This is a genomic window from Pseudomonas fluorescens (genome assembly GCF_902497785.1).
In the GTDB taxonomy this organism is placed as follows: Bacteria; Pseudomonadota; Gammaproteobacteria; order Pseudomonadales; family Pseudomonadaceae; genus Aquipseudomonas; species Aquipseudomonas fluorescens_BO.
Window position 1 is genome coordinate 1 of sequence record NZ_CABVHK010000006.1, and the last position, 56,499, is coordinate 56,499.

Sequence of the window (56,499 nt, forward strand, 5' to 3'; positions counted from 1 at the left end):
ATCTGTCAAGCGGTTATTTTAAGAAGTTTTCAAAGTTTCCTTTGCAACTTCAACCACTTGCGCTTCCGATCTCTCGTTAGCGGGAGGCGAATTCTACAGCGTTACTCGCTGCTGTCAACACCTCTTTTTCTCCGCTTTCGACCGAGAAGATCGAATCGTTAATAAGGCGAACACACACTGCCTGATCAACTCCTTCTGGGCTTCGATGATCTGAAGCAACTCGCTGTCGAAAACCGCGTAACTCTTTGTTTACCAAGGAGTTTTCCGTTTCGACTGCGCCGGAAGTGGGGCGAATTATAGACTTCCAGAATCTGCCGTCAACCCCTAATTACGCTTTTCTTGCAGGAGATGACTTTTTAGCTGTTAAACGTGGAATTCGGCGGGTGACAGGCGGCAAGCGCAGCACTAACAGCAACAGCCCTATAGAGGCATAGACCGCCCACTCTTTCAGATCAGCACGCACGATCCACAACATATGCAGCAACCCAAGTCCGAGTACGACATAGGCCAGCCGGTGCAACTTCTTCCAGCGAGACCCAAGACGTCGCTGACTGTAGCGATTCGAGGTGACCGCCAGCGCCAATAAACAGAGGAATCCCAGAGCACCCACAATAATGTAAGGCCGCTTGCGCAACTCGACACCCAGCTGCGACCAGTCAAATCCAAGAATGAACGCCAAGTAACTACTCAGATGCAAAACCACATACGCAAAACACCACAGCCCCAGTTGCCGCCGGACTGCAATCCAGCCCGCCCAACCGGTGAGTTTCTGCAACGGTGTCATGCTCAGCGTAATTAGCAGTAGCACGAGCGTCCCCAGACCCAACCGATCTACCAGCACCTTGCCTGGATCCGGCCCAAGCACATCCGCCCAGGCCTGATACAGCCACAGCAGCGGCCACACAGCAGCAGCGATGAAGACACCAATACGCCAGACCGGATACCGCATCAGTAGTTCTTCCGCAAATCGAGCCCTGTATAGAGAGAAGCAACTTCATCCGAGTAACCGTTGAACATTTGTGTGTCGCGCACATTCGGCTTGAACAGGCCACTCGGTAAACGCCGCTCGCGAGCCTGCGTCCAGCGCGGGTGATCGACCGTCGGGTTCACGTTTGCGTAAAAACCGTACTCTTCCGCGGCAATGCTCTGCCAGGTGGTTTTCGGCTGTTCGCTGACCAAGCTGATCCGCACGATGGATTTGATGCTCTTGAACCCGTACTTCCAAGGCACCACCAGACGCAGGGGTGCGCCGTTCTGGTTAGGCAACTCACGCCCATACATACCCACCGCAAGAATGGCCAACGGGTTCATCGCCTCATCCAGACGCAGCCCTTCTATATAAGGCCAATCGATCAAGGCAAAACCGGAGCGCTGCCCCGGCATGGTCTTGGGATCCTGCAGGGTCTCGAAGCGAATGAATTTGGCGTTGGAGGTCGGCTCAACTTCTTTGAGCAAGGCCGAGATGGGAAATCCGATCCATGGAATGACCATCGACCAGGCCTCCACGCAGCGCAGACGATAAATGCGCTCTTCCAGCTGATAAGGCTTCATGAAGTCTTCCAGCGCATATCGCCCCGGTTTGCCCACCTCCCCGTCAACTACCACGCTCCAAGGTTCGGTTTTCAGCGCGCCCGAGTTAGCAGCCGGGTCACCTTTATCGGCGCCGAACTCATAGAAGTTGTTGTAGTGGGTCGCGTCCTTGAACGGTGTGATCGCCTCATCCTTGACGTTGATCGCGCCCCATTTAGTAGAAGGCAGCTTTTCGGCAAACCAGGTGGGGACTTTGCCCGCCTCGACATCTGCATAGCGGGCGGCATCTTCAGCAATGGCCCAACGCGGCAAGCTGCCCACGGCCAAACCGGCAACAGTGGCACCCAGCACACTACGACGAGATAAGTAGAGGGATTCAGGCGTGACGTCCGACTCATGGCAGTCAGACGCTCTGGGGACTTTGATCAGCATGACGACTCCGCAGCATTGGAGGACAGATGCACCAATAGACTGCGGAGTATGAGGGAAATTACATCACTCGGCGTTTTTGTGCCGACGAAGACGTAACAGATATTGAACCGGCCCAGACGCGGCATAAGCGAGGAAAACCAGCAGCAGGATGCGCGGTGGATCACTGAACACAACGGCGAACACCAGTACGACAGCAAGGATCGCCACAAAAGGTACGCGCCCTTTCAAGTCCAGTTCCTTGAAGCTGTTGTACTTGATGTTGCTGACCATCAGCATGCCGGCAGCTGCGACCATCAGCGCCACCAGGAAAGACATCCTGGACCCCTGAATCCCGTAATCGCTGAAGGCCCAGACAATGCCGGCAACTACGCCCGCAGCCGCCGGACTGGCCAGACCGATGAAGTAGCGTTTGTCAGCAGTGCCAACCTGAGTGTTGAAACGCGCCAGACGCAGCGCCGCACCCGCGACATAGATGAAGGCGACCATCCAGCCCACCTTGCCCATATCTCCCAGGGCCCAGCCGAAAGCCAGCAAGGCCGGTGCAACACCAAAGGCGACCATATCGGACAGCGAGTCATATTCGGCACCAAAGGCGCTCTGGGTATTGGTCATGCGGGCAACGCGACCATCAAGGCCATCGAGCACCATCGCGACGAAGATCGCGATCGCGGCGAACGCGAAGTACTTGCTCGCATTCACCGAATCTCCAGCGCTCAGGGCTGCCTGCGCACTCATCGAGTTGATAATCGAGTAAAACCCTGCGAACAGGTTCGCAGTGGTGAAAAGATTCGGCAGAAGATAGATACCACGATGCCGGACTTTGCGACCTTCAGCGTCATGCCCTTCTTCGACGTGTTCATCGATGGGCAGCAGGCTTTCGGCGTCAGAAGCCTGGTTTGGCTCTTCGGGACGTTCGCTCATGGACATTACCTTGCAACGGGGTGGAAAGTTTTCGACAGGTGTCTGGGACGAGGGTTCGGCCGCAAACGATGGAGCTTTATACCAGAACCGGCACCCCAAACGAAAAAACGCGGCCTAGGCCGCGTTTTCCGTACAAGTGCGCGACTTAGTTTTTGGCTTTGTCGACGATCTTGTTGGCACCGATCCACGGCATCATGGAGCGCAGTTGCTCGCCGATGATTTCGATACCGTGAGCGGCGTTGTTACGACGCTTGGCGGTCATCGAAGGATAGCCGGTTGCGCCTTCGCTGATGAACATCTTGGCGTATTCGCCGTCCTGAATACGTTTCAGGGCGTTGCGCATGGCCTGACGGGATTCGGCGTTGATCACTTCCGGACCGGTCACGTACTCGCCGTACTCAGCGTTGTTGGAGATCGAGTAGTTCATGTTGGCGATACCGCCTTCGTACATGAGGTCAACGATCAACTTCAGTTCGTGCAGGCATTCGAAGTAGGCCATTTCCGGGGCGTAGCCGGCTTCAACCAGCGTTTCGAAACCGGCCTTGACCAGTTCAACGGTACCGCCGCACAGAACGGCTTGCTCGCCGAACAGGTCGGTTTCGGTCTCGTCCTTGAAGGTGGTTTCGATGATACCGGTACGACCACCGCCAACGCCTGCGGCGTAGGACAGAGCAACGTTTTTGGCATTGCCCGACGCATCCTGATAGATAGCGATCAGGTCAGGGATACCGCCGCCCTTGACGAACTCGGAACGCACGGTGTGACCCGGTGCTTTCGGCGCGATCATGATCACGTCGAGGTCAGCACGCGGAACAACCTGGTTGTAGTGGATCGCGAAGCCATGGGAGAAGGCCAGGGTGGCGCCTTTCTTGATGTTCGGCTCGATTTCGTTTTTGTACAGGGCAGACTGGAACTCGTCCGGGGTCAGGATCATGACCAGGTCGGCAGCAGCAACAGCAGAAGCAACGTCGGTCACTTTCAGGCCGTGGGCTTCGGCCTTGGCAACAGTGGCCGAACCTTTACGCAGACCAACAGTGACGTCAACGCCGGAGTCTTTCAGGTTGCACGCTTGAGCGTGGCCTTGGGAACCGTAACCGATGATGGCAACTTTCTTGCCCTGGATGATCGACAGGTCGCAGTCTTTTTCGTAATAAACTTTCATGAAATTCCCCTATATATCCAGGCCGTTCAGGCCATTCGCTAATTTGGTTTAGATGCTGAGTACTTTGTCGCCGCGGGCGATACCGGTTACGCCACTACGGACGGTTTCCAGAATCGAGGCGGTGCCGATGGACTGAATGAAGCTGTCGAGCTTGTCGCTGGTACCGGTCAGTTGAACGGTATACACGCTAGCGCTGACATCGACGATCTGCCCACGGTAAATATCGGTAGTGCGCTTGATCTCGGCGCGCTGGGCGCCGGTGGCCTTGACCTTGACCAGCATCAGTTCGCGCTCGATGTGAGCACTTTCCGACAGGTCGACCAGTTTGACCACTTCGATCAGCTTGTTCAGGTTCTTGGTGATCTGCTCGATCACTTCATCATGGCCGACCGTGGTCAGCGTCAGACGCGACAGAGTCGGGTCTTCGGTTGGCGCCACGGTCAGGCTTTCGATGTTGTAGTTGCGCTGCGAGAACAGGCCGACTACACGAGACAGAGCGCCCGGTTCGTTTTCCAGAAGCAAGGAAATAATGTGTCGCATGATTAAGTACGCTCCGTCTTGCTCAACCACATATCGCGCATGGAGCCGTCTTTGATTTGCATCGGGTAGACGTGCTCGCTGGTATCAACCGAAACATCGATTATCACCAGACGGTCTTTCATGGCGAACGCTTCTGCCATCTTCGACTTCAAGTCTTTCGAGTCGGTGATGCGCACGCCAACATGACCGTAGGCCTCTGCCAGCTTGACGAAGTCAGGCAACGACTCCATGTAGGAATGCGAGTGACGGCTGCCGTAGCTCATGTCTTGCCACTGACGAACCATACCCAGAACACCGTTGTTCAGGATGACGATTTTTACCGGCAAACCATATTGCAGGCAGGTCGACAGTTCCTGGATGTTCATCTGGATACTGCCTTCGCCCGTCACGCAGACGACATCAGCATCCGGAAAGCTCAACTTGATGCCCATGGCCGCCGGGAAACCGAAGCCCATGGTGCCCAGGCCACCGGAGTTGATCCAGCGATTAGGCTTGTTGAACGTGTAGTACTGCGCCGCGAACATTTGATGCTGACCCACGTCGGAGGCGACAAAGGCATCGCCCTTGGTCACTTCGCACAGGGTTTCGATCACGGTCTGCGGCTTGATGACGCTGCCATCGCCCTTGTCGTAAGGGAACAAGCCACGATCACCGCGCCACTCATCAACCTGCTTCCACCAACTGGCAACGGACTCCTTGTTCGGGGTCTCGCCAATTTCCTTGAGGATCGCGACCATTTCGGTCAGGACGCTCTCGACCGGACCGACGATGGGTACGTCGGCCTTGATGGTCTTGGAAATCGAAGCCGGGTCGATGTCGATGTGGATGATCTTGGCATTCGGGCAGAACTTCGCCGGGCCGTTGATCACGCGATCGTCGAAGCGCGCGCCGACGGCGAGGATCACGTCGGCATGGTGCATCGCCAGGTTGGCGGTGTAGCTGCCATGCATGCCGAGCATGCCGATGAACTGACGGTCGGTGCCAGGGTAGGCACCGAGCCCCATCAGGGTATTGGTCACTGGCAGGTTGAGCATCTTCGCCAACTCGGTCAGCGGCGCGGAGCCACCACCGAGGATCACACCGCCACCTGCATACATCACAGGACGCTTGGCCGCCAGGAGCATTTCGGCTGCCTTGCGGATCTGCCCGGAGTGACCGCGGACCGCCGGGCTGTAGGAACGCAGCTTGGCTTTTTTCGGGAAGATATATTCGAATTTTTCGGCCGGGTTGGTCATGTCTTTCGGGATATCGACAACGACCGGACCAGGACGACCGGATTGCGCCAGGTAGAACGCTTTCTTCATGACTTCCGGGATTTCCGAGGCGTGCTTGATCATGAAGCTGTGCTTAACGATCGGCCGGGAGATACCGATCATGTCGGTCTCCTGGAACGCATCGGTGCCTACCATGGTGCTAGGCACCTGGCCGGAAATGACCACCATCGGAATGGAGTCCATGTAGGCCGTGGCAATACCGGTGATGGCGTTTGTTGCGCCCGGACCGGACGTCACCAGCACCACGCCGGCTTTACCGGTGGCACGGGCGTAGCCGTCAGCCATATGGGTCGCAGCCTGCTCGTGACGAACCAGGATGTGGGTCACTTCCGGTTCTTTGAACAGGGCATCGTAGACATGAAGAAGAGCACCACCCGGGTACCCGTAAATGTACTTGACGCCTTCGTCACGCAAAAAGCGGACGAGCATCTCACCGCCAGATAAAAGCTCCACGTTGTTCACCTCTAAAACGCCAGAATACCGCCCACATACAAGAGGACGGGTCTTAATAGGTTTACTTCTCGGCAGAGCATGAGCGACGGTGGTCGCCGACTACGTCAGCACTGACTGAGCAAGTATTGGGATCGTCCCAAGTGTTGCGGGCCTTTCCCACCCAGCGCGAGGTAACGCGTTGCGGGTGTAACAGGTCGGCGCGGATGTGCGCCTCATGATCTACCGAGTGGGTCTGCTTCTGGCAGTCCCTCTACAGCGGACTTTGGATTCTTCTGTTTCGTCCCCTGCAAGTCAAGTCGTCAATGTGCTTTATTGAAGTAAGCACATGAGAAAGCAAGAAAAAACCGCTAAACAGCAACTGTGTTAGCTTCAATTGCGCAACCCAATACAAGGAAATGGCATGCGAACGTTTTTCCTGACCGCCAGCCTGCTGATCGGCATCAGCCCTGTGTGCATGGCCGCTCAGATCTACAAGTGGGTCGATGCCCAGGGCGTTACCCACTTCGATGCACAACCGCCACAAGGGCAGGAAGCCACGACCGTGGTCACGCCCTCCCCCTCTGCGGAAAAACCACCAGTGCCGCCGCGCAGCAACGCTATTGGTGATCAACAGGCAATCGATAAGTCGGTAAAAAAGCAGATCGCCGAGCAGCAAGCCCAGCTCAAAGTGTTCTGCGAACAGGCCCGAACGAACCTGGCTCAATTGCAGAACAATCCGCGTTTACGGGAGGATGTGGGCGGCGAGATGCGTCGCCTGACCGACGAGCAACGTCAGGAGCGCACTGCCGAAGCGCAGCGACAGATCGCCGAAAATTGCATGTAGGAGCTGTCGAGAGAAACGAGGCTGCGATCTTTTGATTTGGCTTTCAACAATAAAGATCAAAAGATCGCAGCCTCGTTTCTCTCGACAGCTCCTACCAGCTCCTTCGGGTGCCGGGATCGAGTGTCAGCGGGCAGCGGTGATCAGCAGGTCGAACTCTTTGAGCAATACCTGCAACTGCCGATCCTTGCCCTGGACATTGCGCGCGGCGAAGACCATTTCGGCCATCTCCTGAATCCCCGAGGCATTGGGCAGCGGCAGATCCTGCTCCAGAATCGTTTTCATGCGCGGCAGGAAGATCCATTGCAGCCATTGTTCGAAATCCAGCGTATCGACCGAAAACGGCTCGACACTGGACAGCGCTTCAACCGAGGGCGAAACATCGTCCCACCACCCTTGAACCCGCAGCTCACGCTCGATCAACAGCAACTGCTCGGCGATCTTTGGAAAGCGTGCGTCCATCACGAAGTAACCTTGGCCTTCTGCCGGGCCAGTGCAGCACCCGCGGAATCACCTTGTTTCTCACGTGCCTGAGCGATCAATTCCCACAGGCTGGCCTGAAGCGCCGGACGTCCATTAGCGAACGTCAGGCCACGGCGGGCGAACTGCTCGGCTTGCGCCGCATCGCCTTGGGCCATGCGCACCTGAGCGAGGCGATAAAGCACTTGTGGCTCACGCGGTGCGACACGCTGCGCGCGCTCGAGACTGGAAGAAGCACCGTTGAGGTCACCGCCAGCCTGTTGCTGTTGAGCGGTGGTCAGCAACGCCAACACCGGACCGTCCAGTTGCTCGTCGGCAGACAGACCACCGGAGCTCGACGAAGGAATCCCGCTCGGCGTCGACGGCATGCTGTAACTGCCCTGATTGACCGGCGCCGACTGAACCGGCGAGGTGTCGATCGGACCCGGAGTAATCGGGCCAGGCGTAATCGGCGAAGTGCTAATCGGTGCCGATGCTACAGCGCCACCACCCGGCACCATCACCACGACCCCGGTGTCACCTTGCGGAATCGCTTGAGTCTGGGACTGCACAGGACGCTGCACCGTCGTTTGACGGTAACCGCCATTCGCCGACACCCGCTCACTGTTGGACACGGCGCTGCCGGAATCCACAACCGGAATCGAACCGCGCTGTACGCTGGAGCAACCGCTGAGCAAAGCCACGGCGGCAACCGCTGGAATCAACCACTTGTTCACTTGAAACCCTCTTCGCTTAATTCATCCAGCCTTTGACCCAATCCATCACCGTTTCGCCGGAAACAGGGCTGTCGCCACCGCAAGCGGCACCGGGAGGTGGTTCGCTGCCGCGAATATACGGCATCTGCACGGCGCCTGGGCAGTTGGCATCAGAGCCTTGCCCGGTGCGCGAATCGACCCAGGCCTGAACAATGTTGTCCGGCTGCGGCATGTCCAGCGGCAACGGGTCGGCCTTGCGCATGAAACTGGTCCAGACCTGCAACGCGCCGGTAGCCCCGGTGAACGGCGTCTTGCCGTTATCGTCGCGCCCCAGCCAGACCACTGCCAGCAGATCCTGACTGAAACCGGCAAACCAGCTGTCTCGCGAATCGTTACTGGTACCGGTCTTGCCGGCGAGCGTCAGGGTTTTCGGCAGCACGTTGTAAACCGAACTGCCGGTGCCTTCGCGCATGACCCGCTGCATCGCACTCTGAATCAGGTAAATAGACGCCGGATCGAAACGCTGCTGAATCTGGAACGGATAACGCTTGAGCGGTTCACCTTCAGCCGTCAGTACACTGCGAATCCCGCGCATTGGCGTGTTGAAGCCACCATTGGCGAGGGTCTGGTACATGGTCGCCACTTCGATCGGAGTCATGCCGCCAGCGCCGAGCAACATCGACGGGAATGCCGGAAACTCGCGAGTGACTCCCAGCCGGGCCACGGTTTTCAGGACATTCGGCACGCCCACCGCCAACCCGAGACGCGCTGTCGACAGGTTGTAGGAATGCGCCAGGCCTTGATAGAGGAAAACCGTGCCGTGGGAACGGCGATCATAATTTTGTGGTTTCCAGACCTGACCGTCCGCGCCCTTGACCGAAAAGGATTCGTCCGACAGCCAACTGGTCAACGAATACTGCGTCGGCTTCTCGAGGGCTGTCAGATAAACCGCCGGCTTGATCAGCGAACCGATGGGTCGCACCGCATCCAGTGCCCGGTTGAAGCCAGCGAAGCTGGCCTGACGACTGCCGATCATGGCCTGCACTTCACCGGTTTCCGGGTTGGTCACGACCATCGCCGCTTCAACGTCATCGGAACCCTTGCGCCCGGACAGACGCTTGAAGGTGTCATTGACCGAGGCTTCGGCTTTCATCTGCAAGATCGGATCGAAACTGGTGAAGATCCGCAGACCTTCTTCGGTCAAGTCTTCGTCGCGATAGTCTTCGCGCAGCTGACGTTTAACCAGGTCGATAAAACCGGGGAACGAGCTGTCGGCCAACTTGCCGCGCGTGGTCACGCCCAGTGGCATTTTCTTCGCCGCCGCGACCTGCTCAGCGGTGGCGACACCTTGCTGTTCAAGGACGTCGAGCACCAGATTACGTCGCTCGAGCGCCCGTTCCGGGTTGCGACGCGGGTTGTAATAGGACGGCCCCTTGACCATCCCCACCAGCATGGCGACCTGGTGCAGTTTCAGTTCCGACAACGGCTGACCGAAGAAGAACTGACTGGCCAGACCAAAACCGTGCACCGCGCGCTGGCCGTCCTGGCCGACGAACACTTCGTTGAGGTACGCCTCTAGAATTTCGCGTTTGTCGTAATGCAACTCGAGCAACATCGCCATCATGGCTTCGGTGAGTTTGCGCGTCAGGCTGCGTTCGCTGGTCAGGTAAAAATTCTTGACCAACTGTTGCGTCAGCGTACTGCCGCCCTGGGTCATTTTGCCGCCAGAGGTATTGACCCAGACTGCGCGGGCAATCGACTTGGGTGACACGCCCCAGTGGCTGTAAAAATCCCGGTCTTCCACGGCGACCAGGGTTTCCAGCAGATACGGCGGGACCTGATCAAGTTTGATCAGAATGCGGTCTTCAAGATTTTTCGGGTAAATTCCGCCGATCATCAACGGTTCCAGACGCACCACGGACAGCTTCGAACCGTTGGTCGCCGAAAGCTCGGCCACGTAGTCACCGGAGAACCGCACGCGCACGGGCTGGGCTTTCTCCAAACCTTCATAAAACTGGAAGCCACGGGTATTCAAGTCGACCGTATTGCCGCTGACCGCCGCAGCGCCGGGCCCGTTACTCACGCTTTCGCGGCGATAGCCCAAGGCGTCGAGCTCGGTGAGAAAATCTTCTTTGCTCAGTTTCTGGCCGGTGAACAGCTCCAGCGGGCGCGCGTACACCTTGGCCGGTATGGTCCAGCGCTTGCCGGAGAACTTCTCCTGGACGATAGCGTCGAGGTAAACCGCGAATCCGGCGAGCACCACAAGGCCGACCAGACTGAGTTTAAGGGCCCAGCCCAGCCAGGGATTGAGGCCCCGGGAAGGTGGTTTTTTGGGGGTGCGGGGGGATCGAGTACGAGTCATGGCGCCGGATTATACGCACTTTATTCATACTCAACAGACGCCCTCCGAGGTTTGCGTCGGGCGGACTTGCGGCCATAATGGCGACCGTGAATTTTCCCAGACTCTGAAGGAACACCTGTGAGCCAGTCCCTGATCGCCGCCCTGCAAAACCCGGCCCTTTACCCGCATCCGGTAGACGGGTTTCAGGTCATCGAAACCCATATCTCCTGGGTCATTCTCACAGGCCCCTTTGCTTATAAAGTGAAGAAACCGGTCAATTTCGGCTTCCTCGACTTCACCAGTCTCGACGCCCGCGAGCATTTCTGCGGTGAAGAACTGCGCCTGAACCAGCGTCTGACCAATGATTTATATCTGGAAGTGTTGCCGATCACCGGCAGCGTGGAGGCACCACAATTGGCGGGTGACGGCCCGGTCGTCGACTACGCGCTGAAAATGCGTCAATTTCCACAGAGCCAGTTGCTTAGCACGCTACAGGCCAACGGCGAATTGACCACCGCGCACATCGACGAGATGGCGGCGCAGATTGCTCAATTCCACCTCACTGCGCCCAAAGTGCCTGCGGAACATGAAGCCGGCACTCCCGACAGCGTCATGGCGCCCGTACGCCAGAACTTCGAACAGATTCGCCCGTTCCTCAGTGACAAGGCTGACCTGCTGCAACTCGATGCGCTGCAGGCCTGGGCCGAAAGCAGCTTCGAACGCCTCAAGCCACTGCTTGCCCAGCGCAAGGCCGAGGGCTTTACGCGTGAATGCCACGGTGACATCCACCTGGGCAACGCCACCGTCATCGACGGCAAGGTGGTGATTTTCGATTGCATCGAGTTCAACGAACCGTTCCGCTTCACCGACGTCTACGCCGACACCGGTTTCCTGGCGATGGACCTCGAAGACCGTGGCCTGAAAAGTCTGGCCCGTCGCTTCATCAGTCAATACCTGGAGCTGACCGGCGATTACCAGGGCCTGGAACTGCTCAACTTCTATAAAGCCTACCGCGCACTGGTTCGTGCCAAGGTCAGCCTGTTCAGCATGCCGGCCGAGGCCGACCCGGTGCAGCGCGCCACGACCCTGCGCCAGTACCGCAACTACGCCAACCTGGCGGAAAGCTACAGCACCATTCCTTCACGTTTCATGGCGATCACCCACGGCGTTTCCGCCGTCGGCAAAAGCCGCGTGGCCATGCGCCTGGTAGAAGCGTTGGGAGCGATTCGCTTGCGTTCCGATGTCGAGCGCAAACGGCTGTTCGGCGAGCAAACCGTGGCCAACGACCCGCAAGCCGGCATTTATAGTGCCGATGCCAGCGCTGCGACCTACGCGCGACTGCATGAAATTGCCGCGGTCATCCTGCGTGCCGGCTTCCCGGTGGTGGTCGATGCCACTTACCTCAAGCGCGATCAGCGCGATGGCGCGGCGAAAATCGCCGAGGCCACCGGTGCGCCGTTCCTGATCCTTGATTGCAACGCACCGCAAGCCGTGATCGAAAGCTGGCTGGCCCTGCGTCAGGCAGACAACACCGACCCGTCCGACGCCAACCTGGCCGTTATCGAAGCTCAGCAGGCCAATCGTGAAGCGCTGACGCCAGCAGAAATCCTCTGCAGCAAACGCGTTCAGACCAATGAAAGCGGAACGCTCGACACCGTCGTGGCACAAATTCGCCAGCGCCTGCCAGGCCTGTAAAAAAGTATTTCAGTCGTGAAGCCTTCGCCGGCTTCACGGCTGTCAAATAGTGGCACTATACTGGCGTCATAAAACCAACAGGTGATGTGACATGAGCCAGCCGAAACTTCTCGACACCCCGCTTTATGCCCTGCTGCACAAAGACGACATCACAGGTTTCAACAACGAACGGCCAAGCGTCGGAACCATCGACATGGTCGGTGGCGATTTCCGCGGCCTCGACCTGCGTGAACTGAACGCCGACGGGGTCGACTTCACCGATGCCTATTTCCGCTCGGCGGACTTGCGCGGCATCGATTTCCGCAACTCCAACCTGGAAGGCGCAAGCCTTGCCCACGCACAGATCTCCGGCGCCTACTTTCCGCCAGAGCTGAGTGCCGACGAGATCCTTATGTCGATGAACTTCGGTACGCGCCTGCGTTACCGCACCCGCTGACCAATCTTCTGACAGACAAGTCCAGCGCCCCCGCCTTGCGCTGGACTTCGGGTTATTTTCGCCTCTGACACTGAATCCTTTCTCACGCGCCCTGTCACACTGACGGACGTTTCTGCCCTTCCTAAAGCTTGCCTCTTAGAAGCTTTTGCTCCGAAACCGACCAAACAATCACGCTTTTCCTACTGATGGCTACACTCCTCAGAAGCTTGCCCACGCACCGTTCGGCCGTCGCAAGGAGGCTTGATGAATGATGAACTGCAGCACCTGAAAAATCTTGGCAAGACATCGGCGCAGTGGCTGCATGCCGTGGGCATCCACAGCGCTTCGGACTTGCGTCGCCTGGGGGCGGTGGATGCTTATCGGGCTGTACGCACGCGCGGATTTCGGGCATCCAAGGTGTTGTTGTATGCGATCGAAGGCGCACTGATGGATGTGCACTGGAATGACATTCCCGCCGAGCGCAAGGAAGCCTTGAATAAACAACTGGAAGCTATCTCGTCACGCCACAAGAATTGAACGGACACCAACAATTCCTGGGCTTTTCAGCATACAAATGGAAAATCCAAAACAAATGAAAAATCAGCGGTTGACTTGGTAATGAGAATCGCTATGATTATCACAACTGGTCGCGAGACTGGTCGATATTTGAAAAGCCCTTGGTTCGGACTCTCAGATATCTCCTCATCAGGCTAATCACGGTTATTTGACCCGGCTCTTGCCGGGTCTTTTTTTGCCTGTAAAAAATCCGATGACCTATTTCCCGAATTGCTTGCGCATCTGCGCACAGTAATCCGGCGCTGGCGTGGCAGGCGTGTACCAGACGTAATCGGCCATGGCTGCCGTGACCTCGCCGCCCTGCTGCGCCAGCATTAACACGACGGGCGCTTCGGGCGCTCCCAGATCAAGTACATGAATCGGCACACCCACATCCTTGCGCGCGTGGTAAGCGCCGGCAAACAGCAGTGATGGCGTGGGCGCCGCCAGCAGCCGCTCGGCCATGCGCCGGTCACGTTGTTGCTGGACTGCGAGCATCGCCGGCATTTGCGAGGCCGGCAGCAGGCCACAATGGGAATCGCTGATCTGCGCCAGCAACTCAGCCTTGACCGGCGCGGCATTGGCACGGGCACCGATTAACACCGGAGGATTGGCGTAGACAGCGTGCACTTCGACTGTGTCCAGATTGGCAGCCAGCAAAGGATAAGGTTGAGTCAGCGCGAAACCGACCATCGGTCCGTACAGATTCCAGTCCCAGCCAGGTTGCCAGGCCAATGCGCCGGGCAAGTCAGCGGGCGGCGTCGAGGCGAGACGAACATCATCGACGCGCCGTTGTTGATCCGGCGTGAGCATTTCCAGCAGCAGACTGCCTTGAGGTCGCCGCTCGTCCAACGCCTGCAATAACCAGCGTTGCACTTCATGGTGATCGCGATTGTCATGCTGCTCACCGACGATCAATCGTGAAGTCTTGGCAAGACGCGCCACCAGCTCCTGCGCCGTCAGCGCCTGACCGCTGCGCAAGTCGCGAATTTCGCCAACCACCGGTGGCGGCGTTGCAACATGCTGACAGGCACTCAGCATAAGCACTGCCAGAATCACGATCACACGCATGCCCACGCCCCTCTTTTAATGGTTCAGCGGGCGATGATCAGCGGATGCCCACGCTCCGGGTGCTGTTGCACCAACACGTCCAGCCCGAACACGGCCTTGAGCGGTTCCGGACGCAACACGTGCTCCGGTGTGTCGAGCGCGACCGGGCGCCCGCCTTCGAGCAGTAACAGGCGATCACAATAGCGCGCCGCCAGGTTCAGATCATGCAGGATCACCAACACCGACGCGCCACGCTCGGCGAACGTGCGCACCGCTTGCAGGGTGGTGTGTTGATGCAGCGGATCCAGCATCGAAGTCGGCTCATCGAGCAACAGTGTCTGCCCCGCTTCGCCCGGCCAGAGTTGCGCCAGCACTCGCGCCAGGTGTACCCGCTGACGTTCGCCACCGGACAATGCCAGGTAGCTGCGGCCGCTCAAATGCCCGGCATCGGCAGCCTTTAAGGCAGCGGCGATGATCTCATCGTCGCGAACCCGGCCACTCTGATGCGGCAAGCGGCCCATGCCGACAACTTCCTCGACGCGAAAGGCGAAGTCGAGGGTCGAGACTTGCGGCAACACGGCCAGACGCTGCGCTCGCTGGGCGCCGGACCAGTCAGCCAACTCGCGCTGGTCGAGCCAGACGCTGCCACTGTCAGCGCGCAACTCGCCACACAAGGCGCCCAGCAGCGTGCTTTTACCCGCACCGTTCGGGCCCAGCACGCCGAGCACTTCTCCCGGATGGAGCTCAAGTGTGATGTCGGTCAAGACGATTTTTCGGCCCCGGAGGATGTGCAGATTCTGCGTTCGCAACATCAGGCACGCCCTCGCAGCAGCAAATATAGAAAGACCGGCGCACCGATCATCGCGGTGATGATGCCGATCGGCAGCTCGGCCGGCGCCAGCGCCAGTCTCGCGACCAGATCGGCGAACAACAGGAGACTGGCACCGGCCAGCACCGAGGCAGGCAGCAACACTCGATGATCGGGACCGGCGAGCAGACGCACCAGATGCGGCACCACCAGCCCGACAAAGCCGATCATTCCCGCTGCCGCCACCGCTGCGCCGACGCCCAGCGCCGTACACAACACCAACTCGCGCTTGAGCCGCTCGACGTCGATGCCCAGGTGACCGGCCTCCGACTCGCCCAGCAACAAAGCATTCAGCGCCTTGGCCCGGCGCGGCAGCCACAGCGCCACCCCGAACGTGATCACCAGCAACGGCCAGAGTCGCGAATAGCTGGCACCGTTGAGGCTGCCAAGGTTCCAGAACGTCAGCGTGCGAAGGGTCGTGTCGTCCGCCAGATAGGTAAACAGGCCAACGACGGAGCCCGCCAGCGCCGTCAACGCGAGGCCGGCCAACAGCATGGTCGCGACATCGGTTCGGCCATTGCGTCGGCCCAATCGATACACCAACGCCGTCACGCCGAGCCCGCCGAGGAAGGCACACAGCGACAACAGATAGGGCCCAAGAAATTCAGGCAGCCCACCGAACAGCGAACCGCCGACAATCGCAATCGCCGCCCCTAACGCTGCGCCACCGGAAACGCCAACCAGTCCGGGATCGGCCAGCGGGTTGCGAAACAATCCCTGCATCGCCACACCCGACAACGCCAACACCCCACCCACCGCCAACCCCAGCAATGTGCGCGGCAAGCGGATCTGCCCGAGGATCAGTTCAGCCTGCTCCAGCCCGTCAGGTGCGATAGGCAGGCCGACCAGGCGCAACGCCGCGCGCAAGGTGTCGAACAACGGCAAGCTCACCGGCCCCAGCGCCAACGACAGCCAGATTGCCAACACACACAGCAAGCTCAAAGCGATAAACAGCGTTCGGGGTTTTACCAGGACGCTCATTGCGCGGCATTGCCGGGGTAGAAGCCGTCACTGATTTTTTTCAGCGCTTGAGGTAACCGCGGCCCGAGCCCGCCTACCAGCAGTGTCGGATCGAGTTCCATGACGCGTCCGTCCCTGGCAGCGCGGGTCGAGGACAGGATCGGGTTTTCCTTGAACAGCGCCGCACGCGCGGCATCGCCGGCCAATGCACGGTCGGCGAACATCAGCACGTCGGGGTCCAGACTGACCAGCGATTCATTGGAAAAAGGTTTGTAGCCGCTGTGGGTGGCCAAATTGTGCCCACCGGCCTTCTGGATAATCCAGTCGGCAGCAGTGTCCTTGCCGGCGATCAACGGTTTGCCACCCGCATGACCGAGCAACAACAGCACGCCCGGCGATTTTTCTTTCAACTGCGCTCGCGTGACCTGCACCTTCTGCTGCTCGAGTTGCTGCTCAAAAGACTGCAGCAATTGGGCCGCCCGGTCCTCGGCGCCGAGCAACCGGCCCAAGCGCTGCACGTTACCCTGCAACGTGGGCACATCCGGTTGGGCCGAGAACAATTCAACCTGCACCCCCGCCGTGCGAATCTGCGACAGCACCGGCGGCGGGCCCATTTCTTCGGTGCCGACGAGGATTTGCGGGCGCAGGCTCAAGATACCTTCCGCCGACAACTGACGCTGATACCCAATGCTCGGCAATGCCTTGAGGGAGTCCGGATGCTGACTGGTGGTGTCGACGCCCACCAGTTTCGATTCGCCGCCCAGCGCGCTGACCCACTCCGACAAGGCCCCGCCGGCACTCACCCAACGTTGTGGCAACTCGGCCGACGCGGCGTGGTGACTGACGAGAAGTCCGACACAGAGCGCAGCAACGCGGGAACTCAGGCGCATAACAGCTTCCTTTAAAGTTTTTCCCAGGCATCGAGATGACAGGCCAAGTATCCTCGGCGTCCGGCACCTGCACCCGACGGGCAAGGCGGCCATTTGATAATTGTTTGCATTTGAACGTCAAGCTCGGACATATCCGGTCACGAGCCGGTGGAATTGAGGATAGACATGAAGTTTCTTTGCGCAGGTGTTGAGCTGGCCGATACCAGCAGCCGCGGTTTCGAGATCGACGGCCAGAAACTCTTTGCCGTGCGCCGCGCCGGTCAAGTGTTCGTGTACATCAACCGCTGCCCGCACCGCGGCGTCGGACTGGAGTGGAAACCCGACCAGTTTCTCGACCCCAGCAACAGCCTCATCCAGTGCGCCACCCACGGCGCACTGTTCCTGATTGAAGACGGCGAATGCGTCGCCGGCCCGTGCGCAGGGCAATTCCTCACCAGCGTCGACTGTCGTGAAGACGAGCAAGGCATCTGGATCAGCCTTTAACCGTTGAGCAACACCTGCAAACGGCGGTCGACGCGCATTTCCTCGTGAGTCAGGTGCACACCATAGGCCAGCACTTCCACCCCGCACGCCACCGCTTCACGCAAAGCGGCAGCGTAGGCCGAATCGATTTCCTCGGCAGGACGCACGGCGTCAATGCCGCTGAGGTTCACGCAATACAACTGCACCGCACGAATCCCGTCCCGCGCCAGATGCGCCAGCTCCCGCAGATGCTTGGCGCCGCGCTGGGTCACCGCGTCGGGAAACGCCGCAACGGTTGAGCCATCGAAACCCAGCGTGACACTTTTGACCTCAACGTAGGCCGGCCCGCTCGGGTAATCGAGGCGAAAATCGATGCGGCTGCTTTCCTGACCGTAAGCCACTTCGCGCTTTAATTCGCTGAAGCCATTGAGTTCGCTGATGACGCCGGCCCTCAGTGCTTCTTCGATCAGCCCGTTCGCTCGCCCCGTGTTCACGCAGAACAGCCGCCCCTGAGGGGTTTCGCCAATTTCCCAGGTGCCGGGCAGCTTGCGTTTGGGGTCGTTGGAGCGGCTGAACCAGACTTGTCCGCCCTCGACCTGGCAATTGAGCATCGAGCCGGTGTTCGGGCAGTGAATGGTCAGCAACTCGCCGCTAACGGTCTCGATATCGGCGAGAAAACGTTTGTAGCGACGAATCAGCCGGCCTTCTTCGAGTGGAGGATTAAAACGCATCAGCCTTGCCAGCTCCGCAACCCACGAGCGATACGTTCGACTGCTTCCTGCAAACGAGGAAGACTTTGGGTGTAGGCAAAACGGACGTGATGGCCGGCCTGATAGCGCCCGAAGTCGAGTCCCGGGGTGATCGCGACATGTTCGGTTTCGAGGAAGTGTCGGCAGAACGCGAAGGCATCGCCGCCGAATTTGCTGATATCGGCGTACAAGTAGAACGCGCCTTCCGGCTCGACGGCGATGCCGAAACCCAAGTCGCGCAAGGCGGGCAGCAGGAAGTCACGGCGACGACCGAACTCGGCGCGACGCTCTTCCAGAATGGCAATGGTTGCCGGCTCGAAGCAGGCCAGTGCGGCGTGTTGGGCCATGCTCGGTGCGCTGATGTAAAGGTTCTGCGCGAGTTTCTCCAGCTCACCGACCGCCGCTTCCGGCGCCACCAGCCAGCCAAGCCGCCAGCCGGTCATGCCGAAATACTTTGAAAAACTATTCAGCACAAACGCACTGTCGTCGACTTCCAGCACGCTGGCGGCATCGGTGCCATAAGTCAGGCCGTGATAGATCTCGTCCACCACCAGATGGCCATGGCGCTCCTTGTTTGCGGCAGCCAGGCCGGCCAGCTCGTCGCGGGTCAGGATGGTGCCGGTCGGGTTGGCCGGTGAGGCGACCAATGCGCCGACGCTGTCGTGATCCCAATGCCGTGCGACCAGTTCCGGCGTCAGCTGATACCGCACGTCGGGACCGACGGGCACCAACTGCGCCGCGCCTTCCACCAGCCGCAGGAAATGGCGATTGCACGGGTAACCCGGGTCTGCCAGCAGCCAGTGTTTGCCGGGATCCACCAGCAAGGCGCTGGCCAGCAGCAGAGCCCCGGAACCGCCGGGAGTAATGAGAATGCGCCGCGGATCAATGTTCAATCCGTAACGCTGTTGATAGAAGTTTGAAATGGCCTCACGCAGTTCGGGAATGCCGCGGGCGGCGGTGTATCGAGTCTTCCCCGCCGTCAGCGCGGCTTGGCCGGCCTTGATGATCGGCTCGGCGGTGGTGAAGTCCGGCTCGCCGATTTCCAGGTGGATCACATCGTGGCCCGCGGCTTGCAGTTCATTGGCCCGCGCCAGCAGCGCCATGACGTGGAACGGTTCGATCGCGCGACTGCGGGCACTGTAGGACTGAGCCATTAGCCTTCCTTCAACGGGGAAAAAAACCAATTCTACCCATGCGCAGGAACGAGCGAGAACCTAAAGCGGTCAGACGCCTTGAGACCCTGACCACAAACGACTCATGCGAGTGCGCAAGGTTTGACTAAAATCATTAATTGATCAGGTCTCCACCACCACCGGTCAAGGCTTGGCAATCATTTGCAAGCCCCTCGGGCCACTACCTCGACATCCGGGAGTAGCGCGGTCCGATTTGATCTGGTAAGTTCGCCCGCTTGCAGCCGCAGGGCCGGCAGGTGTCGGTGATGGAGCAATCCTGCGCAGATGGATTACAAGAGTAGAGGCGGTCCATTTCATGCCCACCCAAGCAAAGCAGCAAAACCAGTCGATCAGCGGCTTCGAACCCTACCAGGCAGTAAAGGGCGAGGAGTACATGGGCAAACCCATGCGCGCTCACTTCACCAAGATCCTGAACAAGTGGAAACAGGACTTGATGCAGGAAGTCGACCGCACGGTTGATCACATGAAGGACGAAGCGGCCAACTTCCCTGACCCGGCAGACCGTGCCAGCCAGGAAGAAGAATTCAGCCTTGAATTGCGCGCCCGTGACCGTGAGCGCAAGTTGATCAAGAAGATCGACAAGACGCTGCAATTGATCGAAGACGAAGAATATGGCTGGTGCGAGTCCTGCGGCGTCGAAATTGGCGTCAAGCGACTGGAAGCCCGCCCTACCGCCGACATGTGTGTTGACTGCAAGACCCTGGCGGAAATCAAGGAAAAGCAAGTCGGCAAGTAATTGGCGATTTGAACGAAGAACGGAGCGTGCGAACGCTCCGTTTTTGTTTCCGTTATATGCCACCGCCGCAAACCTGTGGGAGCGAGCCTTGTGGTGAGGGGATTTATCCCCGTTCGGCTGCGCAGCAGTCGCCATTCCGGTGGATGCGTTCAATCGGATGCATTGCAATTACAGAGTTTGGGGCCGCTACGCGACCCAACGGGGATAAATCCCCTCACCACAAGGCTCGCTCCCACAGGGTCTGGCGTAAGCCTGGAATAAGTAACGTAATCTCATGACCGCTTCCTCCTACATCGGACGCTTCGCTCCCACGCCCAGCGGCCATCTGCACTTCGGCTCGCTGGTCGCTGCGCTGGCTTCGTACCTCGACGCCCGTGCGGTCGGCGGGCGCTGGCTGATGCGCATGGAAGATCTCGACCCGCCACGGGAAGAACCCGGGGCGCAGTCCGCGATTCTCAAGGCTTTGGAGAGCTACGGGTTCGAGTGGGACGGGGAAATGGTCCGCCAGAGCGACCGACACGACGCCTACGCCGACGTGCTCAATCGCCTGTTCAATCACGGCCTCGCTTACGCCTGTACCTGCTCGCGCAAACAATTGGCGCCGTATCACGGCATTTATCCAGGCCTGTGCCGCAACGCCGGCCATGGCGCCGAAGACGCAGCCATTCGCCTGCGCGTACCCGAGCTGGAATACCATTTCATCGACCGGGTGCAAGGCGAATTTCGCCAGCACCTGGGCCGCGACGTCGGCGACTTCGTGATTCGCCGCCGCGACGGGCTCTACGCCTATCAACTGGCGGTGGTACTCGATGATGCCTGGCAAGGCATCACCGACATCGTCCGGGGCGCCGACCTGCTCGACTCGACGCCACGTCAGCTGTATCTGCAAGAACTGCTGGGCTTCGCGCAACCGCGCTATCTGCACATCCCGCTGATCACCCAGCCCGATGGGCACAAACTCGGCAAGTCCTACCGCTCGCCGCCGCTGACCGAAGATCAAGCCACGCCGTTGTTGCTGCGGGCATTGCGCGCACTGGGGCAAAACCCCGGCACGGAACTGGCGTACGCCACACCGCGAGAAGTGCTGAACTGGGGCATCGCCCACTGGGACGCATTGCAGATCCCGCGCACACTCACCCTGCCCGAAGCGCAACTACAGTGATCACACTTGCAGTGGCGCGCCCATCCGTTACCATCGCCGCACGTTTTCGGGCACGCGCATAAAAAAGAGAGGCCGGGATGTACATCTATCGCTTGGTCCTGCTTTTGGTAGTGGGGATTTACCTGTTCTCCCCGGCCATCATGGATTGGTGGATCGACGCCACTGGCGCCTGGTATCGCCCGTATCTGCTCTGGCTGATTCTGATTGTCGTGACCTTCATCCTGCAGAGCCAAAAAGATGCCGATGAGCTTTAGCCTGACCCAGATGATCCTGATCAGCGCCGCCTACCTGGCGGTGCTGTTCGGCGTCGCCTGGATCAGCGAACGGGGCATGATCCCCCGGGCGATCATTCGCCACCCGCTGACATACACCTTGTCTCTGGGCGTCTACGCCAGTGCGTGGGCGTTTTATGGCACGGTGGGCCTGGCCTATCAGTACGGTTACGGTTTTCTCTCCAGTTACCTTGGGGTTTCCGGGGCATTTCTGCTGGCGCCGGTGTTGCTGTACCCGATCCTGAAAATCACCCGCACCTATCAACTGTCGTCGCTGGCGGACTTGTTCGCGTTCCGCTTTCGCAGTACGTGGGCCGGGGCACTGACCACGATCTTCATGCTGATCGGCGTGTTGCCGTTGCTGGCGTTGCAGATTCAGGCAGTCGCCGACTCCATCGGCATCCTCACCCGCGAACCGGTGCAACACCGCGTGGCCCTGAGCTTCTGCGCGCTGATTACGCTGTTTACGATTTTCTTCGGCTCGCGCCACATCGCCACCCGCGAGAAACACGAAGGGCTGGTATTCGCCATCGCCTTTGAGTCGGTGATCAAGCTGATCGCCATTGGCGGCGTTGGACTGTATGCGTTGTACGGCGTGTTCGACGGCCCGCAACAGCTGGAACTGTGGCTGCTGCAAAACCAGACCGCCCTCGCCGCTTTGCACACGCCGTTGCAGGAAGGCCCGTGGCGCACTTTGCTGCTGGTGTTCTTCGCGTCGGCGATTGTGATGCCGCACATGTACCACATGACGTTTACCGAAAACCTCAACCCGCGCTCGCTGGTCAGTGCGAGCTGGGGTCTGCCGTTGTTTCTGCTGTTGATGAGTCTGGCGGTGCCGTTGATTCTCTGGGCGGGGCTGAAACTCGGTGCCACGACCAATCCTGAATATTTCACCCTGGGCATCGGCATCGCCGCCAACAGCAAAGCGCTGGCGCTGTTGGCGTACATAGGTGGATTGTCGGCCGCCAGCGGGCTGATCATCGTCACCACCCTGGCGCTGTCCGGAATGGCGCTGAACCACCTGGTGCTGCCGCTCTATCAACCGCCGGCCGAAGGCAACATCTATCGCTGGCTGAAGTGGACGCGTAGGGCGCTGATCGTTGCGATCATCATGGCGGGTTACGGTTTCTATCTGATGCTGGGCGCCGAGCAGGATCTGGCAAACCTTGGCATCGTCGCGTTTGTGGCGACATTGCAGTTCCTGCCGGGTGTGCTGTCCGTGCTGTATTGGCCGACCGCCAACCGTCGCGGCTTCATCGCCGGTTTGCTCGCGGGAATTCTGGTGTGGCTGGTGACCATGCTGTTGCCGCTGGTGGGCAATCTGCAAGGTTTCTACATTCCGCTGCTGAACATGATTTACGTCCTGGACGACACCAGTTGGCACATGGCCGCCATTGCGTCACTGGCAGCCAACGTACTGATGTTTACTTTGATTTCCCTGTTCACCAACGCCAGTCCCGAAGAGGCCAGCGCCGCCGAAGCCTGCGCCGTGGACAATGTGCGTCGCCCGCAACGCCGCGAATTGCACGCAGCCTCGCCGCAAGAGTTCGCCACGCAGCTGGCCAAACCTTTGGGCGCCAAGGCTGCGCAGAAAGAAGTCGAGCAAGCGCTGCGCGATCTGTACTTGCCGTTCGACGAGCGCCGGCCTTACGCGTTGCGCCGTTTGCGTGACCGAATCGAAGCCAACCTCTCCGGTCTGATGGGGCCGAGTGTGGCGCAGGACATGGTCGAAACTTTCCTGCCTTACAAAGCCGGCGGCGAGAACTACGTCACCGAGGACATCCACTTCATCGAAAGCCGCCTCGAGGACTACCACTCGCGACTGACCGGCCTGGCCGCTGAACTCGACGCCCTGCGCCGCTACCACCGCCAGACCTTGCAGGAATTGCCGATGGGCGTCTGCTCGCTGGCCAAGGATCAGGAAATCCTCATGTGGAACAAGGCCATGGAGGAGCTGACCGGCATTGCCGCCCAGCGCGTGGTCGGTTCGCGCCTGAGCACCATCGCCGATCCGTGGAAAGAATTGTTGCAAGGCTTTATCAATCTGCCCGACGAACACTTGCACAAGCAACACCTGGCCCTGGACGGCCAGACCCGCTGGCTGAACCTGCACAAAGCGGCGATCGACGAACCGCTGGCGCCGGGCAACAGTGGTTTGGTTTTGCTGGTGGAAGACCTCACCGAAACGCAGATGCTCGAAGACAAGCTGGTGCACTCCGAGCGTCTGGCCAGCATTGGTCGGCTGGCTGCCGGCGTGGCCCACGAAATTGGCAACCCGATCACCGGCATCGCCTGCCTGGCGCAAAACCTGCGCGAAGAACGTGAAGACGATGGCGAGCTGAAAGAAATCAGCGGGCAGATTCTGGAACAGACCAAACGCGTGTCGCGCATTGTTCAGTCGTTGATGAGTTTCGCCCACGCGGGCAGTCATCAGCACAGCGACGAGCCCGTCTGTCTGGCAGAGGTGGCTCAAGATGCCATCGGTTTGCTGGCACTGAACCGACGCAATTTCGAAGTGCAGTTCTACAACCTGTGCGACCCCGACCATTGGGTCGAAGGCGATCCGCAACGACTCGCCCAGGTTCTGATCAACCTGCTCTCAAACGCCCGTGACGCCTCGCCTGCGGGCAGTGCGGTGCGGGTCAAAAGCGAAGCCGGCGAACACACGGTCGACCTGATCGTGGAGGACGAAGGCAGCGGCATTCCGAAGAACATCATGGATCGATTGTTCGAACCTTTCTTCACCACCAAAGATCCTGGCGAAGGCACCGGTCTGGGCCTTGCACTGGTCTATTCCATCGTTGAAGAGCATTATGGACAAATCACCATCGACAGCCCGGCTGATGTTCAAAGCCAACGCGGCACCCGTATCCGGGTGACCTTGCCGCGTCATGTCGAAGCGACGTCCGCTGTGAACTGAGACCGTCGAGAGTATCGAATCAATGCCGCACATTTTGATCGTCGAAGACGAAACAATTATCCGCTCCGCCTTGCGCCGCCTGCTGGAACGCAACCAGTACCAGGTCAGCGAAGCCGGTTCAGTGCAGGAAGCACAAGAACGCTTCACCATTCCCACGTTCGACCTGATCGTCAGCGACCTGCGCCTGCCCGGCGCTCCGGGTACCGAGTTGATCAAACTCGGCCAAGGCACGCCGGTGCTGATCATGACCAGTTACGCCAGCCTGCGTTCGGCGGTCGACTCAATGAAGATGGGCGCGGTCGATTACATCGCCAAGCCTTTCGACCATGACGAAATGCTTCAGGCCGTCGCGCGCATCCTGCGTGATCGGCAATCGGCCCCGGCCAGCGGTGAAGCTGCCGGCGGCAAAGCTGCCAATGGCGCGGCGAAAGCGGGTATCGACAACAGCAACGGCGAGATCGGCATCATCGGCTCGTGCCCACCGATGCAGGATCTCTACAGCAAGATTCGCAAGGTCGCACCGACCGACTCCAATGTCCTGATCCAGGGCGAGTCCGGCACCGGTAAAGAATTGGTGGCGCGTGCCCTGCACAACCTGTCGAAACGCGCCAAGGCACCGATGATTTCGGTGAACTGCGCGGCGATTCCGGAAAGCCTGATCGAGTCCGAACTGTTCGGCCACGAAAAAGGCGCGTTCACCGGTGCCAGCGCCGGGCGTGCCGGTCTGGTTGAAGCGGCAGACGGCGGGACGCTGTTCCTCGACGAAATCGGCGAACTGCCGCTGGAAGCCCAGGCCCGTCTGCTGCGCGTATTGCAGGAAGGCGAAATTCGCCGGGTGGGTTCGGTGCAGTCGCAGAAGGTCGATGTTCGTCTGATCGCCGCGACTCACCGCGACCTCAAGAGCCTGGCCAAGATCGGCCAGTTCCGTGAAGACTTGTATTACCGCCTCCACGTGATCGCCCTGAAACTGCCGGCCCTGCGTGAGCGCGGCGCCGACGTCAACGAAATTGCCAATGCGTTCCTGGCGCGGCAGAGCGCGCGGGTCAACCGCACCGATCTGAAGTTCGCGCCGGACGCCGAGCAGGCGATTCGTCATTACTCCTGGCCGGGTAACGTTCGTGAACTGGAAAACGCGGTCGAGCGCGCGGTCATCCTGTGCGAAAGCCCGGAGATTTCCGCCGAGCTGCTGGGTATCGACATCGAGCTGAGCGACCTGGAAGACGACGATTTCATCGGTCTGCCTCCACAACAGGGCAGCAATGGCGGTAACAACAGCCACGAACCGACCGAGGACCTGTCCCTGGAAGACTACTTCCAGCACTTCGTGCTCGAGCACCAGGACCACATGACTGAAACCGAGCTGGCACGCAAACTCGGGGTCAGTCGCAAGTGCCTGTGGGAACGGCGTCAGCGCCTGGGCATCCCGCGGCGCAAGACCGGGGTGGCCAGCGAGAGCTGAACGTCACCTGTACGGTGTGCGGGTAACACGTGATTGTGTGAAAAAACTGTTACCTGAGCTTTTTCACGTAACAGAAGCCGGGGCTTACGGTAACGAAGCCCCGGTTTTTTTTGGCCTCGACAAACCCTCTCAAGCGACGTAACCCCTTGTTTCGCTGGGCCTCGCCAAAGTTGGCACGCCCCCTGCTATATGTTTGGTACAAGAACAATAACAAGCATTGCACAAGACAATAAAAATAAGACGAATCGACTCACGCACAATAAAAACAAGACGGCGAGAGGCGCAGCTAACTGATTCTTTTGGAGAGGCGTTGTATTTGGGGCTTGCCCCACGACCAGGCCGAGAACAACAAAAACTGTCCTGAGACAGAGCCTGAACTGGTTGGATCGCAAGATCACTGCAACACAGCGACCAAAGCAATCCGTTTGCTCTTGGCTCCCGATTGGGAGGGTCACGAAGGAAACTTCATGACGCGGGCACTCAACAAAAACAAAAAGCCCGAAACCAATAACAAAAATAGAACATGCAACTACTTTCTTGGGGAGCTTCGGCTCCCCTTGTAGTTTCTGGCGTTTACGCCCATGCCAGACATGCCCTTCAAGCGCTTGCGCAGCTTCCTACACCATCCCCTGACTAAATGCTAGAATCCCCGCCCATCATGCGGTCATTCTTCGTTATGGCCGAACATTCCTTCAAACAGTGCATCCCATGCTGAAGAAGTTGTTCCAGTCATTCCGTTCTCCCAAGCGTCATACGCAACACATCCGCAGCACGCCTGAAGTGCTTAACAGCGGCCAGCATTCGCTGCAAAAGGCGCAATTCAGCCGTTACGCGGTGAATATCGTCGAACGCCTGCAGAACGCCGGTTACCAGGCTTATCTGGTCGGCGGGTGCGTGCGTGACATGATGCTCGGCATCACGCCTAAAGATTTCGACGTCGCAACCAGCGCCACACCTGAACAGGTACGTGCCGAATTCCGCAATGCGCGGATCATCGGTCGTCGCTTCAAGCTGGTGCACATTCACTTCGGTCGCGAGATCATCGAAGTCGCGACGTTCCGCGCCAATCACCCGCAGAACGATGAAGAGGAAGACAGCAACCAGTCTTCCCGCAACGAGAGCGGACGCATTCTGCGCGACAACGTTTACGGCACCCTGGAAGAAGACGCACAACGCCGCGACTTCACCATCAACGCGCTGTATTACGATCCGGTTAGCGAGCGCATTCTCGATTACGCCAACGGCGTACACGACATCCGCAATCACCTGATTCGCCTGATCGGCGATCCGAAGCAACGCTACCAGGAAGATCCGGTGCGGATGCTGCGTGCCGTGCGTTTCGCCGCCAAGCTGAATTTCGGCATCGAAAAACACAGCGCTCAGCCGATTCGCGACCTGGCCCCGATGCTGCGCGAGATCCCGTCGGCCCGTCTGTTCGAAGAAGTGCTCAAGCTGTTCCTCTCCGGCCATGCCGCAGACACGTTCGAAATGCTGGTCGACCTGCAACTGTTCGATCCGCTGTTCCCGGCCAGTGCCGAGGCGCTCGAATACAACCCGACCTACACCCACACCCTGATCAGCGAAGCGTTGATCAACACCGACCTGCGCATCAAGCAAAACAAGCCGGTGACCCCGGCGTTCCTGTTTGCAGCCCTGCTCTGGCCTGCCCTGCCGGCTCGCGTGCTGCGCTTGCAGGACCGTGGCATGCCGCCCATTCCGGCCATGCAGGAAGCGGCACACGAACTGATTGCCGAACAGTGCCAGCGGATCGCGATTCCAAAACGCTTCACCATGCCGATCCGCGAGATCTGGGACATGCAGGAACGCCTGCCCCGCCGCAGCGGCAAACGCGCCGATCTGTTGCTGGACAATCCGCGTTTCCGCGCCGGTTACGATTTCCTGCTGCTGCGCGAAAGCGCCGGCGAGCAGACCGATGGCCTGGGCGAATGGTGGACGGACTATCAAGACGCCAACGACAGCGAACGCCGTGACATGATCCGCGACCTCAGCGGCAAGGACGACGGCGCCGCCGGTGCTCCACGCAAACGTCGCCGCAGTGGCGGTGCCAAGCGCAAACGCGCTGCCGGGGCTTCGAGCACGACGGACGAGTAAGCATGGAACGCATCTACATCGGCATGGGCAGCAATCTGGCTGACCCTGCCGAACAATTGCGCAGCGCCGTCGAGGCGCTGGCGCAGTTGCCGCTGACCGAACTGGTCGGGGTTTCCGCGTTTTACCAGAGTGATTCGCTGCTGCCCGGCCAGCCGCGTTACACCAACGCGGTCGCCGCCCTCGACAGCACGCTCCCACCGCTGACACTGCTGGATGCGCTGCAAGCCATCGAAAACGGCCAGGGCCGCGAACGTCTTGAGCGCTGGGGGCCACGTACGCTGGACCTCGACATCGTGCTGTTTGGCGATCGGCTTATCGACGAACCTCGCCTCAAGGTGCCTCACTACCATATGCAGGAACGCGCATTCGTTCTGTATCCGCTGGCGGAGCTGGCGCCTGCGAATTTGCGTCTGGCAGATGGGCGCAACCTGAAGGAATTGCTCGCGGCCTGCCCGTTCGTCGGCCTGGAACGCCTCCCGCAAAACTGACAAAAAACCCTGTGGGAGCGGGCTTGCCCGCGATGGCGGTTCAACATTCAACATTGATGTTGACTGAGCAGCCGTCATCGCGGGCAAGCCCGCTCCCACAGGTTTTTTTGTTGCGCGCAAGATTTGCGGCTGCTGAATCGCATCAGTAACCCCGGTAACACCGCCGACGTAACAACGCGGTAACACACGCAATTGACTTCCCGAGTTCTCCTCACGACTATAGGCGTCCCGCTGCCGCCATCACGGCGTTAAAGGGCGCAATCCAGGCCTTAAAAGCACGACAACAGACCGTGCGCCTGTATTTATCGAAGAATCACGCGCGTTACTCGCAGTAGTTTCCACAGCGCCTGAATGAGGAACTTTTCATGCCAGCCATCACCCTGACCACGCTGCAAGGTCTCAAGCAAAAAGGTGAGAAAATCACCATGCTGACCTGCTATGACGCGACCTTCGCCCACGCCTGCAATGAGGCTGGCGTCGAAGTGTTGCTGGTGGGCGACTCCCTCGGCATGGTCTTGCAAGGTCACGACAGCACCCTGCCGGTGACCACCGCCGAGATGGCTTATCACGTCGCGTGCGTGAAGCGCGGTAACACCGACGCGTTGATCCTCGCCGACCTGCCTTTCATGGCTTACGCCACGCTAGAACAAACCATGACCAACAGCGCTTTGTTGATGCAGGCCGGCGCGCACATGGTCAAGGTCGAAGGCGCGCTGTGGCTGGCGGACTCGATCCGTCTGCTCGCCGAACGCGGTATCCCGGTGTGTGCGCACATGGGCCTGACCCCGCAATCGGTGAACATCCTCGGCGGTTACAAGGTTCAGGGCCGCAGTGAAAACCAGGCGCGGCAAATGCGCGCCGACGCGATCTCCCTCGAACAGGCCGGCGCGGCGATGCTGCTGCTCGAATGTGTACCGAGCGAGCTGGCCGAAGAAATCACCCAGGCGGTGAAGATCCCCGTAATCGGCATCGGCGCCGGCAGTGGCACCGACGGCCAGGTATTGGTGCTGCACGACATGCTCGGCCTGTCGATCACTGGCCGCGTGCCGAAATTCGTCAAGAATTTCATGGCCGGGCAGCAAACTATTCAAGCGGCACTTGGCGCTTACGTCTCTGAAGTCAAAGCCGCCACTTTCCCAGGTATCGAACACGGATTCTCTGCATGAACACCGTAAAAACCGTACGCGAACTGCGGGCCGCCGTGGCCCGCGCCCGCAGCGAAGGCAAGCGCATCGCTTTTGTGCCGACCATGGGCAACCTGCACAGCGGCCATGTCGCACTGGTGACCAAAGCCTCGCAACGGGCGGATTTCGTGGTCGCGAGCATTTTCGTCAATCCGCTGCAGTTCGGCGCCGGCGAAGACCTCGACAAGTACCCGCGCACCCTCGCGGCCGACCAGGAGAAACTGCTCGAGGCCGGCTGCCACCTGCTGTTCGCCCCCGCCGTTGAAGAGATGTACCCCGACGGCATGACCGGCCAGACCCGCGTCAGCGTGCCACAACTGTCCGAAGGTCTGTGCGGCGCCAGCCGTCCGGGGCATTTCGAAGGTGTGGCGACGGTGGTCAGCAAGCTGTTCAATATGGTTCAGCCGGACCTGGCGATCTTCGGTCAGAAAGACTTTCAGCAACTGGCGGTGATTCGCGCGCTGGTGCATGACCTGAACATGCCGGTCCAGATCATTGGTGAGCCAACGGTGCGTGCGGCGGACGGTTTGGCGCTGTCGTCACGTAACGGCTTCCTCAGTGAAGAACAGCGGGCGGTTGCGCCGGTGGTGTATCGCACGTTGGCCTCGATTGCCGACGCGATCAAACAGGGTGATCGCGATTACCCGGCGCTGATCGACTTGCACACCAGAGACCTGGAAGCGGCTGGTTTGCGTGCGGATTATCTGGAAATCCGGCATGCGCTGACGTTGCGCCCGGCGACGGCGGATGATCGGGATCTGGTGATCCTGGTGGCGGCGTTTCTCGGCACCACGCGGTTGATCGACAACCTGCATCTGGACCTCGACGGGAATGCCTGAACGGCACGACGCGAAAAAAACAAACACATAATCAACATAACGGCGAGATCAAAAGATCGCAGCCTGCGGCAGCTCCTACGCACCGTTCGATTCCGACCTGGGAAACACTCATGCACGCCATCATGCTCAAGGCCAAGCTGCATCGCGCCGAAGTCACCCACGCTGTTCTCGATTACGAAGGTTCCTGCGCCATCGACGGTGAATGGCTGGACCTGTCCGGCATCCGCGAGTACGAACAGATCCAGATCTACAACGTCGACAACGGCGAACGCTTCACCACCTATGCGATTCGTGGCGAAGAAGGTTCGCGCATGATCTCGGTCAACGGCGCTGCGGCGCACAAGGCCAAGGTCGGTGACCGGGTGATCATCTGCGCCTACGCTCACTACAGCGAAGCCGAACTGCTCAACTTCAAGCCGCGTATGCTCTACATGGCACCCGGTAACGAGCTGAGTCACACCAGCAATGCCATCCCGGTTCAGGTCGCCTGATCGAATCGTCTCTCCCGTTTGTCGGACCGTTCCCTGCTTTATGTACAAAAAAGTACCGGGAACGGGTCAGACAAAGTCAAGACAGATCGCAGCGCGAGGTTTACTGTATTCGCCCTGTGCCATGAAATCGTGTCGACGCAGTTGACCGGACGCCCACCCGCAGCGCTCCGGGATTTTTAGTGTTCAAAGGCCGTTCAAGTAAAAAGGAAACCCGCAGCGATGGCGTATTACCGCACTCCTCACGACGTGACCGCTCTGCCCGCCTGGCAAGCGCTGAATGACCACCGCCAAGCCATGCAGGATTTCAGCATGCGCGAAGCCTTCAATGCCGATCCGCAGCGTTTTACACAATTCACCCTCAGCAGCTGCGGCCTGTTTCTCGACTACTCAAAGAACCTGATCAACGCCGAGACCCGCGATCTGCTGGTGGGCCTGGCGAACGAAGTCGACCTCAAGGGCGCGATCAAAGCGCTGTTCGATGGCGAGATCGTCAACTCTTCCGAAGGCCGTCCGGCCCTGCACACCGCGCTGCGCCGCCCGGTGGGCGAAAAGCTGTCGGTCAATGGCGTCAACGTGATGCCCGAAGTACACAAGGTGTTGAACCAGATCACCGACCTCGTGGGCCGGATCCACGACGGACTGTGGCGCGGTTACACCGAGAAGCCGATCACTGACGTGGTGAACATCGGCATCGGCGGCTCGTTTCTCGGCCCCGAGCTGGTCTCCGAAGCGCTGCTGTCCTACGCCCAGAAAGGCGTGCGCTGCCATTACCTGGCGAACATCGACGGCAGTGAGTTCCACGAGCTGACCATGAAATTGCGCGCCGAGACCACGCTGTTTATCGTCTCGTCGAAATCCTTCAACACCCTCGAAACCCTGAAAAACGCCCAGGCCGCTCGCGCCTGGTACCTGGCTCAGGGTGGTTCGGAAGCCGAGCTGTACCGGCATTTCATCGCCGTTTCCAGCAACAACGCGGCGGCGGTGGCGTTCGGTATCCGCGAAGAAAACATCTTCCCGATGTGGGACTGGGTCGGCGGTCGTTATTCGCTGTGGTCCGCCATCGGTCTGCCGATTGCCCTGGCCATCGGCATGTCCAACTTCAAGGAGCTGCTGTCCGGTGCCTACACCATGGACCAGCATTTCCAGAGCGCGCCGTTCGAGCAGAACATGCCGGTGCTGCTGGCCTTGCTCGGTGTCTGGTACGGTAATTTCTGGGGCGCGCAAAGCCACGCGATCCTGCCGTACGACCACTACCTGCGCAACATCACCAAGCACTTGCAGCAACTGGACATGGAATCCAACGGCAAAAGCGTGCGCCAGGACGGCACGCCAGTCTCGACCGATACCGGCCCGGTGATTTGGGGTGGCGTGGGTTGCAACGGTCAGCACGCGTATCACCAGTTGCTGCACCAGGGCACCCAACTGATCCCGGCCGACTTCATTGTGCCGATTGTCAGTTTCAACCCGGTGTCGGACCACCATCAGTGGCTGTACGCCAACTGCCTGTCGCAAAGCCAGGCACTGATGCTCGGCAAGACCCGCGCCGAGGCCGAAACCGAGCTGCGTGACAAGGGCATGGCCGAAGCCGACGTGCAGAAACTCGCGCCGCACAAGGTGATCCCGGGCAACCGTCCGAGCAACACCCTGGTGGTCGAACGCATCAGCCCGCGTCGTCTCGGCGCGCTGGTGGCGATGTACGAACACAAAGTCTTCGTGCAAAGCGTGGTCTGGGGCATCAACGCCTTCGATCAGTGGGGCGTGGAACTGGGCAAGGAACTGGGCAAAGGCGTTTACAACCGCCTGGTCGGCAGCGAAGAAACCCCGGCTGATGATGCCTCTACTCAAGGGCTGATCAACTACTTCCGCGGTCGTCACCGCGGGTGATAGGCTGAAGGGGCGGTTTACTCGCCCCTTTAACATGCAGCATCGACAGTTCCACGGCACCGGGTTTACTGCAAAATCGGTGGCGTGCGCTATCACTGTAGGAGCTGCCGAAGGCTGCGATCTTTTGATTTTCCAAAAAACAAAATCAAAAGATCGCAGCCTCCGGCAGCTCCTACGAGGGTCGCGCAGCTCCCCTCTTGTCGCAAAACAAGAATAAGGAACCGTCATGTTCGATATCAGCACGTACCCCAAAGCCGATGCCGTCCGCCGGGCTGCCCAACTCAGTCAAGACGACTACAAGCGCCTGTACCGGGAATCCATCGAACACCCCAGCACTTTCTGGGCGGAACAAGCCACGCGCTTCCTCGATTGGAGCTCACCGTGGAACACAGTCCAGCGATATGACCTGAAAACCGGTGAAGCCAGCTGGTTCGCTGGCGGCAAGTTGAACGTCAGTTACAACTGCATCGACCGTCACCTGGAAAAACGCGGCGATCAGATCGCAATCATCTGGGAAGGCGACGACCCCGCAGAATCCGCGCAGATCACTTATAAAAAACTCCATCACAATGTCTGCCGCCTGGCCAACGTGCTCAAGAGCCGTGGCGTGAAAAAAGGCGACCGTGTGTGCATCTACATGCCGATGATCCCTGAAGCCGCTTACGCCATGCTCGCCTGCACGCGCATCGGCGCGGTGCATTCGGTGGTGTTTGGCGGTTTCTCCCCGGACTCGGTGCGCGACCGGATTCTCGATGCCGACTGCCGCACCGTGATCACCGCCGATGAAGGCGTGCGCGGCGGTAAATTCGTGCCGCTCAAAGACAAGGTCGACAAGGCGCTGCAAAGCTGCCCGAACGTCAGTACGGTGATCGTGGTCGAGCGCACGCAAGGCGAAGTGAATTGGGTCGAAGGCCGTGACCTCTGGTATCACCAGGCCCTGCGCGACGTCAGCGACGATTGCCCGCCCGAGCCGATGGACGCCGAAGACCCGCTGTTTATCCTTTACACCTCCGGCAGCACCGGTAAACCCAAAGGCGTGCTGCACACCACCGGCGGTTATTTGCTGCAAGCGGCGATGACGTTCAAGTACGTGCTCGATTACCGCGACGAAGAAGTCTTCTGGTGCACCGCCGACGTCGGCTGGGTCACCGGCCACAGTTACATCGTCTATGGCCCGCTGGCCAACGGCGCGACCACGCTGATCTTCGAAGGCGTGCCGAGTTACCCCAGCAGTTCGCGCTTCTGGCAGGTGATCGACAAGCATCAGGTGAACATTTTCTACACCGCCCCCACCGCCCTGCGCTCGCTGATGCGCGAAGGTCCCGGACCGTTGAAGGAAACGTCCCGGGCCAGCCTCAGATTGCTCGGCAGCGTCGGTGAGCCGATCAACCCGGAAGCGTGGGATTGGTACTTCAATGTGGTGGGCGAGCAGCGTTGCCCGATTGTCGACACCTGGTGGCAGACCGAAACCGGCGGCATCATGCTCAGCCCGCTGGTCAGCGCGCAACGGATCAAACCCGGCTGCGCCACGCAACCGATGTTCGGCGTGCAACCGGTGCTGCTGGATGAGGCGGGCAAGGAAATCAAAGGCGCCGGCAGCGGCGTGCTGGCGATCAAATCCAGCTGGCCGGCGCAAATCCGCAGCGTCTACGGCGACCCGCAACGGATGGTCGACACCTACTTCAAACCCTACCCCGGCTATTACTTCACCGGCGACGGCGCGCGGCGCGATGAAGACGGCGACTATTGGATCACCGGACGCATCGACGACGTGATCAACGTCTCTGGCCACCGCATCGGCACCGCCGAAGTCGAAAGTGCCCTGGTGCTGCACGACAGCATCGCCGAGGCCGCCGTGGTCGGTTACCCTCACGATCTCAAAGGGCAAGGCATCTATGCGTTTGTCACGCCCATGAACGGCACCGACCCCAACGACGAACTGAAGAAAGAACTGCTGGCCCACGTCAGCAAGGAAATCGGCAGCTTCGCCAAACCGGATTTGATTCAGTGGGCTCCGGCCTTGCCGAAAACCCGTTCGGGCAAGATCATGCGACGCATTCTGCGCAAGATCGCCTGTAATGAGCTGGACAGTCTGGGCGACACCTCGACCCTGGCCGATCCGGGCGTGGTTCAGGAGCTGGTCGATAAGCGACTGAACCAATAGCGTGCCGCAACGCCCCTGTAGGAGCAGCCGGTCGACGTTCGATTGCTCGCGATGAACTCAAGCGCGTCGCGTTTATTCAGGAAATACGCGTTATCGTTAACGTCCATCGCGAGCAAGCTCGCTCCCACAGGGGAGCAATACAGAGTTTGCCGCGCATTTTTTCGCCATTGAGTCGCCATGGAATTCATCCGCAGCCGCATCGAAACCCAGGTCATGAGCCTTACCGGTCTGTCCCTCGGCAAGCTTGACCTGGAAAACCCCAAGGGCGACCCCGGCCTGTTTGGCCCCGATTCCGTCAGTTGGCAGGTTCACGGCGATTTCAGCAGCATGCTCATTGGCGGTATCAGTGCGCTGATGCTGCAAGCCCTGCACCCGTTGGCGCTGGCCGGGGTCTGGGACCATTCGAATTTTCGCGAGGACATGCTCGGACGCTTGCGCCGCACGGGCCAGTTCATTTCCGGCACGACGTTCGGGTCGAGTCAAGATGCCGACTGGCTGATCGAGAAAGTGCGCACCATCCATCTGCAAGTCACCGGCACCGCGCCGGATGGCCGGCCTTATGCCGCCAGTGATCCCGATCTGCTGACCTGGGTGCATGTGGCCGAAGTCAGTAACTTTCTGGCGGCCCATTTGCGTTATCGAAACCCGCACCTTTCGCCGGCCGATCAGGACCGTTACTACGACGAAATCGCCTTGGTCGCCGAACGTCTGGGCGCTCGGGATGTGCCTCGCTCCCGACAGGAAATTGCCGATTACCTTGTGCGAATTCGTCCGCAACTGCTGTGCGACGCGCGCAGTCGCGAAGTGCTGCGATTGTTGTTGAACGCACCGTCTCCCAGCCGTCTGGCCAAGCCTTTTGGCAGTTTGATGATGCAGGCCGGCATCGATTTGCTGCCGGATTGGGCCAGCGACATGCTCGGCGTCCAGCAAGGCGAGCTGCAACGCAAGCTGATCCGCGCCAGCGTCAACCGCAGCGCGCCGATGCTGCGCTGGGCAGTGCGCAATGGCTCGGTGCATCGGGCCAAGCGGCGGATGGGGTTGTTGACCTGATTCCGATGCGCCGCCAATTCACCTGTGGCGAGGGAGCTTGCTCCCGCTGGAGAGCGAAGCACTCCCAATCTGAAACCGGATTGTGCCGGGTAGAATCAGTCACGGTTTTTGCGGCCGCTGCGCGCCCGAGCGGGAGCAAGCTCCCTCGCCACAGGCAATCCCCCTTGCCACAGTGTTAAACTCCCGCGCCAAATTCCCTCCCCTGCAAGGCGCCCAGCATGTCTTCCTTGAATCAGGCGCTGCGCGCCGCCCTCGAACATCGCCAGGACCTGCTTGCCGAGCTACATCAGCAAGGCACCGATTGCTATCGTCTGTTCCACGGCAGCCAGGAAGGCGCCGGCGGCCTGACCATCGACCGCTACGGTCCGCAACTACTGGTGCAAAGCTTTCACCAATCGCTGGAACGCGACGCCCTGTTGCAACTGCACGAGACGGTCAATCAACACCTGAGCCTCGACACCCTGCTGGTGTACAACGACCGCTCCCGGGGCAACTCGCGGATCGACCGTGAAGACACCGTCTACCGGGCCGACGAAGCCGCGTTGCAAGACCTGGTCGGTCACGAATGGGGCCTGAACTATCGGGTACGCGGCCGTCACGCGGGGCAGGATCCACTGCTGTTTCTCGACCTGCGCAACACGCGCGGTTGGGTCAAGGCACACAGCAAAAACAAAAGCGTGCTCAACCTGTTTGCCTACACCTGCGGCGTCGGCCTGAGCGCGGCGGCCGGTGGCGCGAGCGAAGTGTGCAATCTGGATTTCGCCGAGGGCAACCTGGCGGTGGGTCGCGAAAATGGCCTGCTGAATCCGCAGTTGCCGACCATGCAGTTCATCCAGTCTGATTATTTCCCGGCGATCCGCCAACTCGCCGGCCTGCCGATCACCCAGCGTCGTGGCCACAAGCTGCCGAGCTACCCGCGCCTGGAACAGCGTCAATACGATCTGGTGCTGCTGGATCCGCCCGCCTGGGCCAAGAGCGCATTCGGCACTGTCGACTTGCTACGCGACTACCAAAGCCTGCTCAAACCCGCGCTGCTGGCCACCGCCGACAACGGCGTGCTGATCTGTTGCAACAACCTGGCGAAGGTCAGCATGGACGACTGGCGTGAACAAGTATTGCGTTGCGCCGAGAAAGCCGGGCGGCCGGTGCGCGAGTGGACCGTGATGCAACCGGGCGCCGATTTCCCGTCCATGGATCAACAGCCGCCGCTGAAAACCCTGATTCTGCAGCTCTGAAACCCAGCGACACTTTCAGATAAATCCTATAAAGCTTGGTGGCTTCGGAACCGGATTCGCGTGCCATACTCCAAGGCACTCCGAGTCCGACAGATGAAGCCGCACATGCCCAAAGGATTGATCCGCGCTATCGGCGCCTTGTTGACTGCTCTGGCCTTGTACAGCCTGCTGGGGTTTCTGATTCTGCCGGGCATCGCGTTGCGGGTAGCCAACCAGCAATTGGCCAACTACGCGACGACGCCGGCCACGCTGCAGCGCATCGAACTCAACCCGTTCAGCCTTGAAGTGACCCTGTGGGGCCTGATCATCGGCGAACCGGGCAAAGAGCAGGTCGGTTTCGAACGCCTGTACGCCAACCTGCAGATCGATAGTCTCTGGACCAAGGCGCTGCACCTGTCCGACATCGAACTGGACAAACCCAAGACCGAAATCCTGTTCGACAAGGCAGGCAAGCTCAATCTGCTCGGTTTGTTCAAGATCCCCGCCAGCGAGCCGACACCTGCCGACCCCGAGGCCAAACCGTTCCCGCTGCGCATTGAGCGCGTGAAGCTGGCCGACGGCTACGTGCATTTCCAGGACGCGCGGCCGAGCGAACCGATCGAATTTCTCTACGACAAACTCGATTTCGAGCTGAACAACCTCAGCACACTGCCAGAAGACAACGCCGACATGACGCTGGTGGCTGTCGGCCCCGGTGGCGGGCAGATCGACTGGACCGGCAATTTCAGCCTGATCCCGATCGCTTCCGAAGGTAAGTTGAAAATCACCGACGGCAAGATGAAATCCTTTTGGCCCTACGTCCGTGACGCTCTGCCGCTGGTGCTGCAAGACGGCGTCCTGAACCTGAGCACCGACTACAAACTGAACCTGTCCAAGGAAACCGAACTGCTGCTGAGTAACGTCGCGGTCAGCGTTGCGCCTTTTGCCATTAACGCGCCGGACGGTCGGCCGTTGGCAAAACTGGCGCGACTGGACATCACCGAGACCACCGTGGACCTCGCCAGGCAGCAAGTGGTGGTCGGCAAGATTCGCAGCAGTAAATTGGAAACCTGGGCAGCAGTGGAAGCTGACGGGCAACTCGACTGGCAAAAACTGTTCGCCAGCCAACCGTCCAAGGCCGCCGCCAAAGCCAACGCCGAACCCGTCGCCACACCAGCGGCAGCCGACTCGCCAAAAGAGCCCGTCGCCCCCGGCAAACCCTGGCAGGTGCTGCTCAAAGACGTGCAGTTGCGCGACTATCAAGTGCACCTCGCGGACCGCAAAGCGCAACCCGCGGTGACGCTGGACCTGAGCCCGCTGAACCTCGACCTGCAAAATTTCGACAGCCTCAACGGCTCGCCTTTTACCCTCAGGCTCGACACCGGCGTGGGCAAACAAGGCAAGATCACGGCCGAAGGCGAGGTCAACCTGGCGCCGGTCAGCGCCAGCCTCAAAGTGCAGACCAAAGACATCGACCTGCGGATTGCACAGTCCTACATCAACCCGTTCATTCGCCTCGAGCTGCGCAGCGGTATGCTCGGCAGTGATCTGGCGGTCAACCTGAAAAGCACCGAGCCGTTGGCGCTCAGCGTCACAGGTCGCGCGCAGATCGATCAGTTGCACACCCTCGACACCCTGAAAACCCGCGACTTTCTCAAGTGGCAACAGGTGATGATTGAAGGCCTGAATTATCAGCACGGTGACAGCCTGTCGATCGACAAGGTCAACCTGTTCCAGCCTTATGTGCGTTTCATGATCAACGATGACCGCACCACCAACGTCGATGACCTGCTGATCCCGCAACCGCCAGATTCCGGCGCCAAAACCGCTGCGGCGAAACCCGCCAGCAAGGACAAGCCGCTGGGCATTCGCATCGGTGGCATCGCCATCAATGACGGCTCGGCCAACTTCGCCGACTTCAGCCTGACGCCGAACTTTGCCACCGCCGTCCAGCAGCTCAACGGCCAGATCGGCACCATCGACAGCCGTCAGTCCAAACCGGCGACCGTCGACATCAAAGGCAAGGTCGACCGCTACGCGCCGGTCACCATCAAGGGCTCGGTCAACCCGTTCGACCCGATGGCCAGCCTCGACATCGCCACCAGTTTCAAACGGGTAGAACTGACCACGCTGACCCCCTACTCCGGCAAATTCGCCGGGTACCGTATCCGCAAGGGCCGGCTCAATCTCGACCTGCATTACATGATCACCAAGGGCCAGCTCAAGGCTGAAAACAAGGTGGTGGTCGAGCAATTGCAACTCGGTGAAAAAGTCGACAGCCCGGACGCCACCAGCCTGCCGCTGAAGCTGGCCATCGCCCTGCTCAAGGACGTCGACGGCAAGATTTCCATCGAGCTGCCGGTGACCGGCGACCTGAACAATCCACAATTCAGCGTCATGCCGATTGTCTGGCAGACCCTGCGCAACCTGATCGTCAAGGCCGCCGCCGCGCCGTTCAAAATGATTGGCGGTCTGGTCAGTGGCGGTGGTTCGCAAGACTTGGGCACGGTGTCGTTCGCGGCGGGTTCCAGCGACCTGAGCAAGGAGGCCGAGGGTTCGTTGGTCAAACTGTCTCAGGCGTTGAAGGAGCGTCCGGCCCTGCGCCTGGAAATCGAAGGCACGGCGGCCGCGAGCAGCGACGGCCCGCCAATCGCCGAACAACGCCTGGAACGGGAATACCAGTACAACTACTACAAAATGCTCCAGCGTCGCGGTGACAAAGTACCGGCGCAGGCTTCGCTCATCGAAGTACCGGATGGCGAGAAAGGTACGTTGCTGGAGGGGATCTACCGCACGCGCCTGAAGACCCAGCCACCAGCCGAATGGAAGGACTTGGGCAAGGAAGAACGCACGGCGAAAATGCGAGCAGACGTGATCAAGTTCTGGAGCACCAGCGACGTGCTGTTGCGCCAACTGGGCCAGGATCGCGCCAGCAGTATCAAGGATTATCTGGTCGACAAGGGCCAACTGGCCGACGACCGCGTGTACTTCATCGACGCCAGCCTGGGCGAAGCGGAAAGTGACGGTCGGGTGGTGACGCCATTGCATCTGGACGCCGAGTGATGGTCCGGCGATTGCTGCTCAGCCTGGCGCTGGCAACCGTGGCCGGCCAGGCCCAGGCCGCCGATACCCTGCGCTGCGGCAGTCAGTTGATCAGTGTCGGCGACCGCTCCAGCGAGGTGCTGCAAAAGTGCGGCGAGCCGGTCAGCCGCGATCTGTTGGGCTACAAGCGCAGCGCCAACCGGCGGGAAGAATTCCAGGTCGAGGAATGGACCTACGGGCCCAACGGCGGGATGTATCAGTACTTGCGGTTCGAGGGTAATCGGCTACGGCAGATCACCAGCAAACGGGGGAACTGAGGATCAAAGGCTCGGGCCGCGTTCGGACGATCTTTTGACCTTTAAATAGAACAGGCCCCAAACACGAATGTTCGGGGCCTGTAATGGCCACATTCCTTGTGGCCGTCGCATGAACTCTAAAGTTGCGGCAGACGTATGACTTGGCTCGTCTCCCGCGTCTTCTCCCGGTTCAGGCGAGAAGTCTTGCCTTACTCGGCTTTCAGGCCAGCAGCAGAGACGTCTTTAACGCCTTTGATTTTCTTGGCGATAGCGACAGCAACGTCTTTCTGGGATTCAGTCACGGCAGTGGTGGACGACAGGGAAACAACACCTTTGTTGGTTTCTACCTTGATGTCGGTACCAGGAATGCCTTTTTCGGTCACCAGGTCTGCTTTGACTTTGGTGGTGATCCAGGTATCGGAAACGTCTGCTTTTGCTTCGGTCACTTCACCAGCGGCCAGAACCATTGGAGCCTGGGTTGCTTGAGCAGCGAAGGCAGCGTTGGCCATGGTCAGGGTCAGCGCGGTAGCAGTAGCGGCAGCGATAGCGAACTTCTTCATACGAGTAACTCCTGTTTTTTCATAAAGTCTGCTGCATGTCGTGTCAGCAGGGTTACTGGGTATATTGCGAACGCTGTGCCAACTTTGAGACGGCTTAAATTTCGTTATAAATCAGTAGCTTATGAAAAGAGCTAATTTTCGAAATCATGCAATTTGCATGAGTTTGAAAATTTCTGCATGCAAGTTGCGGGTTTTGGGTGTGGGCCTAAGGCCATGAATTTGCGAAGGTTTTGCTTTTACGCATTCAGCACGACGATTGAGTAAATCTAGAGGTAAAAAAAACCCCGCTTCCTGAGAGGCGGGGCTTGGTCAGCTACAAATAATCAGATGCCATTAGCCGTTAGGGCAACCCACTGGCGCGTAGGCGGCATCGGCGGTGGTTTTGCATGACCAGCCAGTCGCGGCGTCGCGAGTAAGGGTGATTTTCGCAGTGGCCACCTGAGCTGGCGCACCTACAAGCGAACAGATGAGGCTGTTTGCGGGACTGTCCCCAACGGTAATTGTGCAATGTTGTGAGGTGTTGGTGGCACTCCCAGTGACCTCAGCAACTGTCGGGGAAGCCTTACCCGAGTTGATCAGGTCCTCATAATTTACTTTAAGCGCCGAAAGCTCCGCCACACCCGCCGTCACCTTCGCCCGCGCCTGATACTTCGAGTAAGCCGGGATCGCAAACGTCGCCAGAATCCCGATGATCGCCACAACGATCAACAGCTCGATAAGGGTAAAACCTTTCTGATTATTCATATTCAAGCTCCATGCATGAGTCAAAATCTCATGATCTGATTTAGCTACAGCACAGCCCATGCCAACTCCACACAGCGCTATTACCGGAGAACGAATAGAAGACAACGCCGTTTCCTACCGCCAGTATCCGCACTATCTGACACTTTTTGTCACCTCACCCACCCTGGTTTGGCTCCGACGGTTGACTAGGCTATAAGTCATCAACTGTTTGTGTCCGGTATCCCCATGAATGACATCGCCCTAAGCGGTCTGGCCAAGCAATTGGTCATGGCCGAACTGCTCACCGACCAAAAAGCGCAACAGGCGTATCAGCAAGCGCAGCGTCAAAAAATCTCACTGGTCAGTTATCTGGTGCAAAACAAACTGGTGAAAAGCCGCCAGGTTGCCGAGATCGCCTCGGAGCATTTCGGCATGCCGCTGCTGGACCTCCACTGCCTGGATAAAGAGTCGCAACCCAAAGGTCTGGTCAGCGAGAAGCTGGTTCGCCAGCACCACGCCCTGCCCCTGTGGCGGCGCGGCAACAAGCTGTTCGTCGGAGTGTCTGACCCGACCAATCACCAGGCCATCAACGATATCCAGTTCAACACCGGGCTGACCACCGAAGCCATCCTGGTGGAGGACGACAAGCTCAGCGACGCCATCGAAAAATTCTTCGACAGCCACAGTACCGGCCTGGAAGACATGGCCGACGTCGACCTCGATGGCATGGACATCGAGTCGATCAATGACAACCAACAGGACAACATCGCCGGACAGGATGCCGATGACGCCCCCGTAGTGCGTTTCGTCCACAAGATGTTGCTCGATGCGATCAAGAGCGGTTCCTCCGACCTGCACTTCGAGCCCTACGAAAAAACCTACCGCGTGCGCATGCGCACCGACGGCATGCTGCGTGAAGTCGCCAAGCCCCCGATCCAGTTGGCCAACCGCATTGCCGCGCGCCTGAAAGTCATGGCCAGCCTCGACATCTCCGAGCGCCGCAAACCTCAGGACGGGCGGATCAAGATGCGCCTGTCCAAGAGCAAGTCCATCGACTTCCGGGTCAACACCCTGCCAACCCTGTGGGGCGAGAAAGTGGTGATCCGGATCCTCGACCCGTCCAGCGCGCAGATGGGCATTGACGCCCTTGGCTACGAGCCGGAACAGAAAGCCTTGTACATGGCCGCGCTGAAACAGCCGCAAGGGATGATTCTGGTCACCGGCCCCACCGGCTCGGGTAAAACCGTGTCGCTGTACACCGGGCTGAATATCCTCAACACCGTGGACATCAACATTTCCACCGCCGAAGACCCGGTGGAAATCAACATGGAAGGCATCAACCAGGTCAACGTCAATCCCAAGCAGGGTCTGGGTTTCGCCCAGGCGCTGCGTTCGTTCCTGCGCCAGGACCCGGACGTGATCATGGTCGGCGAGATCCGCGACCTGGAAACCGCCGAAATCGCGATCAAAGCCGCCCAGACCGGCCACCTGGTGCTCTCGACACTGCACACCAACAGCGCAGCGGAAACACTGACTCGCCTGCACAACATGGGCATCCAGGGCTTCAACATCGCCACCTCGGTCAGCCTCATCATCGCCCAGCGCTTGGCGCGCAAGCTGTGCAGCCATTGCAAGAAGCCCATCGATATTCCCCGCGAAACGTTAATCAAGGAAGGCTTCCCGGAGGAACGCATCGGCTCGTTCACCATTTATGAGCCGGTCGGTTGCGATCATTGCAACGGCGGCTACAAGGGGCGCGTTGGCATCTATGAAGTGGTGAAGAACACCGCGGATCTGCAGCGGCTGATCATGGCCGAAGGCAACTCGCTGGAAATCGATATCCAGATGCGTAAAGACGGCTTCAACGACTTGCGTACTTCGGGGCTGATCAAGGCCATGCAGGGCATCACCAGCCTTGAAGAAATCAACCGGGTCACCAAGGACTGAACATGGCGGTCAAAGCAGCAAAAATCAGTGTGTACGCCTGGGAAGGCACGGACAAGAAAGGCACGAAAATGACCGGCGAACTCACCGGTCAGAATCCTGCATTGATCAAGGCGCAACTGCGCAAACAAGGCATCAACCCCGGCAGGGTACGCAAGAAATCCGCCTCGCTTTTCAGCCTCGGCAAACGCATCAAGGCCCAGGACATCGCTCTGTTCACCCGGCAGATGGCGACCATGATGAAAGCCGGCGTGCCGCTGTTGCAGTCCTTCGACATCATCGGCGAAGGCTTTGATAACCCGGCCATGCGCAAACTGGTGGACGAGGTGAAACAGGAAGTCGCGGCGGGCAACAGCTTCGCCGCCGCCCTGCGCAAGAAGCCCGAACATTTCGACGAGCTCTACTGCAACCTGGTGGATGCCGGCGAACAGGCTGGCGCGCTGGATACGCTGCTGGAGCGCGTTGCGACCTACAAGGAAAAAAGCGAAAGCCTGAAAGCCAAGGTCAAGAAAGCCATGACTTACCCGATGGCCGTGGTGTTCGTCGCGTTCATCGTTACCGGGATTCTGCTGGTCAAGGTCGTGCCGCAGTTCGAGTCGGTGTTCAAAGGATTTGGCGCCCAACTGCCGGCGTTCACGGTGATGGTCATCGGTCTTTCGCAATTCCTCCAAGAGTGGTGGTGGGTGATAGTGGGCGCATTGATAGCGGCGATCTTCGCTACGCGCCGCGCTTTCAAAAAGTCCCAGGGTTTTCGCGACTGGACCGACACCTGGCTGCTGAAACTGCCGTTGGTTGGCACGTTGATGTACAAGTCCGCCGTGGCCCGTTACGCCCGCACGCTGTCGACCACGTTCGCCGCCGGTGTGCCTTTGGTGGAAGCCCTGGAATCCGTGGCCGGCGCGACCGGCAATATCGTGTTCAAGCGTGCAGTGCTGCGCATCAGGCAGGACGTCTCGACGGGCATGCAGTTGAATTTTTCCATGCGTGCATCCGGTATTTTTCCGAACATGGCGATTCAGATGACCGCCATTGGCGAAGAGTCCGGCGCGCTGGATGACATGCTCGACAAGGTCGCCAGTTTTTATGAAGACGAGGTCGACAACATGGTCGATAACCTGACCAGTCTGATGGAGCCGTTCATCATGGTGGTGCTGGGTGTTATCGTCGGCGGACTGGTGGTTGCGATGTACCTGCCTATCTTCCAACTGGGTGCCGCGGTCTGACATGTCCTTGATCGAAATCCTGACCGTTTACCCGCTGGCGTTTGTTGTCATTGCCCTGGTGATTGGACTGCTGGTCGGCAGTTTTCTCAACGTGGTGGTCTGGCGCCTGCCGAAAATGCTCGCCCGTGAGTGGCGATTGCAGGCCCATGAAATTCTTGGCCTGCCCGGCGAAACACCGCTCCCGACCTACAACCTGATGCTGCCGCACTCCCAGTGCCCGCACTGCGGGCATCGCATCCGCGCCTGGGAAAATATTCCGCTGCTCAGTTACCTGGCTTTGCGGGGGCGATGCTCAAGCTGCGCGGCCCCGATCAGCAAACGTTACCCGTTGACCGAACTGGCCTGTGGCTTGCTGTCGGCATTCATTGCCTGGCATTTCGGTTTCGGCTGGCCGGCCGTGACGATGTTGATCCTGACCTGGGGCCTGTTGGCCATGAGCCTGATCGACGCCGAACATCAATTGCTGCCGGATGTGCTGGTGTTGCCGCTGCTGTGGCTGGGACTGATCGTCAACAGCTTCGAATTGTTCGTACCGTTGCAGGAGGCGCTCTGGGGCGCAATCGTCGGCTACATGGCGCTGTGGTCGGTGTTCTGGCTGTTCAAGCTGATCACGGGCAAGGACGGCATCGGCAACGGCGATTTCAAGCTGCTGGCCATGCTGGGCGCCTGGGGGGGCTGGCAGATTTTGCCGCTGACGATTCTGTTGTCATCCCTGGCCGGGGCCGTGATTGGCGTGATTTTGCTGCGGGTGCGCAACGCGAAAACCTCGACGCCGATCCCCTTCGGTCCTTATCTGGCGATTGCCGGCTGGATTGCCTTGCTCTGGGGTGGTCAAATAACCGACTTCTATTGGCAGTTTGTCGGTTTGAAATGAATACCCCTGTGGAAAAACCCTGGATTCTCGGCCTGACCGGCGGCATCGGCAGCGGCAAAAGCGCGGCGGCGCAGCACTTCATCGACCTCGGTGTGCACGTGGTCGATGCCGATCACGCAGCACGTTGGGTCGTGGAACCCGGGCGCCCGGCGCTGGCGCAGATTGCCGAACACTTTGGTGCCGGCGTACTGCAAGCCGACGGGCAACTGGATCGCGCGGCGTTGCGCACGCTGATTTTTGAGGTGCCACAAGAGCGCCGCTGGCTCGAGGCGCTGCTGCATCCGCTGATCGCCACGGAAATCACCGAACACCTGGGCAAGGCACAATCGCCTTACGCGATTCTGGTTTCGCCGTTGCTGATCGAGTCCGGGCAGTACGCGATGACCCAGCGAGTGCTGGTGATCGATGCGCCCGAGCAGCTACAGATCGAACGCACCCTGCAGCGCGATCAGACCAGCGAACAACAGGTCCAGGCGATCCTCAAGGCGCAATCCAGCCGACAGGACCGCGTGAGCCATGCCGACGATGTGGTGGTCAACGACCGCGACCTCGCCTGGCTGCACAGCGAGGTCGAACGCCTGCATCACTTTTACTTAACATTGCGTGGAGGCCAGTCATGAGCCAAACCCCAACCGTCGATTGCCCAACCTGCGGCGCCCCTGTCGAATGGACCCCGGAGAGCACCTTCCGGCCGTTCTGTTCGGACCGCTGCAAACTGATCGACCTGGGCGCCTGGGCGTCGGAAGAACACAAGATTCCGGTGAGCCCGGATGCCGAAGACGACCTGTTCAGCGAAGACTTTGAACCGCGCCACTAAGGACGAAGGTCAGGGCCGCATAAAGCCGTAGTCCTGACCGTCCTCGAGGTTTTCGGCGAGAAACTGCAACTCGTCGGCCAGATCCTCGACACTGCGCACCGCCTTGCTTTGCTGCACCACCGCACTGAGCAGGGCGCGCAGACTCAACCCCGGATCAAACCCCACCTCTTGCGCTGCATCCAGACTGTGGCGCAATTCCTGCCTTGCCCATTCGTAGACACTCATTTCGATGCTCCTGAAGGTTTTGCGGAGCATGGATTCGCCGACGTTTTATGGATTTGATGTGGATCAAGATTTCGGATCGTCGTCATTCCAGGGCGCCGAAAGGTAGCGTGTGCGGTTGAAGGTCTCCAGCCATTCGGGGCAGAACACCACCAGCGCGCTGACGACCATGCCGTTGATGAACGCCTCCGGAAAAATGATCAGCCACAGGTAACCGACGAAATCTTCCAGCCAATAGGGCATGACGAACAGTTCGTTGAACCACAGCAGCCACAGGGCCAGCAGCAGGCACATCAAGGCTGACAGCGCCGCGGCGAAAAAACCGGAAACGAAGATGTACACGAAAGGATTACGCGGCTGTGCGCGCTCGACCAGGATGGCGCAGCATTCGGTGATCAGTACCGGGAGCAGGATCAATAAGGCACCGTTGACACCCATGGCTGCCAGGTCCTGGCGCCCCAGCATTACCAAGCCGGCTTGTGCGACCAGGCCACCGACGATTGCCAGTGGCCAGTCCAGTAGCAGGGTTACGGCGGTCATGCCGAGGAAGTGGTAGGACACGCCGGTATCGAAATCCCTTCTTACCAGCCAGAGCATGAACAGTGCGAATACGGTGCCGAACAGCAGGTGTTGGCGGCGGCGGTCGCTGAACAGTTCGACCCAGGGGGCGCGTGCGATGGCCCAGATCAGTATTGGGGTGTAGATCAGCCATCCGATGGTGAGGGTTGCGGAGGTCAGTAGCTCGGCGCCGATCATGGCTCAGGAGGCTCCTTTTTCTTTGCCGGGGGGAGAATGGAGTTCAGTCTACACCGGGGTTTGTGTGTTCTTCGATTGGGCTCCGTGTACATATCCGTTTTTGGGGTAATGGCTGATATTGGTTTCGCCCTTACGGCGACTCACTTTGAAAAGCCTGCGCGGCCCGGCCCAAAGTAAGCAAAGGCTCTTGCCCCACCACTCGGCACCTCGCCTGGGCTCGGTGTGCCCTCACTCCGGCATTACTCCGCGGGTCGCCGCGAAGGGCCATCCCTGGCCCAGCGCGGCTAAACCGGCATCCTTGCCGGTTTCCCCGCTGCGCAATACCTGCGTTCGGCCAGCGTGGTTTTACGGGGCGCCTAAGATCAAAATCAAAATCAAAACCGAGGCGGCCTGATAGCCGACCTGGCGGTGAGTTCGATCAGACCATCGGCGCTGACCACCAATACCATGCACAACAAATTCCCCCTGTGGGAGCGAGCTTGCTCGCGATGGCGGATTCACATTCAACATTGATGGCGACTGACACACCGCTATCGCGAGCAAGCTCGCTCCCACAGGGAATCTGCTCGGCCCAGAGGTAGTGCACGCTCAAACCAGCGCAGCGCGCCCGCTTGATGCCACGGTCGGCCCGCAGGCCGCCGCGGTTTTGATTTTGATCGGAAGCGCCCCGTTAACCACGCTGGCCGAACGCAGGCATTGCGCAGCGGGGAAACCGGCAAGGATGCCGGTTTAGCCGCGCTGGGCCAGGGATGGCCCTTCGCGGCGACCCGCGGAGCAATGCCGGAGTGAGGGCACACCGAGCCAGAGCGAGGTGCCGAGTGGTGGGGCAAGAGCGTTTGGGTTACTTTTGCGCTTTTCAAAAGTGACTCGCCGTAAGGGCGAAACCAATAGCAGCCATAACCGAAGAAATGGATATACACACACCCCAAACAACCAACGAGCGAGCGAGCGAGCGATTGTTACACCCCCTGCAACGCTGAATCAGCCCCAGCCCCCTTTATCCAACGCACCCAAGGACTAAAATTCACACAACAAAACCAACCCGGATAACCCAACATGAAAACCCTGACCACCCTGCTTTTAACCCTGATCGCCACCTCAGCCATGGCCGCCACCAACGAACCCGCCGCCACCCCATACGACCCGGCGCACCCGCTGGACATCGCCAAAGTCGTCTCCATCACCGACACCCCGACAGCCTGCGAAGTCGTGCCCGCAACCATGGTCTACATCGATCATCAGGGTCAGACCCAACGCGTGACGTATCAGGTCATGGGCAATTGTGATCTCTGATCACGCCCTCACAACAGCGTCCACGTATAGCTCAAAATCAGCCGATTCTCATCGATGTCACTGCGGTAGTTCGAGCGCGCCATCACATTGCGCACACGCACGCCAAGGCCTTTGAGGCTGCCGCTCTGCACCACGTAACCAAGGTCAAGATCACGCTCGCGATCCTTGCCCTCGAACCCTTGCCCGGTGTCGACGTTATTACCGGAAATGTAACGCACGGTACTGGTCAACCCCGGCACGCCTAACGCGGCGAAGTCATAGTCATAACGCGCCTGCCACGAACGCTCGTCGGTGTAGGCGAACTCGTAGGTCGGCACCTCGTTGCCCAGCGGCGAGATATTGGCAAAGACCCGCGGAAACGCGCTGTCACCAAACATCCCCTGATACCCGACATAAAAGGTATGGCCACCACGCTTGGCCGACAACAGGGAAAAGAACGCCTGGTTATCGATGTTACCCAGAAGTTTTTTGCCATCTTCGCGCGAATCGTAATAGCCAAGGTTGGCACCCAGTACCCAGTCGCCCATGGGCTGACTGTGCTTGAGCCCAAGAAAACGCTGATTGTAGATATCTTCCAGTTGCCCGACCCAGGCGCTGACGGAACTGCGCTTATCGTTGAAAGCATAATCGGCACCGGCAAAATTGAAGCCGTCACTGCTGACCTGACGCTGCGGCACATGACCGAGCATGGCCTGCATTTTCTCGTCCCCGGCCTCGTTACGCAGGCTGGTCGTGTTCAAGTGGCCACCCTGTAGCGTCAGGCCATTGATCTCATTCGAACTGATGCTCGCGCCCTGATAGCTCGGCGGTAGCAGGCGGATATCGCTGAACGCCAACACCGGCAGATTGGGTTGCAACTCACCGACTTTCAGCTCGGTTTTCGAGTAACGCACCTTCAAGGCCGCCTCGATCCGGCTGTAATCATTCGCTGCGCGCCCGTCGTCTTTGACCGGCAACAAGCCGGTATTGACCCGGTCCGGACTGCTGTCGAGCTTGAGGCCGAGCAGGCCGATCACGTCTACGCCAAACCCCACGGGTCCTTGGGTGTAACCGGATTTGACGTTGAGAATGAAGCCCTGCGCCCACTCTTCAGCCTTCGACTGTTGGTTGGCGCCGACAATGTCGGAGAAGTCCCGGCTGAAGTAATAATTGCGTGCTTGCAAGGTGGCCGTAGTGTCTTCGATGAAGCCGCCCTCGGCCGCCATCGCGCCGGCGGAGAAACTCGAGGCGACCGCCATGGACAACACGGAACCGGTTGTTGGAAGAATCTGTTTCATCGTTATTCTCTTGTTTTTATTGATCGACAGTTGGAAGTGCTTCAGCCGTCGCGCTTTGGCGACGGGCGTTTAACAACAGGTGGGTGACCATGCCGAAAATCAGCCCCCAAAAGGCGGCGGACAAACCGAACAGCGACATGCCCGACGCCGTGGTCAGAAAGGTCACCAGCGCCGCTTCGCGATCACTCGGGACCGCCATTGCGCCCGCCAGTGCTCCGGCAATCGCGGCGAACAACGCCAGCCCCGCCAGCGCCGCGATCAGTTCTTTGGGGAACGCCGAAAACAACGAAACCAGGGTGGCGCCGAAAATCCCCAGCACCAGGTAACAGAGCCCGCCGACAACGCCGGCGACATAGCGCTTGTGAGGATTTTCATGAGCCTCGCGACCGGTACAAATGGCGGCGGTGATCGCCGCCAGATTCAGCCCGTGGCACCCGAACGGCGCCAACAGTGCCGTGCCCAAGGCGCTACTGGCGATGATCGGACCGGCCGGCGTTGCATAACCGCTGGCGCGCAGCACCGCCATTCCCGGAACGAACTGACCGGTCAGCGCCACCATCACCAGCGGCAACGCGATGTTCAGCGTCGCGCTCAAGGTGAATTCGGGCGTGATCCACACCGGCGTGGCCAGCCCGATCACCAGCGCTTCGGTGTGCAGATCGCCGGCAAGGAAGGCTATCGAGCAGCCCACCAGCAACACCATCAACACCGCATAACGCGGCATCAGCCGTTTGCAGATCAGGTACGTGACGAACATCGCCAGCACCAGCATCGGCTTGCCCTGCAACGAGACGAACAACCCGGTGCCGAAGCTGAACAGGATCCCCGCCAGCATCGCCGCCGCAATGGCCGCGGGCAGTTTGCTGATGATCCGGTCAAACGCCCCCGAGACTCCCACCAGGAAAATGATCAGGCTGCTGACCAGGTACGCGCCCACCGCCTCCGGCATCGAGATCCCTGGCAACAGCGCCACCAGCAACGCCGAGCCCGGCGCCGACCACGCGATGATCACCGGCACGCGGTATCGCAGGCTCAAACCGATGCCGAGTACGGCGCTGCCGATGGAAATCGCCCAGACCCACGAAGACAGCACTTCCCGGGAGAGGTGTGCGGTCTCGGCCGCTTGGAAAATAATCACCAGCGGGCCGGCGTAGGAAATCACCGTGGCGATAAATCCGGCGACGGCCGCCGACAGGGAAAAATCCCGCAGCAAGGTGTTCATGACGCGTCGCCGACCGCCCCGTCAGGCGAACCGTGGCGCAGAGACTGTGCGTGCCGGGTGCTGCGGCGATTGCTGATGGCAAACACGGTCATGGCAATCGCGGCCACCGCTCCGGGCAAGGCAAACGCCATGAAGTTGAGCTGCAGCGGCAGACTGATCCCGAGCAAGGCGCCGCCCAGCAGCGGTCCGACGATTGCGCCGTTGCGGCCAATGCCCGAGGCCCAGCCCAAACCGGTTGAGCGAATGGTCATGGAGTAGAACTGCGCGGCGCAGGCGTACAGCAGAATCTGCGAGCCGATGGTGGTGGCACCGGCGATGGCGATCAGCAGGTACAACAGCGGCATCGGGCTGTTGAAGCCGAGCAAGGTGATCGACACGGCCGACACGGCGAAAAACACCGCCAACACCCGCGGCAGGTTGAGTTTGTCGCCCAGCACGCCACCGCCGACCGCGCCGAAAATCGCGCCAAAATTGAGCACCAACAGGAACGACAGGCTCGAGCCCAGGCTGTAACCGGCGTTGGCCATCAATTTCGGCAGCCACGAACTCAGCGCGTAGACCATCAGCAAGCAGCAGAAAAACGCCAGCCATAGCATCAATGTGCGCAGCGCCCGGCCCTCTCGAAACAGTTGCAACACCGGAGTGCCGGTACCCTTCACTTCGCTCATATCGAGCTGATCGCTGGTTTGCGCGACGTACGCCGGATCGACCCGCTGCAGAATGTTGCGTGCCTCTTCGTTGCGTCCCTGACGCAGCATGAAACCCACCGACTCCGGCAGGAAATACATGATCAGCGGCAACAACAGCAACGGCAGCGCCGCGACGTAAAACACCGACTGCCAACCGAAGCTCGGGATCAGCACGATCCCCAGCCCCGCCGAGAGCATCCCGCCCACCGAGTAGCCGCTGAACATGATCGCCACCAGCGTGCTGCGGATTTTCTTCGGCGCGTACTCGTTCATCAAAGCCACGACGTTGGGCATCACCCCGCCGATACCCAGGCCGGCGATGAAGCGACAAATCCCGAACTCCGTGGGGTTACGCGCGAAACCATTGAGCACGGTAAAACCGCTGAAGAGCATCACGCAGATGGTAATGGCTTTCTTGCGGCCGATCCTGTCCGAGAGCGGGCCGAAAAACAGCGCGCCGAACATCATCCCGAACAAGGCGTAACTGCCCAGTGCACCAGCCTGCAAGGGACTGAGCCCCCACTCTTTCATCAGCATCGGCAGCACCACGCCGTAAATCACCAGATCGTAACCGTCGAAGATGATGATCAAGGCACACCAGAACAGCACCATCCAGTGGAAGCGATTGAATCGTGCGTTGTCGATAACCTCATGTACGTCAATTTTGCGCATGGCATTTATCTCTTGTTGTTGTTTTGTCGGAGCATCGCAAAAGCGGCTAACGTCCCGTAAAGCCGAGGGTAATGCCGCCGGACGCGAGGCAATATCCGCTGCGCGCAGATCGCTATCCGTTTTGTGCAAGGCCCTGAACCGGGCATGGAATGAAGGTGCTTTTTGAAAGACCGTTGCCCCCTCCGACAAACTGTCTTCTTTGCGAACGCATTTGAACGCTAAGCTTGGGCCTATGGATGACTCTGATTACTTACGCCTGCTGACCATTGCGGCCGAGCAAGCCAACGCGTTCCTTTCCAATGCCCGCAAATGGGAGCGAGAGCGTTGGGTGTGCCAGCGCCTGTTGCAAGGCCTGAACATTCCCTACCGCATCGACGAGTTCGCCCCCGCCGGAGAGCCGCCTGACGTGTTGTTTCGCGACGCGAATTTCGAAGTGTTCTTTGTGCTCGACGAAGGCCGGCGGCTCAATGATGAATGGCGCGACGAGCTGCAACGGCGGCGCAGTGCGTTTTCCCTGAGTTCGCTGGTGCGCCGGGAGGCCAAACCCAGGCGCATTCCGGCCAACGAATTCCTGCTGAGACTGGCGCCGACCTTGCGTAAAAAAGCCCACAACTACAAAGAACGCGGCATGGACCTGGGCGAGCTGGACATCATCGCCTTCGCCAGCCTCAAGCGCGAAGTGCTCGACCTCAACAGCCATTTCCCGCCACCCACTGAATACCTGCGTCAGGGCTGGCGTTCCTTGTCGCTGGTCGGCCCGACCTTCGCCCGGGTGCTGTTCGCTCATCCGGATGCACCGGATTTTCTGCGCAGTAACCTTGGGCGCAGCATCGTCTTCGACGTCGGTATCAGCCTGTGAGCCCGTTGCAGGAATTGATCGCTGAAGTCCCGCAGATCGGCCGCGTGCGCTGGATCGGTGTGCGCCCGCAGCCTCACGTGCCGATGATCGAACTGGAGGCCGTGGAAGCGCGCCTTGAGGCCGGTTTGACCGGTGATCGCGCCCGCCCCGGCGTGCGCAATGCGCGGCAAGTGACGTTGATTCAATGGGAGCATCTGGCGGTGATCAGTTCGCTGATGGGCCGCCCGCAAGACAAGCCGATTCGCCCTGAAGATTTGCGCCGCAACCTCGTTATAAGCGGTATCAACCTGTTCAGCCTCAAGGGTCGTCGCTTCAAAATCGGCCAGGCGATTTTCGAAACCACCGGTTGGTGCCAGCCCTGCGCGCGCCTGCAAAACAGCCTCGGCCCGGGCACGTTTCAGGCCGTGCGCGGCCATGGCGGAATCACCGCCCGAGTGTTACAAAGTGGCATCATCCGCCTGGACGATACGGTCAGCATCGAGCCGATTCCAGAGAGCGGCTATGCTCCGTTCATACGGGATGCAAACCGCGTGTAGCGTCTCCACATTCAGCAACGTCTACCCCTGACGAGGCCCGATATGACCAGCCGCCTGAACCCCGACGACCAAAAGCATGTCGAAGAGTACCTGCACCTGTCCCAGCACCGAGTCGAGCGCCGGCCTTTCCGGCCGTGGATGCTCCTGGTGCTGGTGTTGGCAGTGACCATTGGCCTGGGCCTGTTGAGCCGATTTATCAGTTACCTGACGCTATGAGCTGCTTCGCGCTCGCTCGGTTGACTGCACCGATTTCTTTTAGCCTTGCGAGATATCCCCATGACTCATCGTATTGTCATCGTTGGCGGCGGCGCCGGCGGTCTGGAGTTGGCTACCCGTCTGGGTAAGACTCTGGGAAAACGCGGCACAGCCAGCGTCATGCTGGTCGACGCGAACCTGACCCACATCTGGAAACCGCTGTTGCACGAAGTGGCGGCCGGCTCCCTGAACTCTTCCGAAGACGAACTCAACTATGTTGCCCAGGCGAAATGGAACCACTTCGAGTTCCAGCTGGGGCGCATGAGCGGGCTCGATCGCAGCCAGAAAAAAATCCAGCTGGCAGCCACGTATGACGAGGCTGGACTGGAACTGGTGCCGGCGCGCGAAGTGCGTTACGACACCTTGGTGATCGCGGTCGGCAGCACCACCAACGATTTCGGTACCCAGGGCGCGGCGCAGCATTGCCTGTTCCTCGACACCCGCAAGCAGGCCGAGCGCTTCCATCAGCAATTGCTCAACCATTACCTGCGCGCGCACGCCGGGCAGACGGATGTGGTGGAACAGATCAGCGTCGCTATCGTCGGTGCCGGTGCCACCGGTGTAGAACTGGCCGCCGAACTGCACAACGCGGCACACGAGCTGGCCGCTTATGGTCTGGACCGGATCAAACCGGAAAACATGCACATCACCCTGATCGAGGCTGGCCCACGAGTGCTGCCCGCCCTGCCAGAGCGCATCGGCGGACCTGTGCATAAAACCCTGGAGAAACTCGGGGTCAACGTCATGACCAATGCGGCGGTCAGTGAAGTGACCGCCGACAGCCTGATCACCGCCGATGGCAAAGTGATCAATGCCAGCCTCAAAGTCTGGGCGGCCGGAATTCGTGCGCCGGGTTTCCTCAAGGACATTGATGGTCTGGAAACCAATCGCATCAATCAGCTGCAAGTGCTGCCGACCCTGCAAACCACCCGCGACGAAAACATCTTCGCCTTCGGTGACTGCGCGGCCTGCCCGCAGCCGGGCACTGACCGCAATGTGCCGCCGCGCGCGCAGGCGGCGCATCAGCAGGCCTCGCTGCTGGCCAAATCGCTGAAGCTGCGGATCGAAAACAAGCCGTTGCCTGTGTACAAGTACACCGATTACGGCTCGCTGATTTCGCTGTCGCGTTTTTCGGCTGTGGGTAACTTGATGGGCAACCTGACCGGCAGCGTCATGCTCGAAGGCTGGCTGGCGCGGATGTTTTATGTGTCGCTGTACCGCATGCACCAGATGGCGCTGTATGGCGCGTTTCGCACGGCAATGTTGATGCTCGGCAGCAAGATCGGGCGCGGAACCGAGCCACGACTCAAACTTCACTAAAGTTTTTAGCGTCAGCTAGCGCCTCATCGCGGGCAAGCCCGCTCCCACAGGATCTTGTGTGGTACGCACATTTGCGCACGACGCAGAGCCCTGTGGGAGCGTGGCTTGCCCGCGATGCTGGCGACTCGGTCCAAACCTGCAAACCCTTGTGTGTCCCACTGTATCTACCCCGCGATTCCTTCCCTTCGCTTACAAACTCCCCCCTTGCGCGACACAGTAGCGATACACCCCACCCTTTAAATGGCCACATCCGAGCAAGGCACCCCGCCCGCTCCGGTTATCGCCGCACTTACGTGGCGTCCTTTATCGAACGGTTGTGTCGTGCAACCCAGGAGATTCAAATGTCCCGTACCACTAAAAACACTATCGGTTTGCTTGGCGCTGTCCTGGCCGGTGGCATGATGTTGACTGGCTCCGTATTCGCTTCGCAGCCTCTGACTCAGGGTTACCTGTTGGCCT

General features: G+C 59.6%; 54 protein-coding genes (1 of these 54 only partly in view). 32 read left to right on the top strand and 22 right to left on the bottom strand.

What is annotated here, in order from left to right:
* Window positions 1-328: 328 nt before the first annotated feature.
* From msrQ to F8N62_RS10175, 6 genes are all read right to left on the bottom strand, one after another.
* On the bottom strand, window positions 329-949 hold the full coding sequence (gene msrQ / locus F8N62_RS10150; protein ID WP_150710847.1) for a protein-methionine-sulfoxide reductase heme-binding subunit MsrQ: 621 nt from the start codon (window positions 947-949) through the stop codon (window positions 329-331).
* Entirely contained in the window at window positions 949-1,962 is a 1,014-nt protein-coding gene (msrP, locus tag F8N62_RS10155) for a protein-methionine-sulfoxide reductase catalytic subunit MsrP (RefSeq protein ID WP_150710848.1), read from the bottom strand. The genes msrQ and msrP overlap by 1 nt, the downstream gene beginning before the upstream one ends.
* Window positions 1,963-2,025: 63 nt before the next feature.
* Complete coding sequence (pssA, locus tag F8N62_RS10160; RefSeq protein WP_150710849.1) at window positions 2,026-2,883, bottom strand: CDP-diacylglycerol--serine O-phosphatidyltransferase; 858 nt, start codon at window positions 2,881-2,883, stop codon at window positions 2,026-2,028.
* 145 nt (window positions 2,884-3,028) lie between these two features.
* Window positions 3,029-4,045 (bottom strand): ketol-acid reductoisomerase, encoded by a 1,017-nt coding sequence (gene ilvC, locus F8N62_RS10165; protein WP_007948647.1) that lies wholly within the window; start codon window positions 4,043-4,045, stop codon window positions 3,029-3,031.
* A 48-nt stretch (window positions 4,046-4,093) separates the two neighbouring features.
* A complete protein-coding gene (gene ilvN, locus F8N62_RS10170) occupies window positions 4,094-4,585 on the bottom strand; it encodes an acetolactate synthase small subunit (RefSeq protein WP_003176102.1) in 492 nt (163 codons plus the stop codon).
* A gap of 2 nt (window positions 4,586-4,587) precedes the next feature.
* Window positions 4,588-6,312, bottom strand: coding sequence for an acetolactate synthase 3 large subunit (locus F8N62_RS10175; RefSeq protein WP_150710850.1), 1,725 nt, complete (start codon window positions 6,310-6,312; stop codon window positions 4,588-4,590).
* A 400-nt stretch (window positions 6,313-6,712) separates the two neighbouring features.
* Between F8N62_RS10175 and F8N62_RS10180 the strand changes: the two genes are divergently transcribed.
* Window positions 6,713-7,135 (top strand): DUF4124 domain-containing protein, encoded by a 423-nt coding sequence (locus F8N62_RS10180; RefSeq protein ID WP_150710851.1) that lies wholly within the window; start codon window positions 6,713-6,715, stop codon window positions 7,133-7,135.
* Between the two features lie 123 nt (window positions 7,136-7,258).
* Here F8N62_RS10180 and F8N62_RS10185 read toward each other — a convergent pair whose 3' ends face one another.
* The 3 genes from F8N62_RS10185 to mrcB are packed head-to-tail and all read right to left on the bottom strand — an operon-like array spanning window position 7,259 to window position 10,669.
* Window positions 7,259-7,594: a YqcC family protein gene (locus F8N62_RS10185; protein ID WP_150710852.1), complete on the bottom strand. Its 336-nt coding sequence runs from the start codon at window positions 7,592-7,594 to the stop codon at window positions 7,259-7,261.
* Window positions 7,594-8,328: a hypothetical protein gene (locus tag F8N62_RS10190; RefSeq protein WP_150710853.1), complete on the bottom strand. Its 735-nt coding sequence runs from the start codon at window positions 8,326-8,328 to the stop codon at window positions 7,594-7,596. The genes F8N62_RS10185 and F8N62_RS10190 overlap by 1 nt, the downstream gene beginning before the upstream one ends.
* Before the next feature lie 16 nt (window positions 8,329-8,344).
* Entirely contained in the window at window positions 8,345-10,669 is a 2,325-nt protein-coding gene (gene mrcB, locus F8N62_RS10195) for a penicillin-binding protein 1B (protein WP_150710854.1), read from the bottom strand.
* Window positions 10,670-10,786: 117 nt separating this feature from the next.
* Between mrcB and F8N62_RS10200 the strand changes: the two genes are divergently transcribed.
* The 3 genes from F8N62_RS10200 to F8N62_RS10210 all read left to right on the top strand — a co-directional run bounded on the left by F8N62_RS10200 (window position 10,787) and on the right by F8N62_RS10210 (window position 13,295).
* Window positions 10,787-12,343: an AAA family ATPase gene (locus tag F8N62_RS10200; protein ID WP_150710855.1), complete on the top strand. Its 1,557-nt coding sequence runs from the start codon at window positions 10,787-10,789 to the stop codon at window positions 12,341-12,343.
* A gap of 91 nt (window positions 12,344-12,434) precedes the next feature.
* Entirely contained in the window at window positions 12,435-12,779 is a 345-nt protein-coding gene (locus F8N62_RS10205) for a pentapeptide repeat-containing protein (protein ID WP_150710856.1), read from the top strand.
* 243 nt (window positions 12,780-13,022) lie between these two features.
* Window positions 13,023-13,295, top strand: a complete 273-nt coding sequence (locus tag F8N62_RS10210; protein WP_007971093.1) for a TfoX/Sxy family protein — start codon at window positions 13,023-13,025, stop codon at window positions 13,293-13,295.
* A gap of 237 nt (window positions 13,296-13,532) precedes the next feature.
* On the opposite strand, the gene F8N62_RS10215 is transcribed toward F8N62_RS10210, so the two are convergent.
* The 4 genes from F8N62_RS10215 to F8N62_RS10230 are packed head-to-tail and all read right to left on the bottom strand — an operon-like array spanning window position 13,533 to window position 17,081.
* Window positions 13,533-14,384, bottom strand: coding sequence for a ChaN family lipoprotein (locus tag F8N62_RS10215; protein ID WP_150710857.1), 852 nt, complete (start codon window positions 14,382-14,384; stop codon window positions 13,533-13,535).
* Between the two features lie 23 nt (window positions 14,385-14,407).
* A complete protein-coding gene (locus F8N62_RS10220; RefSeq protein ID WP_150710858.1) occupies window positions 14,408-15,175 on the bottom strand; it encodes a heme ABC transporter ATP-binding protein in 768 nt (255 codons plus the stop codon).
* Complete coding sequence (locus F8N62_RS10225; protein ID WP_191632373.1) at window positions 15,175-16,158, bottom strand: FecCD family ABC transporter permease; 984 nt, start codon at window positions 16,156-16,158, stop codon at window positions 15,175-15,177. Before F8N62_RS10225 ends, F8N62_RS10220 begins: the two co-directional genes overlap by 1 nt.
* Before the next feature lie 50 nt (window positions 16,159-16,208).
* A complete protein-coding gene (locus F8N62_RS10230) occupies window positions 16,209-17,081 on the bottom strand; it encodes a heme/hemin ABC transporter substrate-binding protein (protein WP_150710860.1) in 873 nt (290 codons plus the stop codon).
* A 165-nt stretch (window positions 17,082-17,246) separates the two neighbouring features.
* Here F8N62_RS10230 and F8N62_RS10235 point away from each other — a divergent pair, with 165 nt between their 5' ends.
* Window positions 17,247-17,564: a Rieske (2Fe-2S) protein gene (locus F8N62_RS10235; protein WP_150710861.1), complete on the top strand. Its 318-nt coding sequence runs from the start codon at window positions 17,247-17,249 to the stop codon at window positions 17,562-17,564.
* On the opposite strand, the gene sfsA is transcribed toward F8N62_RS10235, so the two are convergent.
* Together sfsA and F8N62_RS10245 are read right to left on the bottom strand one after the other, a co-directional pair.
* Entirely contained in the window at window positions 17,561-18,274 is a 714-nt protein-coding gene (gene sfsA, locus F8N62_RS10240) for a DNA/RNA nuclease SfsA (RefSeq protein WP_150710862.1), read from the bottom strand. The two genes, F8N62_RS10235 and sfsA, sit on opposite strands and share 4 nt — an antisense overlap.
* Window positions 18,274-19,446, bottom strand: coding sequence for a pyridoxal phosphate-dependent aminotransferase (locus F8N62_RS10245; protein ID WP_150710863.1), 1,173 nt, complete (start codon window positions 19,444-19,446; stop codon window positions 18,274-18,276). Before F8N62_RS10245 ends, sfsA begins: the two co-directional genes overlap by 1 nt.
* Before the next feature lie 334 nt (window positions 19,447-19,780).
* On the opposite strand from F8N62_RS10245, the gene dksA reads away from it, so the two are divergent.
* The 16 genes from dksA (at window position 19,781) to F8N62_RS10335 (ending at window position 40,819) form a co-directional block, all read left to right on the top strand.
* On the top strand, window positions 19,781-20,221 hold the full coding sequence (gene dksA / locus F8N62_RS10250) for an RNA polymerase-binding protein DksA (RefSeq protein WP_045059401.1): 441 nt from the start codon (window positions 19,781-19,783) through the stop codon (window positions 20,219-20,221).
* A gap of 274 nt (window positions 20,222-20,495) precedes the next feature.
* On the top strand, window positions 20,496-21,383 hold the full coding sequence (gene gluQRS, locus F8N62_RS10255; protein WP_150710864.1) for a tRNA glutamyl-Q(34) synthetase GluQRS: 888 nt from the start codon (window positions 20,496-20,498) through the stop codon (window positions 21,381-21,383).
* A gap of 77 nt (window positions 21,384-21,460) precedes the next feature.
* Window positions 21,461-21,637 (top strand): hypothetical protein, encoded by a 177-nt coding sequence (locus F8N62_RS10260; protein WP_003176118.1) that lies wholly within the window; start codon window positions 21,461-21,463, stop codon window positions 21,635-21,637.
* The gene (locus tag F8N62_RS10265; protein ID WP_191632369.1) at window positions 21,621-24,575 is read left to right on the top strand and encodes a sensor histidine kinase; all 2,955 of its coding nucleotides are present in this window, start codon (window positions 21,621-21,623) and stop codon (window positions 24,573-24,575) included. Before F8N62_RS10260 ends, F8N62_RS10265 begins: the two co-directional genes overlap by 17 nt.
* Before the next feature lie 22 nt (window positions 24,576-24,597).
* A complete protein-coding gene (locus F8N62_RS10270; RefSeq protein ID WP_150710865.1) occupies window positions 24,598-26,034 on the top strand; it encodes a sigma-54-dependent transcriptional regulator in 1,437 nt (478 codons plus the stop codon).
* Window positions 26,035-26,742: 708 nt separating this feature from the next.
* Entirely contained in the window at window positions 26,743-28,146 is a 1,404-nt protein-coding gene (locus F8N62_RS10275; RefSeq protein WP_150710866.1) for a polynucleotide adenylyltransferase PcnB, read from the top strand.
* A 2-nt stretch (window positions 28,147-28,148) separates the two neighbouring features.
* A complete protein-coding gene (gene folK, locus F8N62_RS10280; RefSeq protein ID WP_150710867.1) occupies window positions 28,149-28,634 on the top strand; it encodes a 2-amino-4-hydroxy-6-hydroxymethyldihydropteridine diphosphokinase in 486 nt (161 codons plus the stop codon).
* A 365-nt stretch (window positions 28,635-28,999) separates the two neighbouring features.
* Window positions 29,000-29,800, top strand: coding sequence for a 3-methyl-2-oxobutanoate hydroxymethyltransferase (panB, locus tag F8N62_RS10290; protein WP_150710868.1), 801 nt, complete (start codon window positions 29,000-29,002; stop codon window positions 29,798-29,800).
* The gene (gene panC / locus F8N62_RS10295) at window positions 29,797-30,657 is read left to right on the top strand and encodes a pantoate--beta-alanine ligase (RefSeq protein WP_150710869.1); all 861 of its coding nucleotides are present in this window, start codon (window positions 29,797-29,799) and stop codon (window positions 30,655-30,657) included. Before panB ends, panC begins: the two co-directional genes overlap by 4 nt.
* A gap of 110 nt (window positions 30,658-30,767) precedes the next feature.
* Window positions 30,768-31,148, top strand: a complete 381-nt coding sequence (panD, locus tag F8N62_RS10300; RefSeq protein ID WP_003228271.1) for an aspartate 1-decarboxylase — start codon at window positions 30,768-30,770, stop codon at window positions 31,146-31,148.
* Between the two features lie 219 nt (window positions 31,149-31,367).
* Entirely contained in the window at window positions 31,368-33,032 is a 1,665-nt protein-coding gene (gene pgi / locus F8N62_RS10305) for a glucose-6-phosphate isomerase (RefSeq protein ID WP_150710870.1), read from the top strand.
* A 226-nt stretch (window positions 33,033-33,258) separates the two neighbouring features.
* The gene (gene acs / locus F8N62_RS10310) at window positions 33,259-35,196 is read left to right on the top strand and encodes an acetate--CoA ligase (RefSeq protein WP_150710871.1); all 1,938 of its coding nucleotides are present in this window, start codon (window positions 33,259-33,261) and stop codon (window positions 35,194-35,196) included.
* A gap of 177 nt (window positions 35,197-35,373) precedes the next feature.
* Window positions 35,374-36,246: an oxygenase MpaB family protein gene (locus tag F8N62_RS10320; RefSeq protein ID WP_150710873.1), complete on the top strand. Its 873-nt coding sequence runs from the start codon at window positions 35,374-35,376 to the stop codon at window positions 36,244-36,246.
* A gap of 218 nt (window positions 36,247-36,464) precedes the next feature.
* Entirely contained in the window at window positions 36,465-37,481 is a 1,017-nt protein-coding gene (locus F8N62_RS10325; protein WP_150710874.1) for a class I SAM-dependent rRNA methyltransferase, read from the top strand.
* 93 nt (window positions 37,482-37,574) lie between these two features.
* Window positions 37,575-40,523, top strand: coding sequence for a DUF748 domain-containing protein (locus F8N62_RS10330; RefSeq protein ID WP_150710875.1), 2,949 nt, complete (start codon window positions 37,575-37,577; stop codon window positions 40,521-40,523).
* Window positions 40,523-40,819, top strand: a complete 297-nt coding sequence (locus F8N62_RS10335) for a DUF2845 domain-containing protein (RefSeq protein ID WP_150710876.1) — start codon at window positions 40,523-40,525, stop codon at window positions 40,817-40,819. The genes F8N62_RS10330 and F8N62_RS10335 overlap by 1 nt, the downstream gene beginning before the upstream one ends.
* 188 nt (window positions 40,820-41,007) lie before the next feature.
* Here F8N62_RS10335 and F8N62_RS10340 read toward each other — a convergent pair whose 3' ends face one another.
* Entirely contained in the window at window positions 41,008-41,358 is a 351-nt protein-coding gene (locus F8N62_RS10340) for a BON domain-containing protein (protein ID WP_150710877.1), read from the bottom strand.
* Window positions 41,359-41,691: 333 nt separating this feature from the next.
* The gene (locus F8N62_RS10345; RefSeq protein WP_150710878.1) at window positions 41,692-42,102 is read right to left on the bottom strand and encodes a pilin; all 411 of its coding nucleotides are present in this window, start codon (window positions 42,100-42,102) and stop codon (window positions 41,692-41,694) included.
* A gap of 225 nt (window positions 42,103-42,327) precedes the next feature.
* Here F8N62_RS10345 and pilB point away from each other — a divergent pair, with 225 nt between their 5' ends.
* From pilB to yacG, 5 genes are read left to right on the top strand one after another with little or no spacing between them, the layout of a single operon-like run.
* Entirely contained in the window at window positions 42,328-44,028 is a 1,701-nt protein-coding gene (gene pilB / locus F8N62_RS10350) for a type IV-A pilus assembly ATPase PilB (protein ID WP_150710879.1), read from the top strand.
* A gap of 2 nt (window positions 44,029-44,030) precedes the next feature.
* On the top strand, window positions 44,031-45,248 hold the full coding sequence (locus tag F8N62_RS10355; protein ID WP_150710880.1) for a type II secretion system F family protein: 1,218 nt from the start codon (window positions 44,031-44,033) through the stop codon (window positions 45,246-45,248).
* A gap of 1 nt (window position 45,249) precedes the next feature.
* On the top strand, window positions 45,250-46,122 hold the full coding sequence (locus F8N62_RS10360) for a prepilin peptidase (protein ID WP_150710881.1): 873 nt from the start codon (window positions 45,250-45,252) through the stop codon (window positions 46,120-46,122).
* Window positions 46,119-46,742: a dephospho-CoA kinase gene (gene coaE / locus F8N62_RS10365; protein ID WP_150710882.1), complete on the top strand. Its 624-nt coding sequence runs from the start codon at window positions 46,119-46,121 to the stop codon at window positions 46,740-46,742. The genes F8N62_RS10360 and coaE overlap by 4 nt, the downstream gene beginning before the upstream one ends.
* Complete coding sequence (gene yacG / locus F8N62_RS10370) at window positions 46,739-46,939, top strand: DNA gyrase inhibitor YacG (protein ID WP_150710883.1); 201 nt, start codon at window positions 46,739-46,741, stop codon at window positions 46,937-46,939. The genes coaE and yacG overlap by 4 nt, the downstream gene beginning before the upstream one ends.
* 9 nt (window positions 46,940-46,948) lie before the next feature.
* Here yacG and F8N62_RS10375 read toward each other — a convergent pair whose 3' ends face one another.
* A complete protein-coding gene (locus F8N62_RS10375; protein WP_150710884.1) occupies window positions 46,949-47,164 on the bottom strand; it encodes a hypothetical protein in 216 nt (71 codons plus the stop codon).
* A gap of 63 nt (window positions 47,165-47,227) precedes the next feature.
* On the bottom strand, window positions 47,228-47,917 hold the full coding sequence (locus F8N62_RS10380) for an energy-coupling factor ABC transporter permease (RefSeq protein ID WP_150710885.1): 690 nt from the start codon (window positions 47,915-47,917) through the stop codon (window positions 47,228-47,230).
* 1,056 nt (window positions 47,918-48,973) lie between these two features.
* Here F8N62_RS10380 and F8N62_RS10390 point away from each other — a divergent pair.
* On the top strand, window positions 48,974-49,210 hold the full coding sequence (locus F8N62_RS10390; RefSeq protein WP_150710887.1) for a DUF2790 domain-containing protein: 237 nt from the start codon (window positions 48,974-48,976) through the stop codon (window positions 49,208-49,210).
* An 8-nt stretch (window positions 49,211-49,218) separates the two neighbouring features.
* On the opposite strand, the gene F8N62_RS10395 is transcribed toward F8N62_RS10390, so the two are convergent.
* From F8N62_RS10395 to F8N62_RS10405, 3 genes are read right to left on the bottom strand one after another with little or no spacing between them, the layout of a single operon-like run.
* Entirely contained in the window at window positions 49,219-50,487 is a 1,269-nt protein-coding gene (locus F8N62_RS10395; protein WP_150710888.1) for an OprD family porin, read from the bottom strand.
* Window positions 50,488-50,503: 16 nt separating this feature from the next.
* On the bottom strand, window positions 50,504-51,709 hold the full coding sequence (locus F8N62_RS10400; protein ID WP_150710889.1) for a benzoate/H(+) symporter BenE family transporter: 1,206 nt from the start codon (window positions 51,707-51,709) through the stop codon (window positions 50,504-50,506).
* On the bottom strand, window positions 51,706-53,070 hold the full coding sequence (locus tag F8N62_RS10405) for an aromatic acid/H+ symport family MFS transporter (protein WP_150710890.1): 1,365 nt from the start codon (window positions 53,068-53,070) through the stop codon (window positions 51,706-51,708). The genes F8N62_RS10400 and F8N62_RS10405 overlap by 4 nt, the downstream gene beginning before the upstream one ends.
* A 232-nt stretch (window positions 53,071-53,302) precedes the next feature.
* Here F8N62_RS10405 and F8N62_RS10410 point away from each other — a divergent pair, with 232 nt between their 5' ends.
* From F8N62_RS10410 to F8N62_RS10430, 5 genes are all read left to right on the top strand, one after another.
* On the top strand, window positions 53,303-53,929 hold the full coding sequence (locus F8N62_RS10410; protein ID WP_150710891.1) for a DUF1780 domain-containing protein: 627 nt from the start codon (window positions 53,303-53,305) through the stop codon (window positions 53,927-53,929).
* Window positions 53,926-54,465, top strand: a complete 540-nt coding sequence (locus F8N62_RS10415) for an MOSC domain-containing protein (RefSeq protein WP_150710892.1) — start codon at window positions 53,926-53,928, stop codon at window positions 54,463-54,465. Before F8N62_RS10410 ends, F8N62_RS10415 begins: the two co-directional genes overlap by 4 nt.
* Before the next feature lie 42 nt (window positions 54,466-54,507).
* Window positions 54,508-54,681 carry a DUF3094 domain-containing protein gene (locus F8N62_RS10420; protein ID WP_060543358.1) on the top strand — a complete coding sequence of 58 codons (174 nt, stop codon included), beginning with the start codon at window positions 54,508-54,510 and terminating at the stop codon, window positions 54,679-54,681.
* Between the two features lie 60 nt (window positions 54,682-54,741).
* Complete coding sequence (locus tag F8N62_RS10425; RefSeq protein ID WP_150710893.1) at window positions 54,742-56,040, top strand: NAD(P)/FAD-dependent oxidoreductase; 1,299 nt, start codon at window positions 54,742-54,744, stop codon at window positions 56,038-56,040.
* A gap of 341 nt (window positions 56,041-56,381) precedes the next feature.
* On the top strand, window positions 56,382-56,499 hold the 5' portion of the coding sequence (locus F8N62_RS10430; RefSeq protein ID WP_150710894.1) for an EF-hand domain-containing protein. 281 nt of this gene lie beyond the right edge of the window; 118 of the gene's 399 nt are visible here — the first part of the coding sequence; it begins with the start codon at window positions 56,382-56,384; the stop codon falls past the right edge of the window.

Coding starts and splice junctions, on each gene's coding strand:
- msrQ (WP_150710847.1), bottom strand. CDS start 949: ATGCGGTATCCGGTCTGGCGTATTGGTGTCTTCATCGCTGCTGCTGTG.
- msrP (WP_150710848.1), bottom strand. CDS start 1,962: ATGCTGATCAAAGTCCCCAGAGCGTCTGACTGCCATGAGTCGGACGTC.
- pssA (WP_150710849.1), bottom strand. CDS start 2,883: ATGAGCGAACGTCCCGAAGAGCCAAACCAGGCTTCTGACGCCGAAAGC.
- ilvC (WP_007948647.1), bottom strand. CDS start 4,045: ATGAAAGTTTATTACGAAAAAGACTGCGACCTGTCGATCATCCAGGGC.
- ilvN (WP_003176102.1), bottom strand. CDS start 4,585: ATGCGACACATTATTTCCTTGCTTCTGGAAAACGAACCGGGCGCTCTG.
- F8N62_RS10180 (WP_150710851.1), top strand. CDS start 6,713: ATGCGAACGTTTTTCCTGACCGCCAGCCTGCTGATCGGCATCAGCCCT.
- F8N62_RS10185 (WP_150710852.1), bottom strand. CDS start 7,594: ATGGACGCACGCTTTCCAAAGATCGCCGAGCAGTTGCTGTTGATCGAG.
- mrcB (WP_150710854.1), bottom strand. CDS start 10,669: ATGACTCGTACTCGATCCCCCCGCACCCCCAAAAAACCACCTTCCCGG.
- F8N62_RS10205 (WP_150710856.1), top strand. CDS start 12,435: ATGAGCCAGCCGAAACTTCTCGACACCCCGCTTTATGCCCTGCTGCAC.
- F8N62_RS10210 (WP_007971093.1), top strand. CDS start 13,023: ATGAATGATGAACTGCAGCACCTGAAAAATCTTGGCAAGACATCGGCG.
- F8N62_RS10215 (WP_150710857.1), bottom strand. CDS start 14,384: ATGCGTGTGATCGTGATTCTGGCAGTGCTTATGCTGAGTGCCTGTCAG.
- F8N62_RS10220 (WP_150710858.1), bottom strand. CDS start 15,175: ATGTTGCGAACGCAGAATCTGCACATCCTCCGGGGCCGAAAAATCGTC.
- F8N62_RS10230 (WP_150710860.1), bottom strand. CDS start 17,081: ATGCGCCTGAGTTCCCGCGTTGCTGCGCTCTGTGTCGGACTTCTCGTC.
- F8N62_RS10235 (WP_150710861.1), top strand. CDS start 17,247: ATGAAGTTTCTTTGCGCAGGTGTTGAGCTGGCCGATACCAGCAGCCGC.
- sfsA (WP_150710862.1), bottom strand. CDS start 18,274: ATGCGTTTTAATCCTCCACTCGAAGAAGGCCGGCTGATTCGTCGCTAC.
- F8N62_RS10245 (WP_150710863.1), bottom strand. CDS start 19,446: ATGGCTCAGTCCTACAGTGCCCGCAGTCGCGCGATCGAACCGTTCCAC.
- dksA (WP_045059401.1), top strand. CDS start 19,781: ATGCCCACCCAAGCAAAGCAGCAAAACCAGTCGATCAGCGGCTTCGAA.
- gluQRS (WP_150710864.1), top strand. CDS start 20,496: ATGACCGCTTCCTCCTACATCGGACGCTTCGCTCCCACGCCCAGCGGC.
- F8N62_RS10260 (WP_003176118.1), top strand. CDS start 21,461: ATGTACATCTATCGCTTGGTCCTGCTTTTGGTAGTGGGGATTTACCTG.
- F8N62_RS10265 (WP_191632369.1), top strand. CDS start 21,621: ATGCCGATGAGCTTTAGCCTGACCCAGATGATCCTGATCAGCGCCGCC.
- F8N62_RS10270 (WP_150710865.1), top strand. CDS start 24,598: ATGCCGCACATTTTGATCGTCGAAGACGAAACAATTATCCGCTCCGCC.
- F8N62_RS10275 (WP_150710866.1), top strand. CDS start 26,743: ATGCTGAAGAAGTTGTTCCAGTCATTCCGTTCTCCCAAGCGTCATACG.
- folK (WP_150710867.1), top strand. CDS start 28,149: ATGGAACGCATCTACATCGGCATGGGCAGCAATCTGGCTGACCCTGCC.
- panB (WP_150710868.1), top strand. CDS start 29,000: ATGCCAGCCATCACCCTGACCACGCTGCAAGGTCTCAAGCAAAAAGGT.
- panC (WP_150710869.1), top strand. CDS start 29,797: ATGAACACCGTAAAAACCGTACGCGAACTGCGGGCCGCCGTGGCCCGC.
- panD (WP_003228271.1), top strand. CDS start 30,768: ATGCACGCCATCATGCTCAAGGCCAAGCTGCATCGCGCCGAAGTCACC.
- pgi (WP_150710870.1), top strand. CDS start 31,368: ATGGCGTATTACCGCACTCCTCACGACGTGACCGCTCTGCCCGCCTGG.
- acs (WP_150710871.1), top strand. CDS start 33,259: ATGTTCGATATCAGCACGTACCCCAAAGCCGATGCCGTCCGCCGGGCT.
- F8N62_RS10320 (WP_150710873.1), top strand. CDS start 35,374: ATGGAATTCATCCGCAGCCGCATCGAAACCCAGGTCATGAGCCTTACC.
- F8N62_RS10325 (WP_150710874.1), top strand. CDS start 36,465: ATGTCTTCCTTGAATCAGGCGCTGCGCGCCGCCCTCGAACATCGCCAG.
- F8N62_RS10330 (WP_150710875.1), top strand. CDS start 37,575: ATGAAGCCGCACATGCCCAAAGGATTGATCCGCGCTATCGGCGCCTTG.
- F8N62_RS10335 (WP_150710876.1), top strand. CDS start 40,523: ATGGTCCGGCGATTGCTGCTCAGCCTGGCGCTGGCAACCGTGGCCGGC.
- F8N62_RS10340 (WP_150710877.1), bottom strand. CDS start 41,358: ATGAAGAAGTTCGCTATCGCTGCCGCTACTGCTACCGCGCTGACCCTG.
- F8N62_RS10345 (WP_150710878.1), bottom strand. CDS start 42,102: ATGAATAATCAGAAAGGTTTTACCCTTATCGAGCTGTTGATCGTTGTG.
- pilB (WP_150710879.1), top strand. CDS start 42,328: ATGAATGACATCGCCCTAAGCGGTCTGGCCAAGCAATTGGTCATGGCC.
- F8N62_RS10355 (WP_150710880.1), top strand. CDS start 44,031: ATGGCGGTCAAAGCAGCAAAAATCAGTGTGTACGCCTGGGAAGGCACG.
- F8N62_RS10360 (WP_150710881.1), top strand. CDS start 45,250: ATGTCCTTGATCGAAATCCTGACCGTTTACCCGCTGGCGTTTGTTGTC.
- coaE (WP_150710882.1), top strand. CDS start 46,119: ATGAATACCCCTGTGGAAAAACCCTGGATTCTCGGCCTGACCGGCGGC.
- yacG (WP_150710883.1), top strand. CDS start 46,739: ATGAGCCAAACCCCAACCGTCGATTGCCCAACCTGCGGCGCCCCTGTC.
- F8N62_RS10375 (WP_150710884.1), bottom strand. CDS start 47,164: ATGAGTGTCTACGAATGGGCAAGGCAGGAATTGCGCCACAGTCTGGAT.
- F8N62_RS10380 (WP_150710885.1), bottom strand. CDS start 47,917: ATGATCGGCGCCGAGCTACTGACCTCCGCAACCCTCACCATCGGATGG.
- F8N62_RS10390 (WP_150710887.1), top strand. CDS start 48,974: ATGAAAACCCTGACCACCCTGCTTTTAACCCTGATCGCCACCTCAGCC.
- F8N62_RS10395 (WP_150710888.1), bottom strand. CDS start 50,487: ATGAAACAGATTCTTCCAACAACCGGTTCCGTGTTGTCCATGGCGGTC.
- F8N62_RS10400 (WP_150710889.1), bottom strand. CDS start 51,709: ATGAACACCTTGCTGCGGGATTTTTCCCTGTCGGCGGCCGTCGCCGGA.
- F8N62_RS10405 (WP_150710890.1), bottom strand. CDS start 53,070: ATGCGCAAAATTGACGTACATGAGGTTATCGACAACGCACGATTCAAT.
- F8N62_RS10410 (WP_150710891.1), top strand. CDS start 53,303: ATGGATGACTCTGATTACTTACGCCTGCTGACCATTGCGGCCGAGCAA.
- F8N62_RS10420 (WP_060543358.1), top strand. CDS start 54,508: ATGACCAGCCGCCTGAACCCCGACGACCAAAAGCATGTCGAAGAGTAC.
- F8N62_RS10425 (WP_150710893.1), top strand. CDS start 54,742: ATGACTCATCGTATTGTCATCGTTGGCGGCGGCGCCGGCGGTCTGGAG.